50 protein-coding genes and 2 pseudogenes (1 of these 52 running past the window's edge) are annotated in these 57,671 nt (G+C 42.6%); 29 read left to right on the top strand and 23 right to left on the bottom strand.

The window, feature by feature from the left end; genetic code table 11:
- The 7 genes from lepA to acpS all read left to right on the top strand — a co-directional run.
- On the top strand, positions 1-651 hold the end of the coding sequence (gene lepA, locus I1A42_RS14125) for a translation elongation factor 4 (RefSeq protein ID WP_161153909.1). It extends 1,143 nt beyond the left edge of the window; only the last 651 of its 1,794 coding nucleotides appear in the window; the start codon falls outside the window, past its left edge; the stop codon is at positions 649-651.
- Positions 652-741: 90 nt separating this feature from the next.
- Complete coding sequence (gene lepB / locus I1A42_RS14120) at positions 742-1,638, top strand: signal peptidase I (RefSeq protein ID WP_196123869.1); 897 nt, start codon at positions 742-744, stop codon at positions 1,636-1,638.
- A 37-nt stretch (positions 1,639-1,675) separates the two neighbouring features.
- Complete coding sequence (gene rnc, locus I1A42_RS14115; RefSeq protein ID WP_161153807.1) at positions 1,676-2,353, top strand: ribonuclease III; 678 nt, start codon at positions 1,676-1,678, stop codon at positions 2,351-2,353.
- Positions 2,346-3,311 carry a GTPase Era gene (gene era, locus I1A42_RS14110; RefSeq protein ID WP_196123868.1) on the top strand — a complete coding sequence of 322 codons (966 nt, stop codon included), beginning with the start codon at positions 2,346-2,348 and terminating at the stop codon, positions 3,309-3,311. The genes rnc and era overlap by 8 nt, the downstream gene beginning before the upstream one ends.
- A gap of 94 nt (positions 3,312-3,405) precedes the next feature.
- Positions 3,406-4,134, top strand: a complete 729-nt coding sequence (gene recO / locus I1A42_RS14105) for a DNA repair protein RecO (protein ID WP_161153809.1) — start codon at positions 3,406-3,408, stop codon at positions 4,132-4,134.
- Positions 4,131-4,871 carry a pyridoxine 5'-phosphate synthase gene (gene pdxJ, locus I1A42_RS14100; RefSeq protein ID WP_196123867.1) on the top strand — a complete coding sequence of 247 codons (741 nt, stop codon included), beginning with the start codon at positions 4,131-4,133 and terminating at the stop codon, positions 4,869-4,871. The genes recO and pdxJ overlap by 4 nt, the downstream gene beginning before the upstream one ends.
- Entirely contained in the window at positions 4,868-5,245 is a 378-nt protein-coding gene (gene acpS / locus I1A42_RS14095; RefSeq protein ID WP_161153811.1) for a holo-ACP synthase, read from the top strand. Before pdxJ ends, acpS begins: the two co-directional genes overlap by 4 nt.
- 72 nt (positions 5,246-5,317) lie before the next feature.
- Here acpS and barA read toward each other — a convergent pair whose 3' ends face one another.
- Entirely contained in the window at positions 5,318-8,122 is a 2,805-nt protein-coding gene (gene barA, locus I1A42_RS14090) for a two-component sensor histidine kinase BarA (RefSeq protein ID WP_196123866.1), read from the bottom strand.
- Positions 8,123-8,286: 164 nt separating this feature from the next.
- Here barA and rlmD point away from each other — a divergent pair, with 164 nt between their 5' ends.
- From rlmD to eno, 5 genes are all read left to right on the top strand, one after another.
- Positions 8,287-9,606 carry a 23S rRNA (uracil(1939)-C(5))-methyltransferase RlmD gene (gene rlmD, locus I1A42_RS14085; protein WP_196123865.1) on the top strand — a complete coding sequence of 440 codons (1,320 nt, stop codon included), beginning with the start codon at positions 8,287-8,289 and terminating at the stop codon, positions 9,604-9,606.
- 90 nt (positions 9,607-9,696) lie between these two features.
- Entirely contained in the window at positions 9,697-11,919 is a 2,223-nt protein-coding gene (gene relA / locus I1A42_RS14080; protein ID WP_161153814.1) for a GTP diphosphokinase, read from the top strand.
- 81 nt (positions 11,920-12,000) lie between these two features.
- Positions 12,001-12,795 carry a nucleoside triphosphate pyrophosphohydrolase gene (gene mazG, locus I1A42_RS14075; RefSeq protein ID WP_196123864.1) on the top strand — a complete coding sequence of 265 codons (795 nt, stop codon included), beginning with the start codon at positions 12,001-12,003 and terminating at the stop codon, positions 12,793-12,795.
- Between the two features lie 193 nt (positions 12,796-12,988).
- On the top strand, positions 12,989-14,626 hold the full coding sequence (locus I1A42_RS14070; protein WP_161153816.1) for a CTP synthase: 1,638 nt from the start codon (positions 12,989-12,991) through the stop codon (positions 14,624-14,626).
- Between the two features lie 78 nt (positions 14,627-14,704).
- A complete protein-coding gene (gene eno / locus I1A42_RS14065) occupies positions 14,705-16,006 on the top strand; it encodes a phosphopyruvate hydratase (RefSeq protein ID WP_196123863.1) in 1,302 nt (433 codons plus the stop codon).
- 80 nt (positions 16,007-16,086) lie between these two features.
- On the opposite strand, the pseudogene I1A42_RS14060 reads toward eno, so the two are convergent.
- Positions 16,087-17,317: pseudogene (locus tag I1A42_RS14060) on the bottom strand (multifunctional CCA addition/repair protein).
- A gap of 80 nt (positions 17,318-17,397) precedes the next feature.
- Between I1A42_RS14060 and I1A42_RS14055 the strand changes: the two are divergent.
- Both I1A42_RS14055 and I1A42_RS14050 read left to right on the top strand, forming a co-directional pair.
- On the top strand, positions 17,398-18,999 hold the full coding sequence (locus I1A42_RS14055) for an AAA family ATPase (RefSeq protein ID WP_196123862.1): 1,602 nt from the start codon (positions 17,398-17,400) through the stop codon (positions 18,997-18,999).
- Positions 18,989-19,708 (top strand): general secretion pathway protein GspB, encoded by a 720-nt coding sequence (locus I1A42_RS14050; RefSeq protein ID WP_196123861.1) that lies wholly within the window; start codon positions 18,989-18,991, stop codon positions 19,706-19,708. The genes I1A42_RS14055 and I1A42_RS14050 overlap by 11 nt, the downstream gene beginning before the upstream one ends.
- Before the next feature lie 77 nt (positions 19,709-19,785).
- Here I1A42_RS14050 and I1A42_RS14045 read toward each other — a convergent pair whose 3' ends face one another.
- The 3 genes from I1A42_RS14045 to I1A42_RS14035 form a co-directional block, all read right to left on the bottom strand.
- Positions 19,786-20,394 (bottom strand): TIGR04211 family SH3 domain-containing protein, encoded by a 609-nt coding sequence (locus I1A42_RS14045; RefSeq protein WP_161153821.1) that lies wholly within the window; start codon positions 20,392-20,394, stop codon positions 19,786-19,788.
- A gap of 169 nt (positions 20,395-20,563) precedes the next feature.
- Complete coding sequence (locus I1A42_RS14040; RefSeq protein WP_161153822.1) at positions 20,564-21,823, bottom strand: inorganic phosphate transporter; 1,260 nt, start codon at positions 21,821-21,823, stop codon at positions 20,564-20,566.
- Positions 21,824-21,968: 145 nt separating this feature from the next.
- Positions 21,969-22,649 (bottom strand): TIGR00153 family protein, encoded by a 681-nt coding sequence (locus I1A42_RS14035; RefSeq protein ID WP_161153823.1) that lies wholly within the window; start codon positions 22,647-22,649, stop codon positions 21,969-21,971.
- A gap of 205 nt (positions 22,650-22,854) precedes the next feature.
- On the opposite strand from I1A42_RS14035, the gene I1A42_RS14030 reads away from it, so the two are divergent.
- The 4 genes from I1A42_RS14030 (at position 22,855) to hldE (ending at position 30,523) form a co-directional block, all read left to right on the top strand.
- A complete protein-coding gene (locus I1A42_RS14030) occupies positions 22,855-24,372 on the top strand; it encodes a CYTH and CHAD domain-containing protein (RefSeq protein WP_196123860.1) in 1,518 nt (505 codons plus the stop codon).
- Between the two features lie 391 nt (positions 24,373-24,763).
- Positions 24,764-26,020: a methyl-accepting chemotaxis protein gene (locus I1A42_RS14025; RefSeq protein WP_161153825.1), complete on the top strand. Its 1,257-nt coding sequence runs from the start codon at positions 24,764-24,766 to the stop codon at positions 26,018-26,020.
- Positions 26,021-26,180: 160 nt separating this feature from the next.
- Complete coding sequence (glnE, locus tag I1A42_RS14020; protein ID WP_196123859.1) at positions 26,181-29,027, top strand: bifunctional [glutamate--ammonia ligase]-adenylyl-L-tyrosine phosphorylase/[glutamate--ammonia-ligase] adenylyltransferase; 2,847 nt, start codon at positions 26,181-26,183, stop codon at positions 29,025-29,027.
- A gap of 65 nt (positions 29,028-29,092) precedes the next feature.
- The gene (gene hldE, locus I1A42_RS14015) at positions 29,093-30,523 is read left to right on the top strand and encodes a bifunctional D-glycero-beta-D-manno-heptose-7-phosphate kinase/D-glycero-beta-D-manno-heptose 1-phosphate adenylyltransferase HldE (protein ID WP_161153827.1); all 1,431 of its coding nucleotides are present in this window, start codon (positions 29,093-29,095) and stop codon (positions 30,521-30,523) included.
- Positions 30,524-30,606: 83 nt separating this feature from the next.
- Here the strand turns inward: hldE and tolC are convergent, their stop codons facing one another.
- The gene (tolC, locus tag I1A42_RS14010; protein WP_161153828.1) at positions 30,607-31,929 is read right to left on the bottom strand and encodes an outer membrane channel protein TolC; all 1,323 of its coding nucleotides are present in this window, start codon (positions 31,927-31,929) and stop codon (positions 30,607-30,609) included.
- Positions 31,930-32,166: 237 nt separating this feature from the next.
- Between tolC and nudF the strand changes: the two genes are divergently transcribed.
- The 6 genes from nudF (at position 32,167) to parC (ending at position 39,105) form a co-directional block, all read left to right on the top strand.
- A complete protein-coding gene (nudF, locus tag I1A42_RS14005) occupies positions 32,167-32,796 on the top strand; it encodes an ADP-ribose diphosphatase (RefSeq protein WP_196123858.1) in 630 nt (209 codons plus the stop codon).
- Entirely contained in the window at positions 32,784-33,233 is a 450-nt protein-coding gene (locus I1A42_RS14000) for a DUF1249 family protein (protein ID WP_161153830.1), read from the top strand. Before nudF ends, I1A42_RS14000 begins: the two co-directional genes overlap by 13 nt.
- A 20-nt stretch (positions 33,234-33,253) precedes the next feature.
- The gene (cpdA, locus tag I1A42_RS13995) at positions 33,254-34,075 is read left to right on the top strand and encodes a 3',5'-cyclic-AMP phosphodiesterase (RefSeq protein ID WP_161153831.1); all 822 of its coding nucleotides are present in this window, start codon (positions 33,254-33,256) and stop codon (positions 34,073-34,075) included.
- A 61-nt stretch (positions 34,076-34,136) separates the two neighbouring features.
- Entirely contained in the window at positions 34,137-34,721 is a 585-nt protein-coding gene (yqiA, locus tag I1A42_RS13990) for an esterase YqiA (RefSeq protein WP_196123857.1), read from the top strand.
- 229 nt (positions 34,722-34,950) lie between these two features.
- The gene (parE, locus tag I1A42_RS13985) at positions 34,951-36,837 is read left to right on the top strand and encodes a DNA topoisomerase IV subunit B (RefSeq protein ID WP_161153833.1); all 1,887 of its coding nucleotides are present in this window, start codon (positions 34,951-34,953) and stop codon (positions 36,835-36,837) included.
- A gap of 3 nt (positions 36,838-36,840) precedes the next feature.
- Complete coding sequence (gene parC / locus I1A42_RS13980; RefSeq protein WP_161153834.1) at positions 36,841-39,105, top strand: DNA topoisomerase IV subunit A; 2,265 nt, start codon at positions 36,841-36,843, stop codon at positions 39,103-39,105.
- Between the two features lie 53 nt (positions 39,106-39,158).
- Here parC and I1A42_RS13975 read toward each other — a convergent pair whose 3' ends face one another.
- The 10 genes from I1A42_RS13975 to nadC all read right to left on the bottom strand — a co-directional run bounded on the left by I1A42_RS13975 (position 39,159) and on the right by nadC (position 47,030).
- Entirely contained in the window at positions 39,159-39,362 is a 204-nt protein-coding gene (locus I1A42_RS13975; protein ID WP_202436337.1) for a zf-HC2 domain-containing protein, read from the bottom strand.
- Complete coding sequence (locus I1A42_RS13970) at positions 39,362-39,985, bottom strand: sigma-70 family RNA polymerase sigma factor (RefSeq protein WP_202436338.1); 624 nt, start codon at positions 39,983-39,985, stop codon at positions 39,362-39,364. The genes I1A42_RS13975 and I1A42_RS13970 overlap by 1 nt, the downstream gene beginning before the upstream one ends.
- A gap of 124 nt (positions 39,986-40,109) precedes the next feature.
- Positions 40,110-40,304, bottom strand: coding sequence for a DNA gyrase inhibitor YacG (yacG, locus tag I1A42_RS13965; RefSeq protein ID WP_161153835.1), 195 nt, complete (start codon positions 40,302-40,304; stop codon positions 40,110-40,112).
- A gap of 34 nt (positions 40,305-40,338) precedes the next feature.
- Positions 40,339-41,079 carry a cell division protein ZapD gene (gene zapD, locus I1A42_RS13960; protein ID WP_196123856.1) on the bottom strand — a complete coding sequence of 247 codons (741 nt, stop codon included), beginning with the start codon at positions 41,077-41,079 and terminating at the stop codon, positions 40,339-40,341.
- A gap of 31 nt (positions 41,080-41,110) precedes the next feature.
- Positions 41,111-41,719, bottom strand: coding sequence for a dephospho-CoA kinase (gene coaE / locus I1A42_RS13955; RefSeq protein WP_196123855.1), 609 nt, complete (start codon positions 41,717-41,719; stop codon positions 41,111-41,113).
- Between the two features lies 1 nt (position 41,720).
- The gene (locus tag I1A42_RS13950) at positions 41,721-42,590 is read right to left on the bottom strand and encodes a prepilin peptidase (protein WP_196123854.1); all 870 of its coding nucleotides are present in this window, start codon (positions 42,588-42,590) and stop codon (positions 41,721-41,723) included.
- A 39-nt stretch (positions 42,591-42,629) separates the two neighbouring features.
- Positions 42,630-43,853: a type II secretion system F family protein gene (locus I1A42_RS13945; protein ID WP_196123853.1), complete on the bottom strand. Its 1,224-nt coding sequence runs from the start codon at positions 43,851-43,853 to the stop codon at positions 42,630-42,632.
- The gene (locus I1A42_RS13940) at positions 43,850-45,529 is read right to left on the bottom strand and encodes a GspE/PulE family protein (protein WP_196123852.1); all 1,680 of its coding nucleotides are present in this window, start codon (positions 45,527-45,529) and stop codon (positions 43,850-43,852) included. Before I1A42_RS13940 ends, I1A42_RS13945 begins: the two co-directional genes overlap by 4 nt.
- On the bottom strand, positions 45,529-45,939 hold the full coding sequence (locus I1A42_RS24765) for a pilin (protein WP_196123851.1): 411 nt from the start codon (positions 45,937-45,939) through the stop codon (positions 45,529-45,531). The genes I1A42_RS13940 and I1A42_RS24765 overlap by 1 nt, the downstream gene beginning before the upstream one ends.
- A 203-nt stretch (positions 45,940-46,142) precedes the next feature.
- Positions 46,143-47,030 carry a carboxylating nicotinate-nucleotide diphosphorylase gene (nadC, locus tag I1A42_RS13930; RefSeq protein WP_196123850.1) on the bottom strand — a complete coding sequence of 296 codons (888 nt, stop codon included), beginning with the start codon at positions 47,028-47,030 and terminating at the stop codon, positions 46,143-46,145.
- A 130-nt stretch (positions 47,031-47,160) separates the two neighbouring features.
- On the opposite strand from nadC, the gene ampD reads away from it, so the two are divergent.
- A complete protein-coding gene (ampD, locus tag I1A42_RS13925) occupies positions 47,161-47,718 on the top strand; it encodes a 1,6-anhydro-N-acetylmuramyl-L-alanine amidase AmpD (RefSeq protein ID WP_196124074.1) in 558 nt (185 codons plus the stop codon).
- A 44-nt stretch (positions 47,719-47,762) separates the two neighbouring features.
- On the opposite strand, the gene fldB is transcribed toward ampD, so the two are convergent.
- Positions 47,763-48,281: a flavodoxin FldB gene (gene fldB, locus I1A42_RS13920; RefSeq protein ID WP_161153843.1), complete on the bottom strand. Its 519-nt coding sequence runs from the start codon at positions 48,279-48,281 to the stop codon at positions 47,763-47,765.
- Positions 48,282-48,499: 218 nt separating this feature from the next.
- Here fldB and xerD point away from each other — a divergent pair, with 218 nt between their 5' ends.
- Positions 48,500-49,408 carry a site-specific tyrosine recombinase XerD gene (gene xerD, locus I1A42_RS13915; protein WP_161153844.1) on the top strand — a complete coding sequence of 303 codons (909 nt, stop codon included), beginning with the start codon at positions 48,500-48,502 and terminating at the stop codon, positions 49,406-49,408.
- Positions 49,353-50,207, top strand: a complete 855-nt coding sequence (dsbC, locus tag I1A42_RS13910; protein WP_408063534.1) for a bifunctional protein-disulfide isomerase/oxidoreductase DsbC — start codon at positions 49,353-49,355, stop codon at positions 50,205-50,207. Before xerD ends, dsbC begins: the two co-directional genes overlap by 56 nt.
- A gap of 459 nt (positions 50,208-50,666) precedes the next feature.
- Here the strand turns inward: dsbC and I1A42_RS13905 are convergent, their stop codons facing one another.
- On the bottom strand, positions 50,667-53,225 hold the full coding sequence (locus I1A42_RS13905; RefSeq protein ID WP_196122498.1) for an AAA family ATPase: 2,559 nt from the start codon (positions 53,223-53,225) through the stop codon (positions 50,667-50,669).
- Between the two features lie 426 nt (positions 53,226-53,651).
- On the opposite strand from I1A42_RS13905, the gene I1A42_RS13900 reads away from it, so the two are divergent.
- Positions 53,652-53,948, top strand: a complete 297-nt coding sequence (locus tag I1A42_RS13900; protein WP_196122495.1) for a cyclic-phosphate processing receiver domain-containing protein — start codon at positions 53,652-53,654, stop codon at positions 53,946-53,948.
- 35 nt (positions 53,949-53,983) lie between these two features.
- On the opposite strand, the gene I1A42_RS13895 is transcribed toward I1A42_RS13900, so the two are convergent.
- The 5 genes and pseudogenes from I1A42_RS13895 to I1A42_RS13875 form a co-directional block, all read right to left on the bottom strand.
- Positions 53,984-54,283, bottom strand: coding sequence for a hypothetical protein (locus I1A42_RS13895; RefSeq protein WP_196122493.1), 300 nt, complete (start codon positions 54,281-54,283; stop codon positions 53,984-53,986).
- Positions 54,284-54,305: 22 nt separating this feature from the next.
- Positions 54,306-54,797, bottom strand: a complete 492-nt coding sequence (locus I1A42_RS13890) for a hypothetical protein (protein ID WP_196122491.1) — start codon at positions 54,795-54,797, stop codon at positions 54,306-54,308.
- A 19-nt stretch (positions 54,798-54,816) separates the two neighbouring features.
- Positions 54,817-55,122, bottom strand: a complete 306-nt coding sequence (locus tag I1A42_RS13885; protein WP_196122489.1) for a hypothetical protein — start codon at positions 55,120-55,122, stop codon at positions 54,817-54,819.
- Between the two features lie 45 nt (positions 55,123-55,167).
- A pseudogene (locus I1A42_RS13880) lies at positions 55,168-56,544 on the bottom strand (DEAD/DEAH box helicase).
- Between the two features lies 1 nt (position 56,545).
- The gene (locus I1A42_RS13875) at positions 56,546-57,088 is read right to left on the bottom strand and encodes a hypothetical protein (protein ID WP_196123849.1); all 543 of its coding nucleotides are present in this window, start codon (positions 57,086-57,088) and stop codon (positions 56,546-56,548) included.
- 103 nt (positions 57,089-57,191) lie between these two features.
- Here I1A42_RS13875 and I1A42_RS13870 point away from each other — a divergent pair, with 103 nt between their 5' ends.
- Positions 57,192-57,512: a helix-turn-helix domain-containing protein gene (locus I1A42_RS13870; RefSeq protein ID WP_196123848.1), complete on the top strand. Its 321-nt coding sequence runs from the start codon at positions 57,192-57,194 to the stop codon at positions 57,510-57,512.
- The last annotated feature ends 159 nt before the right edge of the window (positions 57,513-57,671 follow it).

Below are 57,671 nucleotides of genomic sequence, written 5' to 3'. Positions count from 1 at the left end.
ATCTATGTAGATAGCCCTGCGAAATTACCGCCAGTTAGTGATCTTGAAGAAGTTCGTGAACCGATTGCTCGTTGTAACATCTTGGTTCCAGAAGAGTACTTAGGTAACGTTATTACCTTGTGTGTTGAAAAACGTGGCGTGCAACAAGATATGGTGTACCACGGTAATCAAGTGGCACTTACTTATGATATTCCAATGGCTGAAGTGGTATTGGATTTCTTTGATCGCTTGAAATCAACGTCACGCGGTTATGCATCACTAGAGTATAACTTCCAACGTTTTGAAGCATCAGACATGGTGCGTGTTGACGTACTATTGAATGGTGAGCGTGTTGACGCATTAGCTATCATCACTCACAAAGATCAAGCTCAAGCTCGTGGTCGACTCTTGGTTGAGAAAATGAAAGAATTCATTCCTCGTCAAATGTTTGATATCGCGATCCAAGCGGCGATTGGCGCTCACATTATTGCTCGCTCTACTGTGAAACAGTTACGTAAGAACGTACTGGCAAAATGTTACGGTGGTGACGTGAGTCGTAAGAAAAAACTGTTGAAGAAACAGAAAGAAGGTAAGAAACGCATGAAACAGATTGGTAACGTTGAATTACCACAAGAAGCGTTCTTGGCCATTCTGCACGTTGGCAAAGACTAGTATTTGCTAATGTATTGTTTTTAAATGGCACAATATTGGGTGAAAGGGTTTCGGCTCTTTCACTTTCGTATTTTTAGATAAGGGAAGTCAATGGCCAACACATTTTCACTATTCTTGGTAATCTTGACCTTAGTGACAGGTATCATTTGGGTGTTAGAGAAGTTTGTTTGGGGCAAAAAACGTCAGCAAAAAATGACGCAGCTGCAAACAGAAACCAATGGCATTGATCCTAACCTTGTTAAAAAGATCGATCCTCAACCTTGGTGGGTTGAAAACGCTGTATCCATTTTTCCTGTTATTGCGTTTGTGCTTATTTTACGCTCGTTTATTTTTGAACCATTCCAAATCCCATCAGGCTCAATGATGCCTACATTATTAGTTGGGGATTTTATTGTGGTTGAAAAATATGCGTATGGTTTAAAAGACCCTGTATGGCACACCACGTTAGTTCCAACTGGAGAACCAAAGCGTGGTGATATTGTTGTATTCAGATACCCTAAAAATCCAAGTGTTGACTATATTAAGCGTTTGGTGGGAATGCCTGGCGACACTATTCGTTACAGCCGTACAAAACAAGTGTGCATCCAACCACAAGGCGAGAGTCAATGTAAGCCAGTGAAGTTAAGCAATGTTCAAGAAAGCCAATTTATACAGGGTGGTATCCCATTAATGCAGCTTGATGAGCAATTAGGGTCAGTAAAACACAATATTTTGATTAACCCGATGCATATGGATCCGGTTGATCAATATCAGCCTCGTCCAGGTGTCAATGAATGGGTGGTGCCAAAAGGCCATTATTTCATGATGGGTGATAACCGGGACAATAGTGCAGATAGCCGTTTTTGGGGGGTTGTCCCTGAAGCAAATTTAGTCGGTAAAGCTGTCGGCATTTGGATCAGTTTTGAATTTGATCGTCCAGCAGACAGTATTTTGCCTTCCTGGGTACCAACTGGTGTGCGTTTTAACCGCATCGGTGGCATTAACTAAGCCAGAGTTCGCTCTGGCATAAACACATCGAGAGAGTATGACTTCTCCTATTAATCAATTAGAGAAAAAGCTTGGCTACACATTTCAAAATAGTGAGCTGATCAACTTGGCGCTGACACATCGCAGCGCCAACGGAAAACATAACGAACGTCTTGAGTTTCTGGGCGATTCAATTTTAAGTTTTGTCGTCGCTGATGATTTATATCATCGTTTTCCTAAAGTAAACGAAGGTGACATGAGCCGCATGCGTGCAACATTGGTTCGTGGTAACACATTAGCGGAGCTAGGCCGTGAATTCGGTTTAGGAGATTACTTAAAATTAGGTCCAGGCGAGTTGAAAAGTGGCGGTTACCGTCGTGATTCAATCTTGGCCGATGCTGTAGAAGCGATTATCGGGGCGATTTATTTAGACAGCGATATTGAAGTGGTGCGTGGCATCATTTTAAGTTGGTATAAGTCACGTCTGGAGTCGATTCAGCCTGGTGTTTCACAGAAAGATCCTAAGACTCGTTTACAAGAGTTTTTGCAAGGAAGAAGAAAACCACTTCCGGTCTATACTGTAACTAACATCAAAGGTGAAGCACACAATCAGGAATTCACTGTATCGTGTGAAGTGGCAGGCGTTGGAGAGCCTGTTATTGGTAAAGGCACCAGTCGACGCAAGGCAGAGCAAGCGGCTGCGGAAACGGCTTTAGAGCAACTAACGAATGTCTGAAAAAGAATTTGATATCGATGCGTTTTTCGAATCGAAACCACAACTAACCTCGGCACCAGAAAACCAACATTGTGGTTTTGTGGCGATCGTTGGCCGCCCTAACGTAGGTAAATCGACGCTGCTGAATAACCTTCTCGGCCAGAAAATTTCGATTACGTCGCGTAAACCTCAAACCACTCGCCACCGTATTATGGGCGTAGATACTGAAGGTGACTATCAAGCGATCTATGTGGATACTCCAGGGTTACACATTGAAGAAAAGCGTGCGATTAACCGTTTAATGAACCGTGCTGCAAGCAGTTCATTAAGTGACGTGAATTTAGTGCTTTTCCTCGTCGATGGTACACATTGGACTGCTGATGATGAAATGGTGTTCACCAAATTACAGAAAGCGAATTTTCCAATCGTGCTGTGTGTGAACAAAGTGGATAATGTCAAAGATAAAAATGATGTCATGTTGCACATGATGGAGCTGTCTAAACGTTATAACTTCGTGGATGTAGTACCGATTTCTGCAAAACATGGTAAGAATATTGAGGTGTTGCGTAAACATGTTCGTGATCACTTACCTAAGGCAGTTCATCACTTCCCTGAAGAGTATGTGACAGACCGTTCTCAACGCTTTATGGCATCAGAAATCATTCGTGAAAAGCTCATGCGTTTCACTGGTGAAGAACTGCCTTATTCGGTTACCGTTGAAATTGAACGTTTCGATTACAACCCGGATACCGATGGATTCCATATTAACGCTTTGATCCTTGTTGAACGTAGTGGTCAGAAGAAAATGGTGATCGGTACCAAAGGTGAAAAAATTAAAACCATTGGTCGTGAAGCTCGCTTAGATATGGAAGATTTATTTGGCCGTAAGGTCTACTTGGAAACTTGGGTTAAAGTGAAGTCTGGTTGGGCTGATGATGAACGTGCCTTACGTTCTCTTGGTTACATCGACGATCTGTAATTCCTCTCCAATCGTATTCAGCGCTCAGCATTGAGCGCTGACATCTCCTTACCGTCATAATGGGTATTACCCCAACCTTTACTTGGATTTTGGAATGAGCCTTGACGGTCTACAGCGATGTTTTGTTCTGCATCGACGTCCCTATAGTGAATCTAGCCTAATTCTTGATGTATTTAGTGAAGAATACGGGCGGATGAGTATTATGGCCAAAGGCGCTCGCGGAAAAAGATCGAACCTCAAAGGTCTATTACAGCCTTTTACTCCTCTGTTAATAAAATGGTTTGGTAAAGGTTCAATGAAAACCTTACGCCAAGCTGAGCCTATTAGCTTAGGGATTCCCCTTAGCGGTATCATGCTTTATTCGGCTATGTACGTAAACGAACTGGTAGATAGAATCCTCGCACCAGAGATTCCCTATCCAGAGTTATTTCATGATTATTTGCAAGTTCTCTCAGAGCTCGCCCAGTCCGATAATCCTGAGCCAGCATTGCGCCGCTTCGAATTGGCATTATTATCGTCTATTGGTTATGGGGTAGATTTCTTACATTGTGCGGGGACTGGGGAACCGGTTGATCCAAATATGACTTATCGATACCGTGAACAAAAAGGCTTTATTGCATCAGTTAGACGGGATAATCTGACGTTCATGGGCGATGAGTTGATCGCTATCAGTGAGCGACGTTTTACAACGAAAGCGCAGCTACAAGCTGCAAAACGTTTTACCCGAATCGCATTAAAGCCATATCTTGGCAGTAAACCCTTAAAGAGCAGAGAATTGTTTCGACAAACAATACTACCTAGAGCACGGAGTACAGGAAAATGAGCTCAATTTTGTTAGGTGTGAATATTGATCATATTGCAACGTTACGTAATGCACGTGGAACTAAATATCCAGATCCTGTGCATGCTGCAGAAATAGCAGAGCGTGCTGGTGCTGATGGTATTACGATTCACTTGCGTGAAGATCGTCGCCACATTAAAGATCGTGACGTTAGAATTTTGCGTGAAACATTACAAACACGAATGAATCTTGAGATGGCAGTGACTGATGAAATGGTTGAGATTGCGTTGCAAACTAAGCCGGAATACGTTTGTTTAGTGCCTGAAAAGCGTGAAGAATTGACCACTGAAGGTGGCCTTGATGTTTTGGGACAATTAGAAAAAGTGAAAGCGGCGACAGGTAAACTGACTGCTGCTGGGATTCGTGTGTCACTGTTTATTGATGCTGACCGTGAGCAAATTGATGCAGCCAAAGCTTGTGGCGCTCCGTTTGTTGAACTTCATACTGGTCACTACGCCGATGCGGAAACAGAAGATGAACAGCAAGCTGAATTGAAAAAAATTGCTGCTGCAGCGAGTTATGCTGCTGATCTTGGTATTATGGTTAACGCTGGTCATGGTTTGACGTACCACAACGTTGCTGCGATTGCCAAAATACCAGAAGTGTATGAATTGAACATCGGCCACTCTATCATGGGTCGCGCAATGTTTGATGGCTTAGATAAAGCCGTGGTAGACATGAAAACGGTAATGATTGAGGCACGTCGTCCTTCACTATGATTATTGGCCTAGGAACAGATATTTCAGAAATTGCTCGTATTGAAAAAGCATTGGATAGGACGGGGGCTTCTTTTGCTCGTCGTATTTTAACTGAATCTGAAATAGAGGCTTTTTCTCAACATAAGCAACCAGCTCGATTCTTAGCCAAGCGTTTTGCTACGAAAGAAGCCGCAGCAAAAGCATTAGGAACGGGTATCGCTCAAGGCGTTTCGTTTCAGGATTTTACGGTAACCCATGATGAGTTGGGAAAACCGTTACTTTCTGTTTCTGGCATGGCATTAACGCTCGCTAAACAAAAAGGTATCCGCAGTTTTCATCTGTCTATTTCAGACGAAAGAAATTATGCGGTAGCAACAGTGATCGCTGAGTCGTAACTGAGTTTAGTGATATATAGAAAGGGCGTCCTACGACGCCCTTTCTTGTTTTTATGTAAAAGTAAGTAATTACTAACTGTCTAGTAACGCTTTGGCAGCATTTTCAACTTTTTCCATTTCATCTTGTAGCTCAAATAGTTCCGGCTCAACTTCGCTAATACTGGCTCCAGAACGTAACGCTTGTTCTAGAGTCGCACACACTTTTTTCAACCTTGGAACACCACTGTATGAGCAACTCCCATGCATTTTATGGACATGGTGTAGGAGATCTTCTGCAGGATAATCATCATCAGCAAGAGCTTCTTCAATTACCTGATTCACTTGAGGAATATAGTCGATCAGCATTTTTAGCATGTCTCGTGCTAAGTCAGGTTTATTGGCCGATTGACGTAATGCCAGTCCCCAATCAATCACCCCATTACTGGTTTTTACTGTGCTTGAGTCAGCAATATCGTTGTCATTTGTACTGTCTTCAGCTGGTGGAGCAATAGCCAGTTTTTGTACTTTGTCGGTATTTATATTGGGATTCCAATGGACTAGAACTTGTTGAAGAATGTGTTCCTCAATGGGTTTAGTCAGGTAATCATCCATCCCGGCTTTGAGTAAACGGTCGCGCTCACCACTCATCGCATGTGCGGTCACTGCGACAACAGGAGTGTGACTGTTAAGCGCTGACTTTTTGATTTCTTGACAAGCGGTTACCCCATCCATATGTGGCATTTGAATATCCATAAATATGATGTCGAACTTACGCTGCTCGGATTCTTTTACAGCATCTAACCCATTTTTACAGCTGATGACACTTTCTACCCGTTCTTGAAGTAGGGCGGTAATCAATTTTAGGTTAGCTGGATTGTCATCCACTGCCATCACTGTCAGCGGAATACGATCGGAGTTGGGTAGCACTTCGATTGGCTCGATGATTTTTGGCTGATGACTGTTGAGCATCTGCAGCAGCTTTTTACGCGACAGTGGTTTAGTAATGCACTGGACGGGATAGGTCTGCACTAAGTGGTCTGCCAGCGCCAGTTCTGTACTTGGAATACCGATAACAACATTAGAGGATAGGCTCAAAGCCGTGTGGATACTTTCCTCTACGGCTTGCATATCCACTTCTTTAGTCGGTGAGAAATTGAGTAACACAAAATCGTATGGTGTTGATTCTGTGGGCAAGGTCGAGCGATAGGTGACTTTCATACCCGCGTTCACTAGGAATTGCTGAACGATAGATGCCGCTTGCATATTAGGTTCGATCAAGAGTAACTGTTTGTTCTCCAATGAATCGAGTTCCAATAAGCTTTCACTCATTGGTAAGTCAGTCGTATGCAGGCTTAAGGTAAACCAGAAGGTCGAACCTTGGTGTAAGCGACTGGTTAAACTGATTTCTCCCCCCATCTGGCTAACCAGTTTTTGGGTGATAACCAGCCCAAGTCCAGTGCCTCCGTAACGCCGAGAAATACTCGCATCCGCTTGACTAAATGCTTGGAATAGCTGAGCTTGCTGACGTTCAGAAATACCGATACCGGTATCACGAACCATAAATTGCAGTTCAATGCTATCTTCACGTTGTGAGCGCATTTCTACGCTAATGTCGATGTTTCCGCGTTCGGTAAATTTAATCGAGTTCCCCATTAAGTTAGTGAGAATTTGTTGAATACGTAATGGGTCACCGACGACTCCTGCCGGTATTTTCGAGTCTACTTGTAAGGTAATCTCTAGGCCTTTTTCATGGGCACTGGTGGCTTGCAGGTTGATGACTTCTTCTAAGGTATCTTGGAATTCAAACGGAATGTTTTCTAGGGCTAATTTGCCGGCTTCCAATTTAGAAAAGTCTAAGATGTCATTGATGATGTTTAGTAGATTATTAGCCGATTTTTCAATGGTTTGTAGATAATCTTTCTGGCTGTTTGTCAGCTGTGTTTTGAGCATTTGCCGAGTAAAGCCGATCACCCCGTTAAGTGGTGTACGTAACTCATGCGACATATTGGCTAAGAATTCAGATTTAACCCTTGCCGCCTCTTGAGCGCGTTTCTTCGCAATGTCTAATTCGACGTTTTGGATTTCCAGCTGTTCTAGTGTTTCCCGCAAATCAGAGGTGGCTTGGTCAATACTATGCTGCATTTCAACGTGGTATTCGGACAAAGACATCGCCATGGCGTTGATGCCTTTTTTCAAATCATCTAATTCACCATGCATGACACCTTCAATCCGCACATCTAAATGCCCACGTCTAATCCGATCGACAACATCTTTCATGTGTGTGATTGGTTTGGTGACATCGTGCATTAAGCGGAATGCAAAAATACCTGAGAGGATTAACCCCATAATGAGAACTAAACAGGCAGAAAAGATTTCTTGGTATTGCTGCAGCCGCAGTGATGTCAGGTCAAGTTCAATGGACACATAGCCCAGTACTGGAGCATTAGTGGCATTCCAATTCCCCTCGACCAATTGGCTCTCCGCTAAAATAGGTGTGCGCAGAATGAGCGTATTCTCATCTAATTGAGAGCTACTGAGCGGAGGGATCGGTTTGTCCTTTGGATACATCATCTCCTCGAAGTTGGGGTGAAAGTTCGAAGTGACAAACAACTGATTGTTCGCATCGAATACCGCGATACTGCGAACGAATTTAGAATTTTTGCGATGCGCATAACTGATGATACGGCGAACAGATTCTCGGCTGTCGTTACGTAATGCGTCTTCACTCGCGATAGCGAGCGGTTCAATGATATTGGCGCCTGAGTTGATGACTTGATTTTCAAGGTCGTGATAACGGTTGAATGAAAACAGTGCACTAAGTAGTAACCCTATGATTAAGGTTGGTGCGAGAGTCAGTGTGATAACGCGAGCGCGTAAGCCATATCTGGATCGGGTCATTATTGTCTAAACATTATGGTGTGGATATGGGAAAATAACCGACAATTTGTTTGCCAAAGTTATCCGATAAGTCGTTAGCTTAATCAACTCAACCTCTTTCGACAATCTTCACGAAGCAGAATAGTGATACTTGGGCAAAAACGATAACGATTTAGGCAGTGAGCATGGCACGTTTTTTCCAACCAAAAAAGAATACTTCGATAAATAAAAAGCATCAGGTCGTGAGCATCGATAAACTCGATCACCACGGTGCAGGCATTGCCTTTGTGAATAAAAAGCCAGTTTTCATCGATGGTGCATTACCTGGCGAACAAGTACTGATGCAATTAACGGAAAGTAAAAGTAAGTTTGCTCGCGCCCAGTTAATTAAAGTGCAGCAAGCGAGTGAGCAGCGAGTTGATCCATTTTGTCCTCATTATGGTGAGTGTGGTGGCTGTGACATGCAGCATTTAGATAGGCAAGCTCAGTTATATTACAAGCAGCAGACGTTGTCTCAGTTGATGACCAAGTTTGCGGGCGAGTCTTTGGAATTATCGGCGCCTATTTTCGGTGAGGATAAAGCTTATCGTCGCCGTGCTCGCGTGAGTTTATGGTGGGATAAAAAAAGCCAGCAGCTTAACTTTGGCTTTCGCCAAAAGCAGAGTAAGCGCATTGTGAATGTGACGGATTGCCCGGTGCTTGAATCCGATTTAAACCAGCACCTCAAACCATTGCATGAATTACTGGCGAAATTTGAACGTCCTGACATGTTAGGGCATGTGGAGTTAGTTAAAGGGGCGAATACGACGGTATTACTCCTGCGTCATTTAGCACCACTTGCGGCGCAAGATCTCACCAAATTGCGCACTTATGCAGAGAAAGCCCAATTGGCGTTATATTTAATACCAGAAAGTAATGAATTAATACAAGAGCTTGGCGATGAGCCATATTATGATGATTGCCAGATGAAGGTGCCTTTTTTGCCAACGAATTTTATTCAGGTAAACCAAGGTATCAATCAGCAAATGGTTGCTCAGGCATTAGATTGGCTCGAAGTAAGCGAACAAGATCGTGTTTTAGACTTATTTTGTGGGCTAGGTAACTTTAGCTTACCGCTTGCGAAACAAGCTGCTGAGGTAGTGGGTGTTGAAGGTGTTGACGAGATGGTCTTGAAAGCAACAGAGAATGCCCAAATAAATCAGATGCATAACATCGCTTTCTATCAGGCCAATTTAGAAGAAGATATGACTACTCAGCCTTGGGCTCGTAAGCAATTTGATAAAATATTGCTCGACCCAGCAAGAGCAGGAGCGGCCGGTATTATAGACCAATTAGGCGCTTTTTCTGCGCGCAAAGTGGTGTATGTATCATGTAATCCTGCTACGCTTGCTCGGGACAGTCAAAGTTTGTTGCGTCAGGGGTATGAATTGGTCCGGTTGGGAATGCTAGATATGTTTCCTCATACCAGTCATCTAGAATCCATGGCGTTATTTATTAAAAAGTAATGATTACTTGGAAAAAAGCGCAAGTGAGCTGAACTTTAATTTTTTTAGCTGTGTCAAACAGCAGAGACAAAGACATTTAGGACGATATCAATGGTTGCGGTACGGAGCGCACACTTAAATCCCGATCAACAATTTGAGCTGAAATCTTGGATTGATAGCTTAAATTTAGAGCCCAGAGCCGCGGCAAAACTGACGGAAGTATACCGTCAGTGTGAAGAACTGCTTGAAGGAAATCCTCAAGCTGCGATGTTGCTATGGCGCGGGCGAGAAATGATTGAAATTCTCATCACTCTCTCGATGGATAAAGCGACGCTTGTGGCCGCCTTGCTTTTACCTATAGCGACCAGTGGCTTACTGGATATGGAAGAGCTGGAAGAGGGGTATGGCAAGGAAATCATAAAACTGATCAATGGCGTTGAAGAAATGGCGGCTATTGGTCAGTTGAATGTCACTTTGCATGGCAGCGAAGCGTCTGCTCAAGTTGATAATGTGCGCCGTATGTTACTGGCTATGGTGGATGACTTCCGTTGTGTGGTTATCAAGCTCGCTGAACGAATTTGTAACTTACGTGAAGTGAAAAATCAGCCGGATGAAGTCCGCCGTTCTGCAGCAAAAGAGTGCGCGAATATCTATGCACCATTGGCAAACCGTTTAGGGATCGGTCAGTTAAAATGGGAAATTGAAGATTACGCTTTCCGTTATCAACAACCCGATACCTATAAGCAAATTGCTAAGCAGTTATCTGAACGCCGTATTGTTCGTGAGCAATATATTAAAGATTTCGTCGACGATTTACGTCAAGAAATGAAAGCTTCCAATATCAAAGCGGAGGTGAGTGGGCGTCCCAAGCACATTTACAGTATTTGGCGCAAAATGCAGAAGAAAAATCTGGCATTTGATGAGCTTTTTGATGTACGAGCAGTACGTATCATTGCAGACCAGTTGCAAGATTGTTATGCCGCATTAGGCGTCGTTCACACTAAGTACAAGCATTTACCAAGTGAATTTGATGACTATGTCGCGAACCCTAAACCCAATGGTTATCAGTCGATACATACCGTTATTTTAGGTCCAGAAGGCAAAACTATTGAAATTCAGATTCGGACTAAGCAAATGCACGAAGAGTCTGAATTAGGTGTTGCTGCGCACTGGAAGTACAAGGAAGGAAGTTCAGCTGGACGTAGCGGCTATGATGAGAAAATCACTTGGCTGCGTAAACTGCTCGATTGGCAAGAAGAAATGTCCGATTCAGGCGAAATGCTGGACGAACTGCGTAGTCAGGTATTTGATGATCGTGTCTATGCCTTTACGCCACGTGGTGATGTGGTCGATCTACCGATGGGCTCAACACCGCTTGATTTTGCTTACCACATTCACTCAGAAGTAGGACACCGCTGTATTGGGGCGAAAGTAGGTGGTCGGATTGTGCCATTTACACATAAGTTGCAAATGGGCGATCAGGTAGAGATTATCACCTCGAAAGAACCCAACCCATCACGTGATTGGCTGAATCCATCATTAGGATTTGTTCATTCCGGCCGTGCTCGTGCGAAGATTAACGCATGGTTCCGTAAACAGAGCCGTGAAAAGAACTTAGAAGCTGGGCGTGAAATTCTAGAAACTGAATTAGCCAAAATCGGTGCAACACTAAAAGATGCTGAGCAATACGCACTAAAACGGTTTAACGTTAATTCGTCGGATGAATTGTTCGTAGGTATTGGTAGTGGTGATTTGCGTATTAACCAAATCATTAATCATATTAATGCCTTAGTGAATAAACCGTCTGCAGAAGAGGAAGATAAACTTGCTCTAGAAAAACTGCAGCAAGAAGAGAGTAAGCCAGCTCAAACGACCACAACATATAAAGACGCTGTGGTAGTGGAAGGTGTCGATAACTTAATGACTCACCTTGCTCGTTGTTGTCAGCCAATTCCAGGCGATGACATTTGTGGCTATATTACGCAAGGACGAGGTATTTCGGTTCACCGTAGCGATTGTGAGCAGTTAGCTGAGTTGCGTCATCATGCTCCAGAACGGATTATCCAAACCGTTTGGGGGCGTGGTTTTGTCGGTTCTTATTTGTTGACTTTGCGCGTTGAAGCGATGGAGCGTGGTGGCTTGCTTAAAGATGTCACTACTTTGCTGGCGAATGAAAAAGTGAAAGTAACGAGTATGAAGAGCCGCAGCGACTTCAAACGCCAAATGACGGTGATGGATTTTGAATTAGAGGTCAACAGTGTTGAAGTGTTTGAGAGAGTGACCAAACGCATCGAACAAATTAAAGATGTTATGCAGGTAAAACGACTCGGTTAAACCGTTGTGGTGTGATGCATGATTTATAACGAGGAGGTAGCCCTGTTTACCGCCTCGTTTTTATTTTTATGGAGGAGTGATATGTCACAGTCTATCGAAGAATTGCAAAAAATTATGGCGCAACTGCGAGATCCACAAAATGGTTGTCCCTGGGATAAAGAACAGACATTCAGCTCGATCATTCCTCATACGATTGAAGAAACTTATGAAGTCGTAGATGCCATCCATAATCAGGATTGGCCTAACTTGCAAGAAGAGCTAGGCGACCTATTATTTCAAGTAATCTTTTATAGCCAAATTGCCAAAGAGAAAGGATTGTTCGATTTCAATCAAGTGGTAGAAGGGGTGAATGAGAAATTGATTCGTCGTCATCCGCATGTGTTTGGTGATGAACAATTTACGACTCAAGAACAGCTAGACGCTAACTGGAATGAACAAAAGAAAAAAGAAAAACAGGCATTAGGCAAGCAAGAGAGCAGTATTTTAGATTCAGTGCCTACGTCACTACCCGCTCTGTCACGCGCCAATAAAATCCAAAAGAAATGCAGTAAGGTGGGTTTTGATTGGGGAACGCTAGGTCCAGTTGTTGATAAAGTGCGCGAAGAAATCGATGAAGTGGTCGAGGAAGCTGTGCAAGTGGACATTAATGAACAGCGAGTGGAAGAAGAACTCGGTGATTTATTGTTTGCAACTGTGAACTTGGTCAGACATTTAGGAAAAGATCCTGAAGTGGCATTGGCCAAAGCAAACCAAAAATTCGTACGTCGCTTCAAAGGTGTTGAGAAGCACGTAAAAAATGCGCGCAAGCAGCTCCAGGACTGCGCTTTAGAAGAATTAGATTCCTATTGGGAACTGGTCAAGAAGGCCGAAAAATAACCCGTTTTTCGGGACGATTTCGCTTCATTGATAACGATGCGGTTTTTATTGCGTTAATACAGTTTGATTTGAAGCAAAAAATAAAAAACTGAGTGTGATAGATTTCACGTTGTGGCGATAAATGGGTTCTGGTATTATTTCGTCCCGTCCAGAAGAAATCCATTTCCCTCATTCAACCAATTTCAGGTTAAACATGACGACAAACTATATTTTTGTTACTGGCGGGGTTGTATCCTCTCTAGGTAAAGGTATTGCAGCAGCATCATTAGCAGCGATCTTAGAAGCTCGTGGTCTTAAAGTGACCATTATGAAGCTTGACCCATACATCAACGTTGACCCAGGCACAATGAGCCCAACTCAACACGGTGAAGTATTCGTTACGGAAGATGGTGCGGAAACTGACCTAGACCTTGGTCACTACGAGCGTTTTATTCGTACTAAGATGACTAAGCGTAACAACTTCACTGCGGGTCGTGTTTACGCAGACGTTCTTCGTAAAGAACGCCGTGGCGACTATCTAGGTGCCACTATTCAGGTTGTCCCTCACATTACTAATTCGATCAAAGACCGCGTAATTGCTGGTGCTGAAGGCTATGACGTTGCTCTAGTTGAGATCGGTGGTACTGTTGGTGACATCGAATCACAGCCATTCATCGAAGCAATTCGTCAATTAGCGATCGAAGTAGGCCGTGAACGTACTCTATTCTGTCACTTGACTCTAGTTCCTTATCTAGCAGCAGCTGGTGAAGTGAAAACTAAACCGACTCAACACTCTGTTAAAGAGTTGCTATCTGTTGGTATCCAGCCTGACGTACTGATTTGTCGTAGTGATCGCGTTATTCCTGCTAACGAACGTAAGAAAATTGCGTTGTTCTGTAACGTAGCAGAAAAAGCGGTTATCTCGATGAAAGACGTAGATTCTATCTACAAGATTCCTCAATTGATCAAGTCTCAAGGTCTTGATGATCTTGTTTGTACTCGTTTTGGTATCGACGCACCAGAAGCGGATCTTTCTGAGTGGGAACAAGTTATCTACGAAGAAGCGAACCCAACCGGTGAAGTGACTATTGGTATGGTAGGTAAATATGTTGAATTACCAGACGCATACAAATCAGTAAACGAAGCATTAAAACACGCTGGTCTGAAAAACCGTTTAAGCGTGAACATTCAGTACGTTGATTCTCAAGATATCGAAAGCAAAGGTACCGAACTATTAGAGGGACTTGATGCAATCTTAGTTCCAGGTGGTTTCGGCGATCGTGGTATTGAGGGTAAAATCCGTGCTGCACAATATGCTCGTGAAAATAACATCCCATACCTTGGCATCTGTTTAGGTATGCAGGTTGCACTGATTGAATACGCACGTAACGTTGTGGGTATGGAAGGTGCACATTCAACAGAATTTAACAAAGACACCAAATTCCCTGTGGTAGGATTGATCACAGAATGGGTCGATGAAGAAGGCAACGTTGAAGAGCGTAGCGAAAAATCGGATCTTGGTGGTACTATGCGTCTAGGTTCTCAGCTTTGTCACCTTCAAGGTGATTCTAAAGTTCGTGACCTATATGGCAATGACACAATTCATGAGCGTCACCGTCACCGTTATGAAGTGAACAATGTATTACGTCCACAACTTGAAAAAGCGGGCTTAAAAGTTTCTGGTTTGTCTGCAGATAAGAAACTAGTTGAAGTGATCGAGAACCCTGCACACCCATGGTTTGTTGCAGCGCAGTTCCACCCAGAGTTCACATCAACTCCTCGCGATGGCCATCCTCTGTTCGCTGGTTTTGTTAAAGCGGCAGGCCAATTTCAACGCGGTGAATTGAAGTAAAAAGGATACGGAGGTATCGGAGCCTTGTTCGGGTACCTCCTAGTTTTTGACATTTAAATTCAATGAGAGGAAACATTAATGTCTAAGATCGTTAAAGTTCTAGGTCGTGAAATCATCGACTCACGTGGTAACCCAACTGTTGAAGCTGAAGTTCATCTAGAAGGTGGTTTCGTAGGTATGGCTGCTGCACCATCTGGCGCTTCTACAGGTTCTCGTGAAGCTCTTGAGTTACGTGACGGCGACAAATCTCGTTTCCTAGGTAAAGGCGTTCTTAAAGCTCTATCTGCTGTAAACGGCCAAATCGCTGAAGCACTAGTAGGTAAAGACGCTAAAGACCAAGCTGCAATCGACCAAATCATGATCGACCTTGACGGTACTGAAAACAAATCAAACTTCGGTGCTAACGCTATCCTAGCTGTATCTCTAGCTAACGCTAAAGCAGCTGCAGCAGCTAAAGGCATGCCTCTATACGAACACATCGCTGAACTAAACGGCACTCCTGGTGTATTCTCAATGCCTCTACCAATGATGAACATCCTTAACGGTGGTGAGCACGCAGACAACAACGTTGATATCCAAGAATTCATGATTCAACCAGTTGGCGCTAAATCACTAAAAGAAGCTGTTCGCATGGGTTCTGAAGTATTCCACAACCTAGCTAAAGTTCTTAAAGGTAAAGGCATGAACACTGCTGTTGGTGATGAAGGTGGTTTCGCTCCTAACCTTGAATCTAACGCTGCTGCTCTAGCTGCAATCAAAGACGCTGTTGCTGCTGCAGGTTACGAACTAGGTAAAGACATCACTCTTGCTATGGACTGTGCTGCATCTGAGTTCTACGACAAAGAAGCAGGAAACTACAACCTTAAAGGCGAAGGCAAAATCTTCACTTCTGAAGAGTTTAACCACTACCTAGAAGGTCTAACTAACGAATACCCAATCGTTTCTATCGAAGACGGTCTAGACGAATCTGACTGGGAAGGTTTCAAACACCAAACTGAACTTCTTGGCGACAAAATCCAACTTGTTGGTGACGATCTATTCGTAACTAACACTAAGATTCTTAAAGAAGGTATTGATAAAGGTATCGTTAACTCTATCCTTATCAAATTCAACCAAATCGGTTCTCTAACTGAAACTCTAGCTGCTATCAAGATGGCTAAAGACGCTGGTTACACTGCAGTTATCTCTCACCGTTCTGGCGAAACTGAAGATGCAACTATCGCTGACCTAGCTGTTGGTACTGCTGCTGGTCAAATCAAAACTGGTTCTATGAGCCGTTCTGACCGTGTTGCTAAATACAACCAACTTATCCGTATCGAAGAAGCACTAGGTGAACGTGCTCCTTTCAACGGTCTTAAAGAAGTGAAAGGCCAAGCTTAATTTTTAGCTTGCTTTGAACATAAAAAGCGCCTCGACGGAGGCGTTTTTTTATGTCTGAAGATTATCCGATACGAAGGGATTCACTCTAAATATTCTTGTTTAAATTGTGCAACCGCTCTAACTCGACGGCGATTTTGTTCTTCGCTGATCTCTTTGCCATTAAATCCATCTTTAATCACATCTTGTGCATTGATTTGTGCTGCCACATTAAATGCTTCTGTTACATACTCTGCAACAGCGTAGTCCAATTGTTCAAACCCTAAACGCCCCTTGTGATCTGCAGCGCAGCACAATAGTAGTTGTTCGAGTCGTTGCGGTTGACGCCATAACTTAAGTTTATTGAATATTTTTACCAGAGTGGCTGGCTTGAGTTGCAAAGCGTTATGGATATTGGTGTGCTGTTCACAGACATCGACAGCTAAGTCACGAAACTCATTGGGTACCCGAACACGTTCACACAGAGCTTTAACGATTTTAACGCCCGTGTGGCAATGTAGCTTATGGCTTGGCCACTCTTCTTTTGGTGTAACACCTTTGCCAAGATCATGAACTTGAGCAGCAAAACGAACGATAGGGGAAGGGGTTAATTGCGCGGCTTGTTCTGCCACCATTAGTGTATGGATGCCAGTATCAATTTCCGGATGCCATTTTTCAGGTTGTGGAACACCAAATAAAACGGCTAATTCGGGCAAGACCACTTCTAATGCACCGCAGTTTTGTAGTATTTCGAGAAACTTATGTGGTGTTGGTGTTGTCAGAGATTTGTGCCATTCTTGCCATACTCGCTCAGGCGTGAGGTGATTTAATTCTCCTGATTGGGCAATATGGCGCATTAAGTCCAATGTTTCGTCTGCGACAGTGAAACCAAGGTGATGAAGTTTAGCTGCAAAGCGTGCCACTCTTAATACTCGGAGAGGATCTTCGGTAAAGGCAGTAGAAACATGGCGTAACTTACGGTGTTTGATATCGTCAGCACCGTGGTAGGGATCAATCAAGTTTCCTTGGGGATCTTGAGCTATAGCATTGATCGTAAGGTCGCGTCGCATAAGATCATCTTCAATCGTGACGTCCTTTGCAAAGTAGCAATCAAAGCCGGTATAACCGACACCGGTTTTTTTTTTCGGTGCGGGCTAGGGCATATTCTTCTTTTGTTTTTGGGTGAAGAAAAACAGGAAAATCTTTCCCGACCGACTGATATCCTGCGTTCAACATCTCTTCTGGAGTGCTGCCGACGACGACCCAGTCGTTGTCGTGGACTGGAATATTAAGCAGTTGATCGCGGACTGCGCCGCCGACTAGATAGACTTGCACCGAAAGAACCCTTATTACATTTGGATAAACATCGACAGTAATGATACTTTGCTGTCAGTTGTATTGGTAGAGAAGCGCACATGTATCAGGAATTTTTTGGCTTTAATGAATTACCCTTTTCAATTGTGCCAAACTCACGTTTTCTATTTTTAAGTCAACGCCATAAAGAGGCGATGACCTATCTTCAATCTGGATTAGGTGATGGCGGCGGTTTTGCCATGCTCACGGGAGAAGTGGGGACCGGCAAAACGACTGTAGCAAAGGCGATGATCGCTCAGTTACCTGAATCTACGATAGCGGGATTTATTCTGAATCCCACATTTTCTGAACGAGAGTTATTAGAGAGCATTTGTGATGAGTTTTCGGTCGAGTATCGGGAACAAGCATCACTTAAACAGCTCAGTAAAGCGCTACAGGATTACTTGATTAGCCAAGATAAACAGGGCAAGCAAGTGTTACTTGTGATTGATGAAGCGCAGCATTTGGCTCCTGATGTGTTAGAGCAACTTCGGTTGTTGACTAACTTAGAAACTGAGCAACGTAAGTTATTAAAAGTATTGTTAGTTGGACAACCTGAATTACAGCAAAAGTTGCAATTACCGCAGTTACGCCAATTAGCACAACGCATCACTGCGCGGTATCATATTTTGCCGCTGAACCCACAAGAAGTCGCGCAATACATTCGTTTCCGTCTCGAAAAAGCTGGGGGAAGTCCTGATTTATTTCCAGCGAGTGCTTGCCGTTGGATTGCTAAACACACTCATAGCATTCCGCGTTTGATCAATTTGGTTTGTGATGCTGCCTTGAAGTCGGCGTATCAATCTAGTGAGACTCATGTTTCTTTTGATAACGTGAAGCAAGCGACGGCACAAATCATGAGTTTTCAGTCCACCATTTATCAAGATACAGCTTCGCCTATGAGTTCCGCCGTTTGGCTTAAACCAGCGACGAACTTTATTTTGGGTGGAGTTTGTTCAGTTGCTCTTTGGTTATGTTGGCCGCTTATTGCTCAGCCGATACTCGATCAGCGTATGCCATTACCTAGTTTACCTACGCCAATTACCCATCAGGTTATTCCAGCGCCGGTTAAGAAGGCGCTGGAACAATCGAGTGACCGTGAACAAGCGATGAATACTCTATTTTCAGTGTGGGGTTATCAAGCTAGCGTGGCGGATATGATGTGTCAGAATGATCATCCTTCCCAACTACAATGCTCATCCGCTAGTGGTGATTGGGCTCAGTTAGCAAAACGCAACTTACCTGTTGTGCTTGAACTTGATATGAATGGCATGAAACGTTATGCGGTTCTATACCACTTAAACGGACAGCAAGCCGATCTTCTCTTAGAAGGTCAACGCTATCAACTTGCGACCCAATGGTTAGAGCCTTACTGGAAAGGTCAGTATTTTATCGCGTGGCACCATCAATTTACCCGAACCTTAAAACTCGGCATGCAGGGCCAAGATGTAAGAATGCTCAATCATAAACTGGCTGGACTATTGAAAGTGCCTGACGTAGACAGCACCGAGTTTGATCAGGCTTTACAGAAAAAAGTGGCTCTGTTTCAGAACTGGCAGAAAATGACGGAAGATGGTGTGGCTGGAGAGCGGACCCTGCAGAAAATTGAAATGATGAGTCAACATAATGCTCCTCAGCTTAAGGAGAGTCGTCATGAAAAGTAATCAATGCTCGGCATGGATTATAAGAGGTGCCTTTATGGTGCCTGTAATCGCTACTGTCATAGGATTATCGCTAACAACATACAATGAGCGAGTTAAAGAGATAAAGGCTCGCTTAGAGGCTCCTGCGGCGATTAAATCGGTAGAGGCGAATTATCACCAAGATGATTACCCTGATTTTACACCGCTAAAATCAACATTGATTAGTGTAGAGGGTCAGCAAGATAAACAGCCCGTCAATAGTCACATTATTGCCCCGAGCGCTGATGTGTTAGCTGCTGAGCAGCAACCAGTATCCGTTACAACGGATGACCAGCAAGCAGAAGAACAGAAAAAAGACGATCAAGACGCGGAAGATGCACTTAAAAATCTCGACTTAAGTCAGCTTTCTGCATCGATGCAGTCAAAAGTTCAAGCGGCATTAAAAAGTGAAAAAGAAGATGAAACACGGGCCAGCGAAGATGAAGATGCGATGGATTTACGTCGTCATGCGCTTGAATATAAAGGCGTATTGCCGCCACTTGATTTTCAAACACATGTCTTCACAACAGATGTCCCGCGGCGTTGGGTAAAAATTAACGGAGTAGAGTATCATCAAGGCGATAAGATTTTAGTGGATGCGACCCTAGTTGAGATTAAGCCGAAAAGTACCATTATTCGCTTCCGCGGTGACTTAATAGAAATTCCAGCTCTATACGATTGGAAAGGTTAACACTGCAGTGTTTAATGATAATAAAATGCCGCTCAATAGAGCGGCATTTGTCATTATTATTGGAGAGTTAAAGGAGATTAAGCCCAACCAGAAGGTTTACGTTTACGACGTGGAACGATATGTGGAAGAACTAATCCGAAGATCAGACCAATACCTGCAACACCACCGCCATACATAAAGTATTTCAGTAGTAGATCTTCTTTTTGAGTATCTAAACGTGCACGAAGTTTACGAACTTCTGATTGTGATTCAGTTAATTGCTTACTGATATCACCATAATTTTTCTCGAGCTCAGAGATTTGTTTATTACGTACTTCCAGAGCTTCTTGTAGCCCCGCTTTTTCTTCGTCAGCAGATTTACTTGCAGTAGCAAGTTTTGCTTTGACGCTGGACAGCTCTTTTTCGAGCTGTGGTAGACGAATCGCTCGGCTAACTTCTTGTGTCACGTAACGACTTTCGACCCAGCCTGTACGTCCTTTTTCATCAACAACTTTGCTGAATCCTGTGTCTTTATTTTCTTCGACTAAATTGACCTTTTCACCCGCATTGACACTACCAATAATCCGGTACTCATTAGTTGGACCTGAGTGCATGTAAGTAAAAAGTTCATCTGAAATATAACGGTTCTGGGCGAACACCGGAGCCGCTATTAAAGAAAATAGCACCATGCAGAGCAGTTTTTTCACAGTAAATCCCTTAGCTTTAGATTTGAGCTTAGTTAGTGTTTTCTCTTACGATGAACTGATAGTAAAAATTTTCCGCCTTTGGTGCAACAAAGAAGGGAGGCAAAGCCTCCCTTTAATTCGTTTTTGAGTCAATAATTACACTTCACTAACAGTGTATTGACGCTATTGACTATGAAAACGCCGCTTGAATTCCATAGAAGAAAACCACGGCAAGCACTGCGCCAGCAGGTAAAGTGATAACCCAAGATGCCACAATGTTGCGTACAACACCTAAGTTTAGTGCTGCAATACCGCGTGCAAAACCTACACCTAGAACGGCACCCACAAGTGTTTGTGTGGTTGAAATAGGTAGGCCAGTACCTGAAGCTAATACAACGGTACATGCTGTTGCAAGCTGAGCTGCGAAACCACGGCTTGGTGTTAATTCAGTGATGCCAGTACCAACAGTCGCCATCACTTTATGACCTAGTGTTGCTAGGCCAACAACGATACCAACACCGCCAAGAGGTAAAATCCACCATGCAATTTCACTTTTCGCGCCAATAACACCCATGCTGTTTACGGTTGCAACTACGGCAGACAATGGACCAATCGCGTTAGCAACGTCGTTTGAACCATGAGCAAATGCCATTGCACATGCGGTGATAACCATGAGCACACTGAAAATGCTCTCAACGCCATTAAAGCCTTGGTTGTTATCGCGATTAGAGAAACGTTTTGAAATATAGATATAACCACCGACCATCACGACAGCCGATACAGCAATTGCCCATATCCAAGCTTCGGTGCTAGTTAAGTGTAGGCCAACGTGAGCGAGGCCTTTTTTGATGGTGACAAGTGCAATTACCATGGTGGTAATAAACATGTACACAGGGACAAAACGTTTGGCGTTTAAAAGCGGGTTTTCGGTATCGAAAATAAGTCGCTGAGCGCTGACGAAAATAAGATAAGCGAAGAAACCTGCGATAATTGGGGTTACAATCCAACTACCCACAATGCCTTTTACTGAGCCCCAGTCGACGGCATTGGTTCCAACAGAAATACATGCGAAACCGATGATCGCACCGATGATTGAGTGCGTAGTTGAAACCGGCCAGCCCATGTAAGATGCAACGAGTAGCCAAGTACCTGCTGCAAGTAGTGATGACAACATACCATAAATCAGCACGTCAGGATGCGCAGTAAATAGAGAGGTTTCAATCACCCCTTTACGAATGGTGTCAGTTACTTCACCGCCAGCTAGATAAGCGCCAGCGAATTCAAAGATCATTGCGATTACAATCGCTTGTTTAACGGTTAGTGCTTTGGAACCTACTGAGGTCCCCATAGCATTGGCAACATCGTTTGCACCAATACCTATAGCCATTAAAAGGCCAAAAGCGCCAGCGACGAGAATCAGGACAGTGCCGTAGTTCGCAAGGATATCCATCGTAATACCTAGTTGTTGATAACAAGCGGAGTCATAAACTGTGTTTTTTGGACACGCGTCTAGCCCGTTGGCGAAGTTTCACTCTGCGCCTAACATGGGCTGGAACTAAATTACTGACTCTTTGTTATTGGGTTAACTTTTATCTTTATGAGCGTGACAGCATGACTTCCAGACGAGCGCCTACACGCTGAGCCTGGTCGGCAATACCACCTACCCATTCAAAAATCTTATATAAGAAAACGACATCAATTGGGTTCAATTCACTTTCCAATGCCATCAGTTTCTGACGTAACTGGATCTGCATATTGTCGGTGTCATCTTCGATAACATCCAATTGATTGATCATTTCTGCCACTAAAGTAACTTCACGACCTTTAAAGCCGGCTTCTAGCAGTTCGTCGAGCTCGTTAATAACATGTTGAGCTTGAACCGCTGCGTCTAAGCAACGTCTCACATAAGCTATAAAGTGATCTTGAATGGATTCAGGAATGATTAGTTGACGACCGTAAACGCGGCCGGAAATGTCTTTCGCAAGGTTGGCTAGTTTGTCTTGTTGTGTCAGCAATTCCAACATGTCAGTTCGATCAACTGGCATGAATAAACCGCGTGGCAGTTTAAGACGAATTTCTCGTTTCAACACATCAGCTTCTTTCTCTAAATGAGAAATCTGTGCGCGAACTTCAGCTGCTTTTTCCCAATCCCCTTTGTTACATACTTCAAAGAAGTTAACTAGGTGAGAGCAACATTCATTTACACAAACGACATGTCGTTGCAAAGGCTTTATTGGGGACTTTGCAAATAACCCCATTATTGTATTTACTGGCATGGTCATTCAACCTAATTGCTATAACCTAAATTAAACATATGCCATTTTATGGCGAAATGTTGAGCGTTGGCTATAAAGGCGCGCATGTTAACCCATTCGAGCGCGCATTAAAATAGTTTTAGATCATCAAAAGCGCGATATTTCTCTCTTGCTCCAGTGTCGAATAGGCAATATCCTGTGGTCATCTACTTCGAAAGGTATAATTATGGAAACCGAGATAGAACTGAAGTTTTTTGTTTCTCCTGAATTTTCAGAGGTTTTGCTGAAAAAAATTGCTGAAACTAAAGTGCTTCAGCACAGTTGTCGTGAATTAGGGAATACTTATTTTGACACCGCCGATAACTGGTTACGTAAGCATGATATTGGCTTACGTATTCGCCGCTTTGATGATGTTTATGTTCAAACCGTAAAAACCTCGGGTCGCGTAGTTGCTGGGTTGCATTCAAGACCGGAATACAATGCTGAGCATCACAGTAATCAACCTGATTTAACGCTTCATCCTGAAGAAATTTGGCCCGAAGGCAAGCCAGCTTTCGAGCTTCAACAAGAATTAGTCCCATTGTTCGAAACCGATTTTAACCGTGAAACATGGTTAATTGCGATGCCTGATGGCAGTCAAATCGAAGTGGCTTTCGATGTCGGGATAGTCAAATCTGGAGAGTTAGAAGATCCCATATGCGAAGTAGAATTGGAGCTCAAATCGGGCCAAACAGAAGCCCTGTTTACCCTAGCTCGTCAACTGAGTGATCAAGGTGGTATGCGCTTAGGCAACTTAAGTAAGGCCGCTCGTGGTTATCGTTTGGCTCAGGGGTATCAAGGTGATCAGGTTGCTAAGCTAGACCTCGTGGATATCAGTTATTCCGATACCGTTGAAACATGCTTGGTGAAATGTCTAGAGCATGCCTTGTCACACTGGCATCGTCATGAGCAAATATACATTGAGCAAGAGTCGATACCAGCACTCAATGAAATTCGTAGTGCCGTTTGCTTTATTCGTCAGATTTTAACTGTTTACAACGGGATTCTTCCGCGCCGTGCGAGTGCTATTTTACGCCAAGAGCTGAAATGGCTTGAAGATGAATTACAGTGGTTAAGAGATCAGGACTACCTAGAAGATTTGCTCGATGATAAAGGCTATGCTTTACGTAAGTTAGACGCACGTAAATTTTTAGTCTCTGAGCTAAAAGACGTTCAGGATTCATTACCTGATCGCAACGAGATGATTCGTTTGATCCATTCCGCACGTTATACGGCGTTGTTGCTCGATTTAAGCCGTTGGATTTTAACGCGTGGCTGGCAGCCATTTTTAGATGATAAAGCACGCGAGAAAATGGCTTTTGGTATTCGTGATTTTGCTATTAAACAACTGGATCGGTCTTGGGCTGAGTTGTTAGAAGTGTTTCCTCCAGAAAAAGTATTAACAGGTCAAGAGTATATTGATCAGCAGTATCGACTAATGCGGAATTTGTACACTGGGATCTGTTTTGCCACTTTGTATCAGCAGGATGATTGTCAATCGTTCCGCTTACCATGGGCTGATTTGTTACATGGTATTGATGATCTATTGATGTTAAAACCGTTAGAAAACTTAGTATTTAAACTGGAAGGTGACGAAAAAGAGCAGCTTGAGCGCTGGCTGATTCGTCAAGAGAATTCCATTCTTCATGCGATGGAGCAGACTCGATTAATTGGTTTTGATGCTGAACCATATTGGCGAGACTAGTTATCTAGGTTATTGATTTGTAAAATAAGGAGTCTTGTCGACTCCTTATTTATTTCATTTTATATTGGATTGATATCACATTTTATACAAGTGTGCAGTATCAATCGTGCCCAAATAATGATTCTCAAATTTAAGATAAGTCAAGGATCACATTTCAGATAATTCCCTCACTATTAACGTAGATTAATCTCATCATTTTGGTAACAGGTTTGTTACCATGGCAATGTTATAGATTTAAGACTTTTTGCAGGCGTTTCTGCGCTATTAAGAATATAGATCTAAACCTTTCAGACCCCATAAACACAATCTCGTTACGATTGCTTTTGTAACCACCGTGTTTGTCGTGTCTTGCTACACCTAATAAAAAATTACAACTTCTGGGAGAGTACCAATGGCAACAATGGCCTTTAAGCCATGGGAGCGAGTAATTACTGACGTTCGTCTAGTTCCTCGTATGATTATGCTGATGGTCTTTAGTACCATCTTGATTATTGCTAAGCAGTTGTGGGACGCGCATACCTTTTATCAAGCATTGTTAGCTGCAACCCAAAACACCACTGTTGCCGAGCAACACTATGAAGAATACTTGGTCCAAGTTGCTTGGCAAACTTGCCTGATGATTGTGATTTTTGTCGTGTTGTTACTCTTTGCTGCCCGCGTTATGCTGCGTCAAACTCACTACCTTACCCATGCGATTAAACAGATCTCGAATCGAGATTTGTCACAAACCATTGGAATGGATTGTAAAGATGAATATGGTGATGTAGCCCGCGAACTAGAAAAAGCTCGTGTTCAGTTAAATGACTTAATAAAAACGCAAATCGAAGCTTCCCAGGAGTTAACATCTTTAACGGAAGTAATGGCGTTAAGCATGTCTGAAACGAAAGATTCTGCGATGGAAGAGTTTGATGAGATTGATCAACTGGCATCAGCGATGAGTGAAATGTCCTCAACGGTTCAAACCGTTGCTGAGCATGCACAAAATGCATCATGTTTGACTGAGAACGCGTCACAACAAGCTTCGGCTGGTCGAGAATTTGTAAAAGATACCGTACGTAAGATGAGTGAATTGTCGAAAGATATTTCTCAGTCTGCTGGCGCCGTCAGCGAAGTTGAAGAGCGAGTTGTTGCGATTGAAACAGTGATTAGTACGATTCAAGGCATTTCTGAACAAACTAACTTACTAGCATTGAACGCGGCAATTGAAGCGGCTCGTGCCGGTGATACTGGTCGGGGGTTTGCTGTGGTTGCTGATGAAGTGCGTAACTTAGCTCAACGTACACAAACCGCGACAGTTGATATCCAAGATATGATTGCTCAGTTGCAAGGTAGCGCTAATTCTGCTGTTGAATTGATGGAGAAAAGCGTTGTTGAAGCGGCTGATGGAGTCGAGTTGGTGACGAATGCGGGTAATGAGCTAGATGGTATTGTCGACCAAGTGCAGCAGATTAATGACATGAACTTCCAGATAGCGTCTGCGGCTAGTCAACAAAGTGCAGTGGCAGAAGAGATGAATCAGAACCTGACTAATGTACGTGAGCTGGTGAATGCATCAGTTACTGTCGTAGGGGAACTCTTGGAAACATCGCAAATCATGCAAAATAACGCTGAAGAATTAGATAAGAAAATTACATCGTTCAATGTTTAATGGTTGCAGCACAAGATGATTGAAAAGCGCTGGCTGGGTCCAGCGCTTTTTTGTGCTTGGAACATTCCCCCTCGATAAATAGAGATGTTCAATCAGGTACTTGAAGGGATCTTTAGGTATACTCTTTAACATCGCATCTATGACTCGACAAGGATTTATCATGTCATTACCTGCTCCTTTACAATCTTCCAGCAATGCTGTGTTTGCTCAATTATCTTCGGTTGTTAGTACTTCTTCATCATGGTCCTCTTCGTTGTTAGGCGAGCTAGAATCTGTACTTGCCTTGTGCCCATTTGTCGGAGAAGTGTTAGTTCGTGATGAAGGCGTATTACGACAATTACCTGAGTTGCTTACTACTGGCGATAGAGCGGCTGACTATCGTAAAGATTTGGCCGTATTGTTGGCTGAATGTAAGGATGAAGCGAATGCGATGCGCTGTTTACGCCGTTTTCGTAATCAGGAAATGGTAGTGATTGCGTGGCGGGATTTTCTATCTAAGTGGAATGTGGAAGAGAGCTTACATCATTTATCGGAATTGGCAGAAGCTCTTATCTTTGAAAGTTATCAGTGGCTTTATCAGCGTTGTTGCCACGATTGGGGAACACCAGTAAACGCGCAAGGGGACCCTCAGCCAATGTTGATTATTGGCATGGGAAAACTCGGGGGCGGAGAATTGAACTTTTCTTCCGATATTGACCTCATTTTTACCTACCCAGAGAACGGAGAGACGGTCGGTGCTCGCCGAGCTATTTCCAATGCTCAATTTTTTACTCGTTTAGGACAGCATTTAATAAAAATGCTCGATCAGCAAACGGTCGATGGGTTTTGTTATCGAGTTGATATGCGCCTACGACCATTTGGTGAGAGTGGCCCGTTAGTCATGAGCTATGCTGCGCTGGAGGATTATTATCAAGAACAAGGACGAGATTGGGAACGCTACGCGATGGTAAAAGCCCGTGTCATGGGAAGAGAAATGTATCCGCAATATCAAGAATTGCGGCAAATGCTTCGACCTTTTGTGTTTCGTCGTTACATCGACTTTAGTGCAATCCAATCGTTACGTCGGATGAAAGCGATGATCCGTAGTGAAGTTCGTCGTCGGGGGCTAACCAATAATATTAAATTGGGCGCGGGAGGCATTCGGGAAATCGAGTTTATTGTTCAAACGTTTCAGTTAATTCGTGGCGGTAGGGAACCTTCATTACGTCATAGAGGCTTATTGACGACTCTAGACGGCATTGAATCATTAGAATTGTTAGATAAGGCGGATATTCGTTCACTACGATCGGCCTATCTGTTTTTACGCCGAGTGGAAAATTTACTGCAAGCTCTCCATGATCAACAAACTCAAACTTTACCGGATCAAGAACTTGATCAGCAGCGTTTAGCTTACGCTCTTGCTTGTACTGATTGGGATGAAGTGATGGGGCTCATTCAGCAACATATGGCACTCGTGCACTTAGTCTTCGTTAATGTGATTGGGGAAGAAGAGGAAGAGTCTGTACCAAGTGTTCCTGAATATTTTCAAGAGCTGTGGGATATGTCCCATCAAAGTGAAGTGGTGCAACAGATCTTAGAAAGCGATTTACACATGGACGATAGTGAATCACTGATTGCAGCGCTAAAACAATTTAAACATGATCTTGCGAAAAAGACCCTTGGGTTAAGAGGAAGAGAAGTCTTAAGTCACTTGATGCCGAAAGTGTTCCAAGCGATTTTCGCTCATCCTGATGCTCAATTTGGTTTTACACGAGTGCTTGCTTTATTAAATAGTGTGGTGACTCGAACAACTTATTTAGAGCTGCTTGATGAACACCCTGCGGCACTGACGCAATTAGTGAAGTTATGTACCGCGAGCCCAATGATTTCTGAGCAATTATCTCGTTACCCTATTTTGCTTGATGAACTGATTGATCCTCAACAGCTATACAACCCAATTGAACCTAGTGAATATCGTCATGAATTACGTGATTTTCTCGCTCGAATTCCAGAAGATGATATGGAACAGCAGATGGAAGGGCTGCGTCAATTTAAGCAAATTTGTCTTTTAAAAATAGCGGCAGCAGATATCGCAGGCGTGTTGCCCGTGATGAAGGTAAGCGACCATTTAACCTATCTGGCTGAAGCTATAGTTGAAGCCGTTGTGCATCAAGCTTGGCTGCAAATGAAAGAAAAATATGGCGAACCTAATCATCTTTCAGAGCGTAATGGGCTTGGTTTTGCTGTGATCGGTTATGGCAAAGTAGGTGGTTGGGAGTTAGGTTATAACTCTGATCTGGACATCGTATTTTTACATGATTGTCCTGTTACTGCTTATACCGATGGGAAAAAGGAGATCGATGGTCGCCAATTCTATTTGCGTTTAGCACAGCGAATTATCCATATTTTTTCAACGCGTACTGCTTCTGGCATTTTATATGAGGTAGATACTCGGTTGCGTCCTTCTGGCGTTTCAGGTTTATTAGTGAGTCCTGTTGAGGCGTTTGCTGAGTATCAAGCACAAGAAGCTTGGACTTGGGAGCATCAAGCTCTAGTTAGAGCGAGAATGATCTTTGGTGATACCGAATTGGCAGCCGCATTTGAGTCAACGCGCCACACCATCTTGACTCTAGAGAGGAACGACGAAGCATTACGCCAAGACGTTATAACGATGCGAAATAAAATGCGCGAGCACTTATCGTCTAAGAAATCGGGAAGATTTATGCTGAAGCAAGATGTCGGCGGTATTACTGATATCGAATTTTTAGCACAATATTTGGTACTGCGCTTTAGTTATGAATATCCAAAACTGACAACCTGGTCAGATAACGTGAGAATTTTTGAATCACTGGCTGAACAGAAAGTGTTGAGTGAAGAACAGGCGTTAGCGCTGACAGATGCTTATACCTCAATGAGAAACCAGATTCATCGCCGTAACTTACTGAATCAGTCTGCGGATGTCTCTGATGATAAATTTGTTGAGCAGCGTCAGCGAGTAGAGCAAGTTTGGCAACAATGGTTAGGTTGAGCCTGTTTTAGTCATAGCTAAGGCTATGGTAAACTGCGCCGCATATTGAATTTTGGAGATCCATAATGAAGCCAATCCTACCTGACTACAGTGATGCTGGGGTACTGATCATTGGTGATGTCATGCTTGATCGATACTGGTATGGACCAACTGGACGTATCTCACCAGAAGCTCCTGTGCCAGTTGTCAAAGTTGAGCAGAACGAAGAGCGTCCTGGCGGCGCTGCAAACGTAGCGATGAATATCGCCTCTCTAGGCGGTAAGGCTCGTATTGTTGGTTTAACAGGTAAAGATGAACCTGCTCAAGTGTTAACCGATAAATTATCCTCGCTGAATGTGATGTGTGATTTTGTTGCATTAGATGACTATCCAACAATTACCAAATTACGCATTCTTAGTCGTGGTCAGCAATTGATTCGTTTGGATTTTGAAGACAAATTTGAAAATACTGATCCAGCGTTAGTGTTGACTAAAATGGACCAAGCTCTGCCTAACGTGAAAGCTGTCATTCTTTCCGATTATGCGAAAGGGGCACTAGAGCATGTTCAGCAATACATCCAAAAGGCACGTGCCGCTGGTGTACCTGTGTTTATTGATCCGAAAGGTGCGGATTTTGAACGTTATCGTGGTGCAACGATCTTAACGCCAAATATGTCTGAATTTGAGCAAGTGGTTGGTAAAGTCACTTCTGATGAAGACTTGGTGGAAAAAGGTCGCGCGTTAATTGAACAGTTTGATTTCGAAGCTCTCCTTGTCACACGTAGTGAACACGGTATGACATTATTACGTCGTGACCAAGAACCGTTCCATCTGCCAACTCAAGCGAAAGAAGTTTATGATGTAACAGGTGCGGGTGATACGGTGATTTCTGTATTAGCTTCTTCCGTTGCTGCGGGTAAGCCAATGGATGAAGCTTGTGCCTTAGCTAATGCCGCTGCAGGTGTGGTCGTCGGCAAATTGGGTACATCAACCGTATCGACTATCGAGTTAGCCGAAGCCGTTCATGGCAGTAAAGATTCTGATTTTGGTATCGTTAACGAAGCAAAATTGATTGAAGCGGTTAAGCGTGCTCGTGCGCGTGGTGAAAAGGTTGTGATGACGAATGGCTGCTTTGATATTCTCCATGCCGGTCATGTTTCCTATTTGAACAATGCCGCAGAGCTAGGTGATCGCCTGATTGTCGCTGTTAATACCGATGAATCCGTTAAAAAACTGAAAGGTCCTGGTCGCCCTGTTAACTCCACTGAGCGACGCATGGCTGTTCTGGCTGGATTAGGGGCTGTTGATTGGGTTGTTCCATTTAGTGAAGAAACACCACAACGTCTTATTTCCGAAGTTTTGCCAACACTGTTAGTTAAAGGTGGCGATTACAAACCAGAAGAAGTGGCCGGTGGTAAAGAAGTGATTGCTGCTGGTGGTGAAGTACGCATCTTAAATTTTGAAGATGGTTGCTCAACGACAGAAATCATTGAAGCGATTAAAGGTGGTAAAGGGTAATCCTTGCCAAGAGAACACAAAAACGCCAGCAATTCGAAATTGCTGGCGTTTTTTATTGCGCTATATACTGTGGCGCTACGGCACTAAGATTTCTTCAGTCCCGCATTGATGTCTAATACATCTTGCTCACTTAGAGTCCCTGTCGCTTGGTGCAATTGCAGAACGCTTAGAATGTAGTCATAGCGTGCATCGGCAAGGTTTTTGTTGGCGTCGTACAGGCGACGAGTGGCGTCTAAAACATCCACAATAGTACGTGTACCGACCTCAAACCCTGCTTGGGTCGCTTTTAATGCTGATTTCGCAGAAACCAATGCTTGTTGGTACGCTTTAACTGCACCGACAGAAGCACTGATGTTGTTATTATATGCGCGAACATCTTTAATCACACTACGGTATTGAGCTTCAAGATCTTGGCTTGCTTTGACGAAAGAAAACTCAGCTTGTTTACTCAGTGATGTAAGATTACCACCAGTATAAAGTGGTACAGATAGATTAATGCCTACACTCAGATCTTTTGTGTCATGACCTGCGTATGTATCGTAGTAAGCGTAATCAGAGTCTTGTTCGCTATTGTAGTTGTAGCCGCCATCGAGTGTTAAAGAAGGTAAGTTTTTCGATTTTGCTAAAGCAATTTGATCCTTAGCGATATCTTTACCAATGCGGCTAGCAAGCAGTGTTAGGTTTTTCTTCTCTGCTTGTTCTAGCAGTTGGTGAACCGTTTCTTCTGTGCGAGATGTTGAAAAGCGTTCTGTATCAAGGACGCTTAGGTGAGTTGGCTCTTCACCTGTGATTTCGCGTAGTGATTCATAGCTGTTGGTCAGCTTGTTTTTCGCCAAAATTTCATCGGCTAAAACGGCATCGTACTGAGCTTGAGCATCGTGCACATCCGTGATAGCAGACAAACCTACTTCGAAACGCTGTTTGGTTTGATCAAGCTGGCGACCCACCGCATTTTTTTCGGATTGAACGAAGGCCAGATTATCTTTCGCTCTTAATACTTCGAAATATGCATTTGAAACTCGCATGATTAAGTTTTGTTGCGCTGCCGCGTATCTTGCATCGGCTTGGCGTGCTTTTTTCTCTGCTGTACCTAGCGATAGCCAGCTTGAGCGCTGATAAAGCTCTTGAGTAAAGTTAATACCAGCACTGTATGCTTTGCTATTACGAATGCTTTCATCACTCTCGTTGATTTTGTAACCAGCAGTTAAGTTGATTTGTGGTAAGAGCGAGCTGCGGCTTGAGTTCACTGCTTCAAAGGCGTTATCGCGAACAGCTTCAATACCGAGTAACTGAGGATCATTCTTTTTCGCGAGTTCATAAATTTGGGCCAGGTTGTCCGCCCAAGCAGAAGCACTTAGGCTTCCGAATGCTGCACTAATAAAAAAAATAGGTAGCAGTTTCTTCATTGGTCCTATTCCGCCATTAAAAAATTTTAAGTTCTTTGTTGAAGTGAGTTTATCGTAAATTAGGTTTAATTGATGCTAAAGTTTCCAGATTTTTTCTGTTTACACTATGTTGCATAGATGTACTTAGTATGAATTTTCTAAATAAAAATTTAAAAATTGTATAAAAAGTTGAGCCATGTCCTTGGTTCAACCTTAGTTCCATGAGTAAACTATATGATTCACTGAAGGGGGATACCAATGCAAGACAATCAGCCAATCGGAGAGAAATTTTCGTCTCAAGATCTCGAAATCTTGTCTAAAGAGACTCTGTTTCAGGGATTTTTCCGTATGGTGAAATACCGTTTTAAGCATCGCTTGTTTGAAGGTGGCTGGAGCCAACCTATTGAACGAGAAATGTTTGTTCGTGGTATTGCCGCAGCGGTACTACCTTATGACCCAGTGACCGATTCTGTCGTGATTATTGAACAGATTCGGGTTGGAGCACTTGAGCATGCTCATCCGTGGCAATTAGAAATTGTTGCTGGTATTTTGGATCGTGATGAAGAGCCTGAAGAGATTGTTCGCCGTGAAGCCCAAGAAGAAGCGGGCATTACTATTGGTAACGTTGAGCGTATTACTGCGTATTATCCTTCTTCGGGCGGTTGTAATGAAAAACTCGAAGTTTATGTCGGTGAAGTGGATGCATCTCTTGCAAAAGGCATTCATGGTTTAGACTATGAAGGAGAGGATATTAAAGTGCATGTAATAAATCGCGAACAAGCCTATCAGCTAGTGCGAGAAGGCCGTATTGAAAATGGGGCATCTATTATTGCGTTGCAATGGTTACAACTGAACTATGAAACTTTACGAAAGCAATGGCAAAAATAACTTTTCACAATTCTTATCATGTTGACTTGAAAGAGCTGATGCGCGTTTATGAAACGAATTACGCTAAGCTTAATGCTCTCTTGCCTCATAAACCTGAGGTGGGTGAGGTTCGTTGTTATCAAGCGGCGCACATGACATATCAATTGGAAGTGTCTGAAGTCACGAAATACACGACATTAGTCGACATTTGTCAAAGTGATGAGATTGCAGTGTTTCCTTTACCAACGATGTCTGTCAGGCTATATCACGATGCACGAGTAGCAGAAGTGTTTTCGACTGATCAACTCACTCGAGTTGAGCCTCGCTACTGTTATCCTAACGATAAAATGGTACAGAAAGACGAGAAAGCTCAAGTAAATCGATTTTTAGGAGACTGGCTATCTTTTTGCCTAAGACATGGCATCAGCCGAGCTCCTATTAATATCAGTCCTCAATAATTACTTTAGGTTTATCGATTTTGAACGTGTCGTCCGGTTTAGAGAATTTAGATAGCGTCAAGCTATTGCAGATTACTGATACGCATTTATTTGCGCCTGATGATGGTGGATTATTAGGTGTGAATACGGCTGATAGCTTTACCGCTGTTGTGAATGAAATTCAGCACAACAAAGTAGAGTATGACGCTATTTTGGCTACGGGAGATATCTCGCAAGATCATAGCTTAGAATCTTATCAGCGTTTTGCCGAGGGAATATCTTGTTTAAGTAAACCGTGCTTTTGGTTACCTGGCAACCACGATTTCAAGCCGAATATGGGGGGGGTGTTACCTTCTCCCCAAATTCATGATGAAGTACAAATCTTGCTTGGTAAGCATTGGCAAGTCATCATGCTCGATTCTCAGGTTTCCGGTGTCCCCCATGGGTATTTGAACGATCAGCAACTAGAGTTACTTGAAAAAGCACTCAGCCAGTATCCCGAGCGTTGGTCGTTGGTTGTTTTGCATCACCACCCCGTTCTTGTGGATAGCGAATGGTTGGATCAACACACCTTGAAAGCTAGTGAGGCTTTTTGGTCTGTGGTCAGTCGCCATACTAATGTTAAAGCCGTGCTTTGTGGTCATATTCATCAAGAGTTAGACTTAATTCACCAAGGGGTGAGAGTGTTAGCTACGCCCTCTACGTGCGTGCAATTCAAACCTAAGTCGAATGAATTTTCGGTTGATAAACGTTCTCCTGGTTGGCGAGAGTTAGAGTTAATGGCCGATGGCTCCATCACGACAAAAGTGAAACGATTAGCTAACAGTATGTATTTACCTGATTATAATGCTAACGGCTATTGACCGTTTTTTTACTTTCTTACTTTATCAAAAGTGAATGAGCTTTTTGGGAGATTAAGTATTTATGTCTCAACCCTCTGTTCTGATTTATATCCATGGTTTTAACAGTTCACCGTTGTCCCACAAAGCTCAGGTAATGGCGCAATACTGTGCTCAGTACCGACCAGATATCCAAGTTATCGTGCCTAAATTACCGTCATTCCCATTGCAAGCCGCTGAATACTTGCGTCAAATTGTTGAACCTCTATTGTCCACACATAATGTTGGAATTATTGGCAGTTCGTTAGGCGGGTATTTTTCAGCGTGGTTACATCAAGAGTATGGCTTACCCGCTGTTTTAGTGAATCCAGCGGTAAGACCTTATGAATTATTGGTTGATTATCTCGGACCGCAAACCAATCCCTATACTCATGAACAGTATGTTTTAGATAAGTCACATATTGCTGAATTAAAAGCGTTGGATTGTCCAACATTAACTCATCCAAAATCTGTTTGGTTAATGATGCAAACGGGCGACGAGGTGCTAGATTTTCAGCAAGCAGTGGACAAGTACAGTGATGCAGTTCAAACTATTGAGCAAGGTGGTGATCATAGCTTTATTGATTTTGAGCGCTACCCCGAAAAAATCATCCACTTCTTAAATCTTTGAGTTTTCAATGCGGGAAACGTCATAAAATTTAATCGTTGCTGATTGATGACGCTTGACAACATATGGTCTTATCCAGACTATGTCCCCCTTAGACTTTCATCGTTTCCCTGAACAAGAAGGCACATATAGATGTTTTTCATCAATCAAACTCGTTGTGATTTTGTGTCAGCTCAATGTTTAGGGTAGCTGTGAAGTTATACATAATTTATCGATAAAAGCATTCCGTATTATGACAGAACAATATAATGCTGGAGCCATTGAGGTTCTTAATGGTTTAGAGCCAGTACGTCGCAGACCTGGGATGTATACGGAAACCAACCGTCCTAACCACTTAGGGCAAGAAGTCATCGACAACAGTGTCGATGAAGCGTTGGCTGGGTATGCAACTAAGGTTCAAGTTATTCTCCATGCAGATCAATCCCTTGAAGTAATTGATGATGGCCGGGGAATGCCTGTAGATATTCACCCGGTAGAAAAAGTCTCCGGTGTTGAACTCATCATGTGCAAGTTGCATGCTGGCGGTAAGTTTTCTAACAAAAACTATCAATTCTCTGGTGGTCTTCACGGGGTAGGTATTTCGGTTGTTAACGCGTTATCTGATCGCGTTGAAGTCACCGTTCGCCGTGATGGACAAGTGTATGAAATTGCTTTTGAGCATGGTAGCAAAGTGTCAGAACTTACTGTTACTGGTACGTGCGGGCGCCGTAATAAAGGGACTAGCGTACATTTCTGGCCAGAAGCCAAATACTTTGATTCTCCGAATTTCTCTGTTAGCAAGCTGATTAATAACTTGCGCGCTAAAGCCGTATTATGTCCAGGCTTAGAAGTGGTGTTTACTGATAAAGTGAACGATAAAGAACACCATTGGTGCTATCAAGATGGCTTAAAAGATTATTTGGCTGAAGGCGTTAAAGGTTTCCCTGTTCTTCCTGAAGAGCCATTTACCGGTAAGTTTTCTTCAGAAACAGAAGCGGCTGATTGGGCACTTATTTGGTTGCCTGAAGGTGGTGATTTGATCACTGAAAGCTACGTAAACTTAATTCCAACGGCCTTGGGCGGGACGCATGTTAACGGGTTACGCCAAGGCTTGTTAGACGCAATGCGAGAGTTTTGTGAGTTTCGTAACTTGTTACCACGTGGTGTGAAACTGACTGGTGAGGATGTGTTTGACCGCTGTGCTTATGTACTTTCGGTTAAAATGTTAGACCCTCAATTTGCCGGTCAAACCAAAGAGCGTTTATCTTCTCGCCAAATGTCTGGTTTTGTATCAGGAGTGGTGAAAGACGCGTTTAGTTTATGGCTAAACGAAAAGCCACAGCTTGCAGAACTCCTCGCTGAAGTATGTATCGCGAATGCTCACAAGCGCATGCGTGCGAGCAAAAAAGTGGTGCGCAAGAAAGTGACGTCTGGACCCGCTTTGCCTGGTAAATTGACCGATTGTTCGCAACAAGACTTAAGCCGTACTGAACTGTTTTTAGTGGAAGGTGACTCTGCGGGCGGTAGTGCTAAGCAGGCTCGCGATCGAGAGTTTCAAGCCATCATGCCACTACGCGGTAAGATTCTTAATACTTGGGAAGTCGCGGGCGATCAGGTTCTGGCATCACAAGAAGTGCATGATATTTCTGTGGCGTTAGGCATTGATCCTGACTCTGACAATCTTGATACACTACGTTACGGTAAGGTTTGTATCCTCGCGGATGCGGACTCGGATGGATTACACATTGCAACTCTGCTTTGTGCTCTGTTTACACGTCATTTCCCTGGTTTAGTCGCAGAGGGGCACGTTTATGTGGCAATGCCTCCTCTATATCGTATTGACTGTGGTAAGGAAGTTCATTACGCACTTGATGAACAAGAAAAGGCGAGCATTATCGAGCGCTTGAGTAAGAAAAAAGCCAAGATCAATGTGCAGCGATTCAAAGGTCTAGGTGAAATGAACCCAATTCAGCTTCGTGAAACCACTATGGATCCCAACACGCGACGTCTGGTGCAGTTGACCATCGACGATGCTCAAGAAACCAAAGAAATGATGGATATGCTGTTAGGTAAAAAGCGCGCCGATGATCGTCGCAGCTGGCTACAGAAAAATGGCGATCAAGCTGAAGTAGAGGTGTAGTGAATGTCAGAGATTAACTATGATGGCGTTGAACAGATACCGCTACGTCGGTTTACTGAAGACGCCTATTTAAACTATTCAATGTACGTCATTATGGACCGTGCATTGCCTTACATTGGTGACGGACTAAAACCAGTACAACGCCGTATTATTTATGCAATGTCGGAGCTGGGCTTATCAGCTGCGGCAAAATATAAGAAATCAGCTCGTACCGTAGGTGACGTGTTGGGTAAATACCACCCACATGGTGACTCTGCGTGTTATGAAGCGATGGTGTTGATGGCTCAGCCATTCTCATACCGTTATCCATTAGTGGATGGTCAGGGTAACTGGGGTGCTCCAGATGATCCTAAATCATTTGCGGCGATGCGTTATACCGAAGCTAAGTTGTCTAAGTTTGCGGAAGTATTACTTGGTGAGTTAGGTCAAGGTACAGTCGAGTGGCAGCCTAACTTTGATGGCACGATGAAAGAGCCAAAAATGTTGCCAGCGCGCTTACCGCATATTTTGTTAAATGGTGTGACTGGTATCGCTGTTGGTATGGCGACCGATATCCCGCCGCACAATGTGCGTGAAGTGGCAAATGCTGCAGTTCATCTTTTGGATAACCCTAAATCTGAATTAAGTGATTTGATGGAATATGTGCAAGGTCCGGATTACCCGACTGAAGCCGAAATCATTTCACCTAAAAGCGATTTGAATAAGATATATACCACCGGTCGTGGCAGCGTTAAGATGCGCGCGGTGTGGCATAAAGAAGAGTCAGATATTGTAATCACCGCATTACCTCATCAAGTTTCTGGTTCAAAATTGATTGAGCAAATCGCTAATCAAATGCGTGCGAAAAAGCTACCGATGATTGATGATTTACGTGATGAATCCGATCATGAAAATCCTACTCGCATTGTGTTAGTGCCAAAATCAAACCGTGTAAACTGCGATGTGGTGATGAATCACCTATTTGCCTCTACTGATTTGGAAAAAAGCTATCGTGTTAACTTGAATATGATTGGTCTTGATGGCCGACCTCAAGTAAAAGGCATGGTACAAATTCTTACTGAATGGTTGGAATATCGTCGTACGACCGTTCGTTCTCGTTTGCAGCATCGTCTCGATAAAGTACTTGCTCGCCTGCATATCTTAGAAGGTTTGTTGGTCGCTTACTTAAATATTGATGAAGTGATTGAGATCATCCGTAGTGAAGATGAGCCTAAGCCAGTATTGATGGCTCGTTTTGGCATTACGGATATTCAGGCTGATGCCATTTTAGATACGAAATTGCGTCACTTAGCGAAATTAGAAGAATTTAAAATTCGCGCTGAGCAAGAAGAACTAGAGAAAGAACGTGAAAAACTAGAGCAGATCCTAGGTTCTGAGCGTCGTTTAAACACTTTGATCAAGAAAGAGATCAAAGCTGATGCCGAAAAATATGGCGACGATCGCCGTTCTCCACTAGTGGAACGAGAAGAAGCAAAAGCGCTTACAGAGCGTGATTTATTGCCAAGTGAAGCCATTACCGTTGTATTGTCTGAAAAAGGCTGGATTCGTCATGCGAAAGGGCATGAGGTTGACTGTGAGGCGATGAACTATAAGTCTGGTGATAAGTATTTAGCGCACGCTTGTGGTAAGAGTAACTTGCCGGCTGTTTTCTTAGGCAGTGATGGACGTAGTTATTCGTTAGAATCTCACACCTTGCCATCTGCTCGTGGGCAAGGTGAGCCAATAACCGGTCGACTAAATATTTCAGAAGGTTCTTCTATTCGCCAAGTGATTATGGGCGAAGAAAATCAATTATGGTTAGTAGGTTCTGATGCTGGTTACGGTTTTGTCTGTAAAGGGGCTGATCTACTGTCGAAAAACCGTAGTGGTAAGGCACTAGTGAATCTACCTGAAAATGCTGAAATCATGGAACCACAGGTGATTAACGATCTCGATCAAGATGAAATCTTAGCGATTACCGATCAAGGCCGTATGTTACTGTTCCCAATTAAAGATTTACCGCATTTAAGTAAGGGTAAAGGGAATAAGATTATTAATATTCCTGCAGCGAAGGCAAAATCTCGTGAAGAAGTTGTTTCCCAACTTGTCGTTCTGCCGCAAGGTGCTTCAGTGACCCTATATGCAGGTAAACGTAAACTCGGGTTGAAACCGGCTGATCTCGATAATTATCGTGGAGAGCGTGGTCGTCGTGGTGGACTATTACCTCGTGGTTTACAGCGCGTATCCAGTCTGGAAATTAATACTGCGAATAGCTCAGAAGAAGAGTAAATCTTATTTTGTTGAGACTAAAGCGGAGCGATTAAGCTCCGCTTTTTTATTGGTTACTTTTTATTTTGCTTACGATCTTCAGTCGGGGCTAGGTAGCTTTTAGACATCATTCTAATTTGCACCATTTGTTGACCAAAGCGCCGGCAGGCTTTACACATCGCTGTATGCATATGCAATGTGATCTTTTCCTTAGTCGTTAAAGGGCGGTCTTGTTTTTCCGATAGTAAGCGGGTCGCTTGTTTACAGTTCATCATCATTATGACTCCTTACTAAACCAACGGATTTCTAAGCATTCTCGTAAACGAATTCTTGCTCGATAAAGGGTGACGTTTAAATGATTGCCGGATATTGCCTCATTACTGCAAATTTCGTCACTGTCTAATTCTAGAAATTCTCGCATCATGAAGAGACGACTGTAATTTTCAGGCATCATGCGCAAACAAGTATCGAATATACGCCAAAAATGGTCGTTCTCCATATATTGTTCAGGTTCTTGCCATTGAACCGGACGTTCTGCTTTTTGCCAATGACCGTTATCACTAAAGAGTTTTTCTAATAACTCGTCGCCATGGAGACCTTTCCCTTCCGCGAGATCTTCAGCTGCGGTAAAGCGTCTTTCTTTACGTAAAATATCGATGAGCTTATTTTTTAAGATGGCAAATACCCAAGTTTTAAGTGCTGCTTTACGTGAGAATTTTTCTCGATGTTGAAATGCTGCAAACATGGCTTCTTGAACGGCATCTTCAGCTAATTGAGTGTCTTTGATTTGCAATATAGCAAAACGTAACATTTGTTCTCGTAGCTGTTCATACTCGGCACCAGCAAAGTGGCTGAGAGGATCGGATGTAGAATGAATTGAATAGGGCTCGGATGCGTTCAAAATGATCTTCCTCTGCTTAAGGTCTTTATGAGTTTAGACGAAAGCAGAGGAAGATTAGTGACAGTTAAGATGATAAATAAGTGAAATACTCACTAAGGGGGAGCGTTATACAGAAAGTGTCTTGTTATTGATTTTCTGTCCAGCCTTCTGAATCCGACATATCTGGTGCACCTGGGATGGATTTTTGTTCATCAGCCCATTCACCAAAATCGATCATTTGGCACTGTTTGCTACAGAATGGTCGATAAGGACTTTTTTCACTCCATTCAACCTCGGTTCCACATTGTGGGCATTTCACCACGGTTGGTTTCTTTGACATGGGTATTTCCTGTGTAATCTTGTTTAGTGTGGGTTTAGCTGCAAACCGCTAACTGAAAAGCAACATCTTGAGTGCTAGCTTGGCCAGATTTAAATTCAATGAATTTTATGGCAAAGCGATTTTTGTGACCAGAAATCATTGGATAAACACCGTATTCCATAGGAATAGATAATCGAATGATATTAGCGTCTACAGCGTCACCTTGATAAAAACCAGCTTGAGCCATTTTGTCGCGGTAGTTGCCCGTTTCTCTGGTCAGTCTTAACCATAAGTGTAAGGCGTCAGAAAGAGGCTTTAATGTACTCATCCACTCGCTAGCATCATTCACTTTATGTTCAAAAGAAAGATGCAGCCAGTAGTGCAGTGCCGGTAGGTCGAAACAGCATGAGCCTCCAGGCAGGTTAAAACGTTGGCGTATTGCACTGAGAAAGCGGTCATCTTTAAGTGATTGACCAAAGCGTTCAGCATTCATCAAGCTACGATGCACTCCATCCACCTCTTGAAGTAGGGTGAGTAACATATCTTGATCGACACCTTCAACATTTAACCAGCTACGATAGGTTTGACGTTGTTTTTCAATGTCTTTAGCTAGCTCACTTTTTAACTGAATTTGCTCAAAGATTTCGAGTAAATCAAACAGCGAACGGAAGAACAACTGATGCTGAATGGCATCGCGAAATTGCGATGATTGAAGCATCTGATTAAGCAGAGCCTCTACACGTAGATAGATACGTGTTTTTTCATTCAGTGGATGTTCAAACTTGTGTGTTGTCATCGAGCGAGCCTTTGTGTCTTTGGACTTATTGTCACCGATTTACCTTACTAAGTGCTAGGTACTTTTGGTGCAATTCTGTGATTTGTGGCAAAAGTTGATCGTTTCCTAAATTATTGTTTATTACATCATCAGCGCAGGCTAAACGTTCATCTCGACTCGCTTGCGCTGCGAGAATTGATCTAGCTTGATGTTCATCGACATTGTCTCGTTGCATGGTTCGTCGCAGTTGAACTGCTTCTGGAACATCAACCACTAATATACGATTGGCCATTGAACCAAGGTTATTTTCGACCAACAGCGGAACAACAAGTAGCGCATAAGGTGAGGTAACTTGAGCCAATTCAACGAGCATTTGTTGCCGAATCATGGGATGCAATAGCTTATTAAGCCATTCTTTTTCATCTGTATTTAGAAAAATCTTTTCTCTCAATTTGGCCCGGTTCAGTTCGTATTGCTCTGTTAAAATTGCTTCACCAAAATGGTCGACGATTGCTTTAAGGCCAGGCGTACCTGGTGCAACGACTTCTCGTGCTACAATATCAGCATCAACAATATCAATTGCAAAATGTTGGTGAAAAATGTTGGCAACGGTTGTTTTTCCACTTGCAATACCGCCAGTCAAACCAATGATAAAAGACATATTACCAACCTAAAAATGAACTCAAATACCAAACAATTATATCCTGTCCCCATAATACACTGATCCATCCGGCTATCGCGAGGTATGGGCCAAAAGGAAAGGCCTTATCTAATCCTTTACGTTGCATTCTCAGTTGTATGACACCAAATATCACCCCAACTACCGAGGACAGTAATACGATGACCGGAAGCTGTTGCCATCCCAACCAGGCTCCTAACGCAGCGAGTAGTTTAAAGTCTCCGTATCCCATTCCTTCTTTACCGGTAAGTAACTTAAACCCCCAGAACAAAGACCAAAGAATAAGATATCCTGCAATAGCGCCGATGACAGCATCTTGTAATGAAACAGAAGACCAACCAAGTAGAGCGAAGACAAGACCAGCCCACATCAGCGGTATCGTTAGTTGATCGGGGAGTAATAAAGTATCGAGATCGATAAACGTGGCTGCGATAAGTACATAAGTGAAAAAGAGCAGCCCAATACTATAAGGTGTCGGTCCAAAATGTGTTGCAACTATATAGCTTAACCCTGCCGTAAGGAGTTCGACACATGGGTAGCGAATTGAAATTGGAGCATGGCAGTGATGGCACTTACCGCGTAGATATAACCAGCTGATCACTGGGATATTATCGATGATACGTAATTGAGTATGACAGTGAGGGCAAGTTGAACGAGGTGTACTTAGGCTTAAGTGTCCTTCCGGTGGTGCTATCTTGTATTCGGGAAAGCTATCCGCACATTCTTGGCGCCATTCTCGCTCCATAATCACGGGTAGCCGATAGATAACGACGTTCAGAAAACTGCCAATAATCAGCCCCAATAGAGTGGCAAAGAAGACAAAAAGCCAAGGATAATAATAAAAAATGTCCATTAAAGTCCGGAGAACTGATTACAAGTCGATAAAGTTATTTTAACTCAATACTCCCGCTAAGTTAAACACAGGCAAATACATAGCGAGGACTAAACCACCAATCATCAAGCCCAAAAAGAGAATCATGGTGGGTTCGATGAGTTTTTCTATAGTATCGAGCTGATTTTTTACTTCTTGTTCATATATAGCGGCAATTCGGCTGAACATCTCATCAAGGCATCCTGTTTCCTCCCCAACCATTATTAGTTGTTTCATGGTTTCCGGAAACTCGGGTTGCATTGCGATAGCCTGATGAATCGATTCACCATCGGCGATTCTTTGTGTAATGGTTGGAATCAAACTGGCTAGATAACAGTTGCCGATGCTGTGAGTAGAGATTGTAAACGTTGTCATAATGGACACACCGGCTTTTAAGCTGGTGGCGCAGGTATAGCAGAAGCGAGCAAATGCAGCACGAGAATAGAGCTTGCCTAAAATTGGGATGCGTAATGTCCAGTAACTCACACGCATTTTTATTCGTGGGGAATGTACATAGCTGTAGGTGGCGATACTTCCACTTAATAGGGTGAAGATTATTAGTAGCCAACTGTATTTTTGCACGTTATGAGAAAGTGACATTACCTGCTGTGTTAGCCAGGGGAGCGAGGCTTGAAAACTGTTAAATAGTTCTGAAAATTGAGGAATGACCATAACCAACATAATGTAAGTGACGATGATGGAGACGACGACCACTAACATTGGATAGAGACTAGCGCGGACAATCTTTTTCTTAAATTGCTCTCTTTGTTGTTGGTAGTGGCAAATACGTTCAAACATAGCACTGAGCTGTCCATGCTGTTCGGCTGAGCGAATGAGACTGATGTAGACCGGGTCAAAATGAAGTGGGTATTTTTCTAGGCTATCCGCTAACGTGTAGCCTTGGCCTATATCCGTCTGAATCGTACTAATCAGTGAACGCATTTGTGCTTTACGATGACGTAATCGGATCAACTGCAGTGCTTGTCCAAGTGGAATGCCACTGTCGAGTAATGTGGCAATTTGTCTCGTCATCAAAGCAATATCTTTAGGTGTGGCACTCTCTTTCCAGCGAGTCAGTAAGGAGGTTGCATGGGCTTCTAGAGTGAGTAATTGAATGCCTTGTTGTTGTAGATAGCTTGCAACTTCGTTCTCGTGCTGAGCTAAGTAACGTCCGTGATGATGTTGCCCTTGACGATCGACCCCTCGCCAATGAAATTGCCATAATGAGGCAGTCGCTGTGATCATAGTAATGATTCTTGCATAGCTAATACTCTTCGACACTCAGCGATGGATGAAATACCTTGAATGACTAACGCTGCCGCACTAGATTTGAGCGTCATTATTCCTTGAGTTGTTGCCTGCTGTTCTAACTGTTGTTGTGAGGCATTGATGAGCAGTAAAGATTGAATTTCTGGAGAAACTGGAAGTAGTTCATAGATGCCTATACGTCCTTGATAACCCATATGGCATTTAGAGCATCCTTGTGAGTTAGCAGTAAATATGGCAATGGATGGTTCAATATTTAACCACTGGCTTTCCGTTGGTGTCGGCGCATGTGGCTGTTTACATTCAGGACAGAGCTTTCTTATCAACCGTTGAGCAATAATCAGAGTTAAAGAGGCACTGATATGGTAATTCTCAATACCGATATGGTGAAGCCGAATTAATGTTTCAACGGCGGAATTGGTATGTAGGGTAGAAAGAACTAAGTGACCAGTTTGGGCTGCTTTGATTGCGATTCGAGCGGTTTCGGTATCACGAATTTCTCCCACCATCAGCACATCAGGATCTTGGCGTAATAAAGCGCGTAGAACTTGTGTGAAGTTAAGTTCAATCGCTGGGTTAACTGCAACTTGGTTAATGTTATCTAAGGTGATCTCAATCGGATCTTCAACGGTGGAGATATTTAAAGTATGGCGATCAAGTGAGTTTAATCCAGTGTACAGTGTCTGTGTTTTGCCACTTCCCGTAGGGCCGGTGACTAAGATAAAACCTTGAGGGTTTTGCAGGGCGTTAAAATAAATTTGTTGCTGTTCAGCTGTCATTCCCAGAAGCGATAATGAAAGCTGCTGTTGCTCGGTCGCCAGCAGCCTTATGACAACTTTTTCGCCCCATTGGGTCGGTAGGGTTGATAGTCTTAAATCTAATGCCTTTTTATCGGGTAATGTGAATAAGATCCGCCCATCTTGTGGACGACGACGCTCCGCTATATCCATGTGAGCCATGATTTTTAACCGTGCTACAAAGCGACGATGGAGCTTAATGGGTAACGAAAGATGTTCACTTAGCAAACCATCGCGACGAAAACGAATCCTATAGTGGTGTTGATGCGGTTCAAAATGGATATCGGAAGCATGTTGTTCAAACGCCGTGATGAGCAGTTCATCAATGGATTGAGCGATGGGAGAGCTTGTTCCTGCGGCTTCTTCTTGTTCTGGAGATTCAGTTTCTTCCATTAAATACAGTAAGCGCTGTTCTTGAATGGTGTTGCTTGAATCTGTTGAGGAGGGAACATATTGCTTAAGTAATGCTTTTAGCTGGTGATGATCGGCAACCTGTAGCTGGATTTGTTTGCCTGTTGCTAACTGACATTCTTGTTGTAGCTGCTCTTGAGTCGGGTCGGAAACGGCCATGATGATGTGAGATACCGATTGCTCAATCGGTATAATTTGGTAATGACGAAGTAAAGACATAGGAAGGGCAATTTCATCGATAATCGGCGCAATATAACTCAGTTCAACGATAGGCAATTTGAGTTGGTGACTGAGAAATTGTTGAATGACTTTACTGGTTAAAAACTGTGACTGAAGTAAAGCGTCGATGGCTGAAATATTTTTGTTTTTCGTAACTTGTAGTGCATGTTTCGCTTGCTCTACGGTGAGCAACTGATGGTGTGAAAGTAACGGAATTAAATGACTCATTAGCGGCAGCTCACTGGTGTTAATGCAGGATCAATATCATTGGGTAGTGATAACTGGCATTGCCATCCGGTGACCTCATCACGATTAAGATGTGCGACTGCTCCTGCAGGAGAGACATAATGGAACGAAAGAGTGCCATCATTTTCAATACTGAGGGTGCCAAGTTTTGAGCTGTCTTTGCTGATACCTAAGTAAGTTAAATCGGTTCCAGTGACTAAATGAGCATGCTCTTGTAAATAGAGTTCTGCCGGGGTGATGAGGTTACGTAGTACGGTAATTCCTGCGGTTAACTGACTTTTCGTTACATAATTACGGTAAGCAGGAATCGCAATGGCTGATAATGTGGCAATGATAGCGACGACGATCATTAGCTCGATCAAGCTGAATCCTTTTGATTTTTGATTGGGCATGACCATTGCTCCTCATGTTTACTCGAACGGGTAAATTAAGAAGATCGTGAGTGGCTGCCTAGGTAAATACCAATAAATTGCGATTCAGCTAAGGTTATTAAAACTAGCGTTACAACAATTGAAGTAGAATGATTGGGGTGGGTCGAAAAGTGGATAAGAATGAAATAGGCCACTAAGTATAGTGACCTAAGTGATCACCGTGATCAGATAAAGCGCATTGAAAGATCCATAGCGCGAATGTGTTTTGTTAGTGCTCCGACCGAAATATAATCAACGCCCGTTTCGGCATACTCTCTTAATGTTTCAATGGTGATGTTGCCTGAGTTTTCTAATGCTACACGGCCTGAATTGATTCTGACGGCTTCACGCATCATTTCAAGGGTGAAGTTATCTAACATGACAATATCAGCGCCGGCTTCGATAGCAGCAGTGAGCTCTTTTAATGTCTCGGTTTCTATTTCTACCGGTTTCCCCGGATTCAATTGCTTCGCTGTTTGAATGGCTTGCTCAATTCCACCACATGCCATAATGTGATTTTCTTTGATCAAATAGGCATCAAACACCCCAACTCTATGGTTAAAACCACCCCCACAAGCGACGGCATATTTCAGAGCACTACGCAGTCCTGGAATCGTTTTACGAGTATCTAGTAAGCGGCAGTTAGTGCCTTCTAATTCTTTTACATATCTTGCAGTTTCGGTGGCACAGCCTGATAGAGTCTGAATAAAATTCATGGCATTGCGCTCACCTGTTAACAGTGCTCGGGATGGTCCTGAGAGAACACATAGAGTTTGATTGGCCTGTACGCGGTCACCATCTTGCACGTGCCATTCTATCGAAACTTCACCACCTAATTGTTTGAAAACTTCATCTGCCCATAATTGCCCACAAAAAACGCCATCTTCTCGAGTTATGATCGTCGCTTGATTACGCATTTCGGCTGGAATCAAACTTGCGGTGATGTCATTAGCTAAAGCAATGTCTCCACCGAGATCTTCGCGCAATGCATCACTAACGGTGCGAACGACGTCGTCAGTTAAATGTTGTTTCAAGTAGTCTAATCGTTGTTCACTGTTATGTGCTTTTTTCATGACAAATTCGTTAGTTATGGGTTTGAAGAATAAATCATACGGTTAATGTGGTGCAAATCCAGCCATAATTCTCGCTTTTGTTTGATTGAACAGTAAAATCGAGAAAGAAATAATGAGAAGAGAGGGGATGATGATTAATCAATCTGGTTGGTGGAGTCATGCGCGTCAGGTGCCTTCGCCATTTTATGATCAACGAGATGCTCAAACGCCTATTTCTTTATTGGTTGTACACAATATTAGCCTGCCACCAGGTCAATTTGGTGGGCCTTATATCGAACAGTTTTTTACAGGGCAGTTAGATCCTAATGAGCACCCATTTTTTCAAGTTATTCATAACATGGGGGTTTCAGCACATTGCTTGATTCGTCGTGATGGTGAAGTCGTGCAGTTTGTGCCATTTTCTGCGCGGGCATGGCATGCTGGGCAATCTTCTTTTGCAGGGGTTGATCTTTGTAATGATTACTCAATTGGTATTGAGCTAGAAGGGACGGACTTGGTGGCTTATACCGATGAACAATATCAAGCCTTGGCAGAACTGACGCGTGAGATTATGCAGCAGTATCCAGCGATTACATTACCGAGGATCACCGGGCATCAATATATCGCACCTGCACGTAAAACGGATCCGGGGTTGTCATTTGATTGGCGTCGTTATCGCAGTTTATTAACGTCGAGACAGGGAGAGTAAACCGTGATGGAGCAAGCTCTCATCACGGATAGTACTGGAGCGGTTTAGAGCGCGTCTTGATATTCAGTTAGGATCTGTTCAATCCATGTCGCGATGCGTTCGTCACTTAATTCATATTGTGAGTCTTCATCAAGGGCGAGGCCCACAAATTGGGTGCCGTCAGCCGTTAATGCTTTTGATGCGTCAAATTCGTAGCCCTGATTCGGCCAGTAACCGAGTAGGTTTGCTCCGACTTTTTTCACTTCATCATGTAACAGTCCCATCGCGTCTAGGAACCACTCTCCGTAACCCTCTTGGTCGCCTAGACCAAAAAGTGCAACGTATTTACCAGTAAGATCAACGCCACTAATTTGGTCCCAAATGTCATTCCAATCTTCTTGGATTTCGCCAAAGTCCCAAGTGGAAATACCTAAGATTAAAAAATCATAGTCATTCATTAATGTGAGAGGGCTTTCTTTAACGTTGTAGATATCCACTAGGTCTTCACCTAAGATAGCCCGCATTTTCTCTGCTGCCATCTCGGTGTAACAGGTAGTCGATCCATAAAATAGGCCGATTTTCATGATTGAGTCTTCTTGGTTTATCTTTGATGGCGGGAATTCTAACCATAAATTGAAGACAGGGAAATTGATTCTAGGATAAAACTTTATAATTGAGTCAACCTATAAAAATGCAAAAAACGTGGCATGCTTTCCTATCTGTAAGCCTTCTTCTGGTGGTTTTTATAGAGAATTCTTACACTACGTTATGCAATTAGTAACTGTAAAAAATCGAGGCCGAAGTGACAGACGCTTTTTCACCTGACCAAGGGCTGGTCGAACAATTTTTAGATGCTATGTGGATGGAAAGAGGATTATCAGAAAACACTCTTTCATCTTATCGTAATGATTTAACCAAGTTATTAACGTGGATGTCTAATAACAACTATCGACTTGATTTTATAAGTTTAAATGGTTTGCAAGAGTTTCAATCTTGGCTAGTGGATTGTGGTTATAAACAAACTTCACGTGCGAGGATGTTGTCTGCTATTCGTCGTTTATTTCAATACTTACACCGGGAAAAAATGCGCGCCGATGACCCAAGCGCTCTATTAGTGAGCCCTAAACTTCCCAAGCGTTTACCTAAAGATCTGAGTGAATCTCAAGTTGACTCTTTACTTGAAGCGCCAGACCCCAATGACCCGTTAGAATTGCGTGATAAAGCCATGTTGGAGTTACTTTACGCAACAGGACTCCGTGTTACTGAATTGGTGTCTTTAACAATGGAAAATATCAGCTTAAGGCAAGGGGTTGTGCGTGTTATTGGTAAAGGTGGTAAAGAGCGTTTAGTGCCAATGGGTGAAAACGCAGTGGAATGGATCGACAAATTCATTCATAGTGGTAGGGCAATTTTGCTGGGTGAACAGACTTCTGATGTGGTGTTCCCTAGCCGCCGAGCAAAACAGATGACGCGTCAAACGTTCTGGCATCGAATTAAGCATTATGCAGTGATTGCGGGTATTGATGTGGAAAAATTGTCTCCGCACGTGTTGCGTCACGCATTTGCGACGCATTTATTGAACTATGGGGCGGATTTGCGCGTCGTACAAATGTTGTTGGGACACAGTGATTTGTCGACCACTCAGATTTATACTCATGTTGCCACCGAGCGACTTAAACAACTTCATCATGAGCACCATCCAAGGGCTTGATAACAAGGTGATATTAATGAATTTATTACGTAGGATTCTCTTTTTAACGCTACCGATTCTGGCCCTAACCAGTTATGTACCTACAACGATGGCCGCTTCTACCGCATCAGAATCAGGAGTATTAAAGCATACCCAAATTGATGTGAATTTGTTTAAAGAACATTTTGCTAAACTCGGTTTACAAGTCAGTGAAGTTATTCCTTCTGACATCGATGGCCTAGTTGAAGTACACACCAATGGCGGGGTACTTTTTTCCACACCAGATGCCAGCCAATTTATTGCTGGCAAATTGTATGGGTTAGATAATAATGGCCAATATGTGGATGTGTTAGCTAAACGCCAAGCGCCAATAAATGCTAAAAAAATTGCCCAATATCGCGGTGACATGATTGAGTATAAAGCTCCGCATGAAAAATACGCAGTAACCGTGTTCACTGATATTACTTGCGGCTACTGTGCAAAATTACATAGCCAAATGAAAGAATATAATGACGCGGGGATTACCGTTCGTTATCTTGCTTTCCCTCGTCAGGGGCCACAAGGGCAGGTTGCGACACAAATGGCAGCAATCTGGTGTTCTAAAGATCCCGCTGAGTCGATGAATATCGCGAAAAGCGAGCATAAGTTACCGCCTAAACCAGACAATCTACAGGTATGTGAGAAGAAGGTCGCGGAGCATTATCAGCTTGGTCGTGAGTTAGGCGTAAACGGTACACCGTCTATTTTCTTACCCAATGGTGAAATGGTTGGTGGGTACCTTCCTCCGCAGCAGCTACTTGCTCGTTTAAAACAAATTTAAGTATGAATGAGTTTAGGACTTGCTACGGTAAGGCCTATAAATATTATGATAGAAATACAAAAAAACACCCTTAACATAAAGTTAGATGAAAAAGTTAGGAATCCCTTTACACACAAGGGTTACACAAAAAATATCTAACTTTCCCCTCTAAAATCTAACTTTTTGCATTTATCTTATTAATAAACGGAAAAAATTAGATCAGTTTCTTTTGTAACTCTGTTTAACAGTTTATCTAAGTTTTTGCCATTGGGAAGTCATTCTGAGAATATCAGGTTCTGTTGCTTCCTAGATAACTAATTAGATGGTCACCACACCTAAATTAGCACTTCATGGGTTACCAATGGTATTACAAAATATCTATTCTAGTGACCAAATTAACTATGCAACTATACTGGTGCAGATAAAAGCAAGACAGGTGATAACAGGAGACATAGGGGGCTATATCTCCTGTTCAAACATTTATTTTCTTCGTTTTTTCAGGTTAGTAAAGTACTCATCCAGGTCTGCTACATCTTTTTCCAATTCATCAATATCTGGAAATGCACCAGCGACTTCCTCTGCCATATCATGTCCGTGCATATATGTACTGCACTTGCTCATAGCAGTATTAATGGTTTCAACATCTAGGTCAGTAATATCAGTTAGGTATCTGCAACTCTGGGTTTTTACTTCCCTATTGAAACGCTCAACAACACCACGAATCAGCCATTCTTCGACAAGCCTTTCCCAAGTTTCTCGCATTTTCCCATAGATAAAGCCTGCTTGATGCTGATAGTCTTCTATGGATACGTTGGCTGCTTTTCTAGCTCTGACTAACCTATCTTTGAGAAAACCTATTCTGCTTTGTGTTTTTAAAGCGTCCCAAGGTGGAGCATCGAGAGGAATACCTGTAACACTCTTATTTCTAGTAACCGCTCTAATAGTTACATCGTCAGCAGTCTCTTGAATCATTTTCATGAAAGGTAAGTCATGAGTAAATACGATTACTTGTCTTGATTTTGCTTCCTCAACGATTCTTGTTGCGAATCTCAGCCTCCATATGTGATCAAGAGAATTTACGGGATCATCAAAGATGATTGCAGACTTTCTGCTATCGGTAGCTAACTCCGCAAAGAAGCTCGCTAAAGATATACACTTTTGCTCTCCTTCACTTGCAATATCGATAATGTTTGTATTGTTATCTGAAAGCTGAATACTGAAGTTTTGGTTCCCTTTAACACCTTTCGTGAGAGCATTAATTTTGAAGTGGTTAAAACCTAATTTTTCTAGCTCACTATTGAAAAACTCTTGCATCCGTCCTATCGAACCAGAGCTACATATCTCGTTATTTAACCTCGTGATAGCAGTTGTAGAAGTGGATCGCTTAACCTTATCATAGGCGTCTCTTTGCTTAGCTTTCGCAATTTCAGCTTTAATTTGCTCTTTGACCGCTAAGATTTTCTCTTTGTCTTCAATCTCAAAGATTCTCTGCTGTTTAACCTTAATTGCAGCAGCTTTTGCTTCGTCATTCAGTACAGCTTTCTCTGCTTCCTCCAATTTAGTTATGTAGGAGTTTAACCGTGTAAGCGCTACTGAATTTATTTCCTCTTGTTTAAATACAGGGGTGTCTTGTAACAAGCTATCAGACCTAGTTTTAAGTGTTAGAATCAGCGTATCAAACTGCGTACCTAACTCTGCATCCTTCTCTTTGATTTCATTGAGAATGGCGTCATATGGAATAGTAGAAAAACTTAAGTCCTTAATTTTCTTAAGTTCTGTATTCCAATTTTTCAATGCAGCATCTGCTTCTTTTTGCAACTCACTGCGAAGGTAAGTATCGAAAGAAGCTAATCGAGATGCTGTTGTATTATCAATTTCCTGTAGGCATGTTGGGCAGTGGTCACCTTCCTGTAGTGGAAATGTCTTATTTTGTTCTGCATTTTCAATGAATAGTTTGGCCGCGTTCCACATCGTAAGCCATTGTTCGGAACCTATATTCGATACTGGTAATTGAGAAAATGTTACAGAACTTAACTCAGCCGCAGCTAACTTGGTTTGTTCTTTTTTGCTGTATACAGCCTTATACTGTTCCACCGACTTTAGATTTAGTGTATCTACTAGATTTTGTAAGAACTTTTGAAGCGGCACAGCCCGAAGTCTTCTTTTTTGATATCGGTCTTTAAGTGTTTGAGGAGAATTATTAGTCAGTTCAATAACTTCTTTTCTCAATTCTTGTAATTCAGACAGTTCTTTTTGAGTAGCACACAATAAATCTACGTTCTCAGGTTTTAACTGTGAGCTTATGACTAGTTTGCTTGGTGTTGTTCCTATATTCATTTGCGGAAGAACATGGATGGGTATACAAGAGGTCTCTTCCTTTTTCGCCTTATCCGCGATGAAGCTACTCACTTTGAGCAACTCATCTAATAGCTTCAAAGCCGCTGGTTTGAAGTCCAAAGTATCAGTTTTAGACAGATAGTGAATTGATGATTGTGAGTCAAATACTCGAATAGATTTAAGACGAGGGTCTGGCTCCAATTGATTGTTCCATATCACCAATTCTGGTTTACCATTTGACTCTATTTGAATTTCTGCCGATGGTATTCCAATTTTGGCAGCGAAGACGTTATGTTTTAGAGCAGGAGCTTCCCCCCTTGTTAAGCAGGCATTCTTCAATATCTTGGCATAACTCGACTTCCCAGCTCCGTTGTTACCATAAATAACAGTTAACCCTTTCGGTGAAAACTCGATTTTTTTCTCCGCAGCAAGTGTTGATATGTTTAAAGCATTACCAACAGAAATAAGTTTGTTTTCTTCAGTTTCTGCATGATATCCAGTTGCTTTAGCTTGCTGAGTTAATATTTCGTAATCTGGACTTTTGTCTTCTAAACCAAACTCCATCTTTGCAAGTATGTAAGCAGTTTCGAGTTCTTGATGTGATAGTTCGCCTAAAACCAATGCTTGGTTTAGAGTGTACCTCCACCAATCAGGCTTTCCTTTACTGTTTATTAGGTCACAGATTTTTGTTGCAATTGGCATAGATACTTCCTTCGCTGATGTGAATATCCATGATATTGCATATTATTAATGAAAAACTGATTATAGCTCAAATCCTCATAATCCAACTGAGAACGCCTTCGACACATTGACTCCTCATAATCAAGTATTAGCTATGACAAGTTTCGGGGCACATTCGTGCCAGCCAAGATCAAACTGTCACGTCTCTGAATAGATTCATTTAAGCTGGCTGTCCCATCAGTACGGAGCTGAAAAGATGAGTGTTATATTTTTCAGCAAATTATATTGGATAGTGTTCTTCTTCATATGCTTAAACAAAAGAAGCTAGTTGTTTAATATCATTAATTTCGGGCGTACTGGGCAAAGGCGTATTCATCTAACTGCTTGTTGTAAAAGTACTAACTTCGGATTAATTTAAGTCAACATCCATAAAATTAAGGATTTAGTATGAAGGTTTACCTTGATGATGAACGGTCAACTCCGAAAGGATGGCATCGGGTTTACTGGCCTGAAGAAGCTATCGCCTTGCTACAGCAAGGAAAGGTGACTGAAGTCAGCCTAGATCATGATCTAGGAGATGATGCTCATGGTACTGGCTATGATGTGGTTTTGTGGATTGAAGAGGCGGTTGCAACACAAGGTTTTCAACCACCGGTTATACGGGTTCATAGCGCTAATTCATCAGCAAGACAGAAAATGGAATCTGGAATATCTAATATCAAACGGTTAAGTATGTTGGGTTGAATCTCGAGAGAAAAATACAAGCCATTTTCGTTTATCTATATGATTTGAATTATGTATATAGCTGAGTTTACATAAAAAACTGCTGCAACTTTCACCCCAAACGATACCAGCTGTATTTTGTATGTATCAGCAATCGTTTGCTCAACTTCTTGCAGTTCAATCTCTGTGCGCTTTTCTTGATATAACAAAATGCCATCAAGTACCTTTTTAGCGGTTCCTGATTTCCACTGTTCGTACAACTTTAGTCTTTCAAGAGAAGGGAAATCATCAACGTTATTTCTGCTTTTGATAGAAGCAGCTATCTGGTCTATAGTGTGTCTCTTTTTCAAAAGCATCGGTATTGCCCCAGTCAGTTAATTAATAGTCCGCTGATTCCAAGCCGCGTATTTTAGAAATCAGTTCATTAGTAACGCCCTTTCCAAGCTCTGAACGTAAGTAACGATCCGGATAATGTTGTAATAGCTCTTCAGAGCCGACATCACCACAGACGTACCATTGGGCGTTTAGACTGTGAGCATGGGCTAACATCTGACGGACTGAATTGTTGTCGTCCATATGCGTTCTGAAGGGCAATTCAGTCTCAGGGGCTAATTCATCGCCAGTAAACACACCATGTTCAATAAGATATTCTCGGTCGTAGCAGCTCCCCAAAGGGTAAAGTAATAGCCCTGATTCTAACGCTGCATCTCTTAGATTGCCGATAGCTTGAGAATCCGGTTCTACCATTTCTAAAAGTGTCTTTGTTCGAGTATTAAACCATTCTTTATACTTGGTATGTACACTTGCATTACGGTGAAAATATTCATTCGAATAGAACAAACTAAGCATGTCGAAATATAAAATCTTCATTGATACCCTCTAATTCACATCAGGCATAGTTGAAGTGGTGCTTCATGAAAAAATCCAGATAACACCCTCTTTCCAATGCTCTTTCTTCAATTTGCTGCCATAACATTGGTAAATAGGTTTTAAGAACCTCCGCATCCGATTGGTGGTATTCATCCACACAGTCTCCAGTTGCGGCTTTTAGCCACTCTGCGGGGGTTAAAATAGTGAGTCCTGGATGAAAATACTCAGGAATCGATGCGCGTATTGATTTTTCGCTACCGCTAGCAACATAAATCGTTACGCCTTCACCCGTCGCATAATAATGGCTAACACCAATGTAGAACATATCAACTCCTTAGAAGCATATTGCTTGATGAAATATCATCGCCGATTATAAAAACGCTGAAACTACACGTTCACGAAATCGTCCCAACCAAATTTCATCAAAAATATCGTCAGCCCCACGACCTGATGAGATAGATTTGGATTGAATTCCCCAATCTAACTGGCTATATCCTTTGATAATTTTTGCGGGCACAGATTCAACTTCACCGCATTGATTTGTTGCTTGTAACTCTGGGATATACTCTTCTTTACCAATTTTGGCAAAGAGACAGGTTTCAGGAATGTCATGCTCTATACGCTCCGCATATTCAATTAAATTCTGCTCTGCAAACGTATAAAGCCAGGCTTGCTGATTTGGACTATCGTTGACTCGCAATATCCGGCCAAGCACTTGTCTAAAGTAAAGTTCTGTTTTTACAGCGCTAATATGACAACACACTTGTAGACGGGGAATATCAGTACCTTCGCTTATCATACCGACACTCACAATCCATTGGGTCGTTCCTGTTTGATAAGCCTTAATTTCAGATTGAGGATCATCATGATGGTAGGTTACTAACGTTGCTGACTGACCAAATTTTTCAGTCAATATTTTTTGTACTTGTTTTGCATGTTTCACCGATGACGCAACAACAAGACCTCCTGCATTAAAAGACTCTTTCCGGATTTCATTAAGTTTCTGGCATCCTAAGCCGAGGACATACTCCATTGCTTGAGTATTATGAATTACATCCTGATACGACGTCTTTGATTGCTTAAGGAGCTCAAGAATAGAAGCAAATGATTTTTTCTCAGAACCTTCTAAAATCGTCAAATGTTCATTATCAACCAAAACTAATTTCGGCTTACGGCAGACATTGTCTGCTATAGCTTGGGCTAAACCATACTAATAATCACAAAATAGCTTGCCTTCCGGATCACTATATTCAGCCAAAACAATCGGAAATTTATCTGAACGCCAGGGTGTTCCCGACAGAGCTAACGTATAGGTAGCAACACCTTGTATACGAGCCAATATTTGTTGTCCCCAAATGTTGGCTCTGTCTAGCTCATCACCGGAACAATGGTGAATCTCATCAAACACGACAAGAACTCTATATTTTTCAATGGTTCGCCAAAAGTCATCGCCTAAATACTGGATTGACTGATAAGTAAGTGACTGACCTATTGAGCCTAGACTTCCGTTAAATGGACAATTGATGATTATCGAAAACGTAGCCCTCATGCCATCAGCTACAGCAACAGAAGGTGAAAAGCAAAGAATGAGATCAATCATCCCCTTATCGAGTAATGTCTTAGCCAGTGTGGCTGACATGATGCTTTTACCAGCTCCTGGTGTCGCCTGACAGAAGAAATGGTTAGAACCAGATTCGTATTTTTCCAACGCTTGAGCAACACATTCTGCTTGCCATTTCCTTAACATACTATGCTCTCTCATGTGACAACGAATTCAACATATTCGTAATTGCATTAATGTTGCCCATAAACAAAGCTGCTTTTTCGTTAGCGGCAACGTTCAGACGTTCAAGAAGCTGAAATTGTTCGGGATATTGTTCTTTTAACGTTTTGTACTTATCTATCTCACCCAAAGTAACTTCCAGTTCTCCCTTTAATCTGTTGCGCTCAACCGTTAATTCTGAGTAATCGTTACTATCTTGATTTGTAACTGGTACTGTTGGGCGACTCTTTCTTACACGTGATTTAGGTTTCCGAGGCTCAAAAGAGAGTGAGTTAAACTCGTCCGTTTTGAAGTATCGTTTTTCTCTACCAGAACCTTCACAGCGCAACCATCTGCTTTCTATGCACTTTAATAATTGTCGATAACAATCTACGAAGTTCATTGATGTCTTTAGGGCTTTCGGGGAACAAACGGGCAACATCCCGAGCCTCAACAACGGAAAACCCATCCATCCTTTTTCTATCAACAACTTATAAATATATGCGTTTATCTTTTGAGAACGTTTCATTTACTACTCGAACAATACAAAAACTAAGTATTGCTTAGTATACATAAATAAGTAAAACTAAGACAATCTTAGTATTGATGAGTAAAACAAGTATGAAACATAAGTGTCAACAGACAACCCAATCCCAAAGCGTCTCAAAGAAGCCCGTAAGAAAATGAAGATCTCCCAAAAGAACTGGGGATTAGTATCGGTATGGAATCTGGTACAGCGAGTGGCGCGAATGAACCAATATGAAAAGGGAGTGCACACTCCTGATGTTCGGACACTCAAACTGCTGGCTAAAGAGCTAGGAGTTCCTTTGAACTATTTTTTTTGTGAGGATGACTCAACTGCCGAGATAGCAACTGCGATTTTCAAAATTATCCGAAGAGCAAGAAATCAAGTAATTGAATTCATTAACAGTCTTCAAGAAAGAGATAAATAAATCTGAAGATAACCATTATGAATTGGTGCAATTGCGTGTTTTAGTAGGCTGAATATTTCTATAGTTTTACACCGTCCCATCAGCATAAAACTGGACAGAAATAAGTTAGAAAATTTTGTCTTTAAAAATTATCTAACAAAATTGCGCCTCCCCATTATG

The organism is Vibrio nitrifigilis (assembly GCF_015686695.1).
GTDB classification, from domain to species: Bacteria; Pseudomonadota; Gammaproteobacteria; order Enterobacterales; family Vibrionaceae; genus Vibrio; species Vibrio nitrifigilis.
The sequence above is the reverse complement of the archived record's forward strand: the minus strand, read 5'-3'. Positions and strand labels throughout refer to the sequence as shown.

Bases quoted from the DNA above. Each gene is read 5' to 3' on its own strand.
- eno (WP_196123863.1), top strand. From the start codon at position 14,705: ATGTCTAAGATCGTTAAAGTTCTAGGTCGTGAAATCATCGACTCACGT.
- I1A42_RS24765 (WP_196123851.1), bottom strand. From the start codon at position 45,939: ATGCCCAATCAAAAATCAAAAGGATTCAGCTTGATCGAGCTAATGATC.
- rnc (WP_161153807.1), top strand. From the start codon at position 1,676: ATGACTTCTCCTATTAATCAATTAGAGAAAAAGCTTGGCTACACATTT.
- nudF (WP_196123858.1), top strand. From the start codon at position 32,167: ATGCAAGACAATCAGCCAATCGGAGAGAAATTTTCGTCTCAAGATCTC.
- ampD (WP_196124074.1), top strand. From the start codon at position 47,161: ATGATTAATCAATCTGGTTGGTGGAGTCATGCGCGTCAGGTGCCTTCG.
- rlmD (WP_196123865.1), top strand. From the start codon at position 8,287: ATGGCACGTTTTTTCCAACCAAAAAAGAATACTTCGATAAATAAAAAG.
- coaE (WP_196123855.1), bottom strand. From the start codon at position 41,719: ATGTCTTTTATCATTGGTTTGACTGGCGGTATTGCAAGTGGAAAAACA.
- parC (WP_161153834.1), top strand. From the start codon at position 36,841: ATGTCAGAGATTAACTATGATGGCGTTGAACAGATACCGCTACGTCGG.
- zapD (WP_196123856.1), bottom strand. From the start codon at position 41,079: ATGACAACACACAAGTTTGAACATCCACTGAATGAAAAAACACGTATC.
- I1A42_RS13905 (WP_196122498.1), bottom strand. From the start codon at position 53,225: ATGCCAATTGCAACAAAAATCTGTGACCTAATAAACAGTAAAGGAAAG.
- I1A42_RS13950 (WP_196123854.1), bottom strand. From the start codon at position 42,590: ATGGACATTTTTTATTATTATCCTTGGCTTTTTGTCTTCTTTGCCACT.
- era (WP_196123868.1), top strand. From the start codon at position 2,346: ATGTCTGAAAAAGAATTTGATATCGATGCGTTTTTCGAATCGAAACCA.
- relA (WP_161153814.1), top strand. From the start codon at position 9,697: ATGGTTGCGGTACGGAGCGCACACTTAAATCCCGATCAACAATTTGAG.
- I1A42_RS13945 (WP_196123853.1), bottom strand. From the start codon at position 43,853: ATGATCACAGCGACTGCCTCATTATGGCAATTTCATTGGCGAGGGGTC.
- I1A42_RS13975 (WP_202436337.1), bottom strand. From the start codon at position 39,362: ATGATGATGAACTGTAAACAAGCGACCCGCTTACTATCGGAAAAACAA.
- I1A42_RS13890 (WP_196122491.1), bottom strand. From the start codon at position 54,797: ATGAAGATTTTATATTTCGACATGCTTAGTTTGTTCTATTCGAATGAA.
- yacG (WP_161153835.1), bottom strand. From the start codon at position 40,304: ATGTCAAAGAAACCAACCGTGGTGAAATGCCCACAATGTGGAACCGAG.
- I1A42_RS13885 (WP_196122489.1), bottom strand. From the start codon at position 55,122: ATGTTCTACATTGGTGTTAGCCATTATTATGCGACGGGTGAAGGCGTA.
- I1A42_RS13875 (WP_196123849.1), bottom strand. From the start codon at position 57,088: ATGAAACGTTCTCAAAAGATAAACGCATATATTTATAAGTTGTTGATA.
- dsbC (WP_408063534.1), top strand. From the start codon at position 49,353: ATGTTGCCACCGAGCGACTTAAACAACTTCATCATGAGCACCATCCAA.
- acpS (WP_161153811.1), top strand. From the start codon at position 4,868: ATGATTATTGGCCTAGGAACAGATATTTCAGAAATTGCTCGTATTGAA.
- I1A42_RS14070 (WP_161153816.1), top strand. From the start codon at position 12,989: ATGACGACAAACTATATTTTTGTTACTGGCGGGGTTGTATCCTCTCTA.
- I1A42_RS13940 (WP_196123852.1), bottom strand. From the start codon at position 45,529: ATGAGTCATTTAATTCCGTTACTTTCACACCATCAGTTGCTCACCGTA.
- I1A42_RS13895 (WP_196122493.1), bottom strand. From the start codon at position 54,283: ATGCTTTTGAAAAAGAGACACACTATAGACCAGATAGCTGCTTCTATC.
- nadC (WP_196123850.1), bottom strand. From the start codon at position 47,030: ATGAAAAAAGCACATAACAGTGAACAACGATTAGACTACTTGAAACAA.
- barA (WP_196123866.1), bottom strand. From the start codon at position 8,122: ATGACCCGATCCAGATATGGCTTACGCGCTCGCGTTATCACACTGACT.
- I1A42_RS13900 (WP_196122495.1), top strand. From the start codon at position 53,652: ATGAAGGTTTACCTTGATGATGAACGGTCAACTCCGAAAGGATGGCAT.
- pdxJ (WP_196123867.1), top strand. From the start codon at position 4,131: ATGAGCTCAATTTTGTTAGGTGTGAATATTGATCATATTGCAACGTTA.
- I1A42_RS14030 (WP_196123860.1), top strand. From the start codon at position 22,855: ATGGAAACCGAGATAGAACTGAAGTTTTTTGTTTCTCCTGAATTTTCA.
- I1A42_RS14050 (WP_196123861.1), top strand. From the start codon at position 18,989: ATGAAAAGTAATCAATGCTCGGCATGGATTATAAGAGGTGCCTTTATG.
- lepB (WP_196123869.1), top strand. From the start codon at position 742: ATGGCCAACACATTTTCACTATTCTTGGTAATCTTGACCTTAGTGACA.
- I1A42_RS14040 (WP_161153822.1), bottom strand. From the start codon at position 21,823: ATGGATATCCTTGCGAACTACGGCACTGTCCTGATTCTCGTCGCTGGC.
- glnE (WP_196123859.1), top strand. From the start codon at position 26,181: ATGTCATTACCTGCTCCTTTACAATCTTCCAGCAATGCTGTGTTTGCT.
- tolC (WP_161153828.1), bottom strand. From the start codon at position 31,929: ATGAAGAAACTGCTACCTATTTTTTTTATTAGTGCAGCATTCGGAAGC.
- parE (WP_161153833.1), top strand. From the start codon at position 34,951: ATGACAGAACAATATAATGCTGGAGCCATTGAGGTTCTTAATGGTTTA.
- yqiA (WP_196123857.1), top strand. From the start codon at position 34,137: ATGTCTCAACCCTCTGTTCTGATTTATATCCATGGTTTTAACAGTTCA.
- fldB (WP_161153843.1), bottom strand. From the start codon at position 48,281: ATGAAAATCGGCCTATTTTATGGATCGACTACCTGTTACACCGAGATG.
- hldE (WP_161153827.1), top strand. From the start codon at position 29,093: ATGAAGCCAATCCTACCTGACTACAGTGATGCTGGGGTACTGATCATT.
- I1A42_RS14025 (WP_161153825.1), top strand. From the start codon at position 24,764: ATGGCAACAATGGCCTTTAAGCCATGGGAGCGAGTAATTACTGACGTT.
- I1A42_RS14035 (WP_161153823.1), bottom strand. From the start codon at position 22,649: ATGCCAGTAAATACAATAATGGGGTTATTTGCAAAGTCCCCAATAAAG.
- recO (WP_161153809.1), top strand. From the start codon at position 3,406: ATGAGCCTTGACGGTCTACAGCGATGTTTTGTTCTGCATCGACGTCCC.
- I1A42_RS14055 (WP_196123862.1), top strand. From the start codon at position 17,398: ATGTATCAGGAATTTTTTGGCTTTAATGAATTACCCTTTTCAATTGTG.
- I1A42_RS14000 (WP_161153830.1), top strand. From the start codon at position 32,784: ATGGCAAAAATAACTTTTCACAATTCTTATCATGTTGACTTGAAAGAG.
- mazG (WP_196123864.1), top strand. From the start codon at position 12,001: ATGTCACAGTCTATCGAAGAATTGCAAAAAATTATGGCGCAACTGCGA.